56 protein-coding genes (2 of these 56 only partly in view) are annotated in these 57671 nt (G+C 37.6%); 41 read left to right on the top strand and 15 right to left on the bottom strand.

All coding sequences use genetic code 11. The annotated features are described in order from the left end of the window. Window positions 1-131: the final stretch of a TonB-dependent receptor domain-containing protein gene (locus ACTJIP_RS12985; RefSeq protein ID WP_440704676.1), read on the top strand. 2290 nt of this gene lie to the left of the window's left edge; 131 of the gene's 2421 nt are visible here — the last part of the coding sequence; its start codon lies beyond the left edge, outside the window; the stop codon is at window positions 129-131. A 33-nt stretch (window positions 132-164) separates the two neighbouring features. After that, complete coding sequence (locus ACTJIP_RS12980; protein ID WP_428169058.1) at window positions 165-974, top strand: phosphatase PAP2 family protein; 810 nt, start codon at window positions 165-167, stop codon at window positions 972-974. Between the two features lie 37 nt (window positions 975-1011). On the opposite strand, the gene ACTJIP_RS12975 is transcribed toward ACTJIP_RS12980, so the two are convergent. Then, window positions 1012-1815, bottom strand: coding sequence for an SDR family oxidoreductase (locus ACTJIP_RS12975; RefSeq protein WP_428169057.1), 804 nt, complete (start codon window positions 1813-1815; stop codon window positions 1012-1014). Between the two features lie 14 nt (window positions 1816-1829). Beyond that, complete coding sequence (locus ACTJIP_RS12970; RefSeq protein WP_219072712.1) at window positions 1830-3494, bottom strand: FAD-binding dehydrogenase; 1665 nt, start codon at window positions 3492-3494, stop codon at window positions 1830-1832. Between the two features lie 143 nt (window positions 3495-3637). Here ACTJIP_RS12970 and ACTJIP_RS12965 point away from each other — a divergent pair, with 143 nt between their 5' ends. The 5 genes from ACTJIP_RS12965 (at window position 3638) to ACTJIP_RS12945 (ending at window position 7016) form a co-directional block, all read left to right on the top strand. Further along, complete coding sequence (locus tag ACTJIP_RS12965) at window positions 3638-4066, top strand: rhodanese-like domain-containing protein (RefSeq protein WP_219072713.1); 429 nt, start codon at window positions 3638-3640, stop codon at window positions 4064-4066. 1 nt (window position 4067) lies between these two features. Next, window positions 4068-4571, top strand: a complete 504-nt coding sequence (locus tag ACTJIP_RS12960; protein ID WP_257468912.1) for a TlpA family protein disulfide reductase — start codon at window positions 4068-4070, stop codon at window positions 4569-4571. A gap of 128 nt (window positions 4572-4699) precedes the next feature. Further along, window positions 4700-5107: a DoxX family protein gene (locus tag ACTJIP_RS12955; RefSeq protein WP_077417329.1), complete on the top strand. Its 408-nt coding sequence runs from the start codon at window positions 4700-4702 to the stop codon at window positions 5105-5107. Between the two features lie 141 nt (window positions 5108-5248). Beyond that, a complete protein-coding gene (locus tag ACTJIP_RS12950; RefSeq protein WP_440704675.1) occupies window positions 5249-6334 on the top strand; it encodes a sensor histidine kinase in 1086 nt (361 codons plus the stop codon). Beyond that, window positions 6312-7016, top strand: a complete 705-nt coding sequence (locus tag ACTJIP_RS12945) for a LytR/AlgR family response regulator transcription factor (RefSeq protein WP_180563769.1) — start codon at window positions 6312-6314, stop codon at window positions 7014-7016. Before ACTJIP_RS12950 ends, ACTJIP_RS12945 begins: the two co-directional genes overlap by 23 nt. A gap of 280 nt (window positions 7017-7296) precedes the next feature. Here the strand turns inward: ACTJIP_RS12945 and ACTJIP_RS12940 are convergent, their stop codons facing one another. Next, window positions 7297-7614 carry a DMT family transporter gene (locus ACTJIP_RS12940; RefSeq protein ID WP_047385066.1) on the bottom strand — a complete coding sequence of 106 codons (318 nt, stop codon included), beginning with the start codon at window positions 7612-7614 and terminating at the stop codon, window positions 7297-7299. 300 nt (window positions 7615-7914) lie between these two features. On the opposite strand from ACTJIP_RS12940, the gene mug reads away from it, so the two are divergent. The 3 genes from mug (at window position 7915) to ACTJIP_RS12925 (ending at window position 11423) form a co-directional block, all read left to right on the top strand. Continuing rightward, window positions 7915-8424: a G/U mismatch-specific DNA glycosylase gene (gene mug, locus ACTJIP_RS12935; protein ID WP_077417324.1), complete on the top strand. Its 510-nt coding sequence runs from the start codon at window positions 7915-7917 to the stop codon at window positions 8422-8424. A 205-nt stretch (window positions 8425-8629) separates the two neighbouring features. Beyond that, entirely contained in the window at window positions 8630-9529 is a 900-nt protein-coding gene (locus ACTJIP_RS12930) for a T9SS type A sorting domain-containing protein (protein WP_077417322.1), read from the top strand. Between the two features lie 13 nt (window positions 9530-9542). Then, on the top strand, window positions 9543-11423 hold the full coding sequence (locus ACTJIP_RS12925) for a hypothetical protein (RefSeq protein WP_139348538.1): 1881 nt from the start codon (window positions 9543-9545) through the stop codon (window positions 11421-11423). Between the two features lie 94 nt (window positions 11424-11517). Here ACTJIP_RS12925 and ACTJIP_RS12920 read toward each other — a convergent pair whose 3' ends face one another. Further along, entirely contained in the window at window positions 11518-12123 is a 606-nt protein-coding gene (locus ACTJIP_RS12920) for a DNA-3-methyladenine glycosylase (RefSeq protein ID WP_077417318.1), read from the bottom strand. Window positions 12124-12253: 130 nt separating this feature from the next. Between ACTJIP_RS12920 and ACTJIP_RS12915 the strand changes: the two genes are divergently transcribed. Continuing rightward, entirely contained in the window at window positions 12254-12679 is a 426-nt protein-coding gene (locus ACTJIP_RS12915; RefSeq protein WP_139348537.1) for a hypothetical protein, read from the top strand. 141 nt (window positions 12680-12820) lie between these two features. Then, window positions 12821-13384 (top strand): outer membrane beta-barrel protein, encoded by a 564-nt coding sequence (locus tag ACTJIP_RS12910; RefSeq protein WP_077417313.1) that lies wholly within the window; start codon window positions 12821-12823, stop codon window positions 13382-13384. A 72-nt stretch (window positions 13385-13456) separates the two neighbouring features. Here the strand turns inward: ACTJIP_RS12910 and ACTJIP_RS12905 are convergent, their stop codons facing one another. Together ACTJIP_RS12905 and ACTJIP_RS12900 are read right to left on the bottom strand one after the other, a co-directional pair. Continuing rightward, window positions 13457-15628 carry a DPP IV N-terminal domain-containing protein gene (locus tag ACTJIP_RS12905; protein WP_440704674.1) on the bottom strand — a complete coding sequence of 724 codons (2172 nt, stop codon included), beginning with the start codon at window positions 15626-15628 and terminating at the stop codon, window positions 13457-13459. Between the two features lie 19 nt (window positions 15629-15647). Beyond that, entirely contained in the window at window positions 15648-17036 is a 1389-nt protein-coding gene (locus tag ACTJIP_RS12900; RefSeq protein ID WP_180563771.1) for an aminopeptidase P family protein, read from the bottom strand. A 175-nt stretch (window positions 17037-17211) separates the two neighbouring features. Between ACTJIP_RS12900 and ACTJIP_RS12895 the strand changes: the two genes are divergently transcribed. The 18 genes from ACTJIP_RS12895 to ACTJIP_RS12810 all read left to right on the top strand — a co-directional run bounded on the left by ACTJIP_RS12895 (window position 17212) and on the right by ACTJIP_RS12810 (window position 40336). Beyond that, window positions 17212-18093, top strand: coding sequence for a helix-turn-helix domain-containing protein (locus ACTJIP_RS12895; protein WP_077417307.1), 882 nt, complete (start codon window positions 17212-17214; stop codon window positions 18091-18093). A 91-nt stretch (window positions 18094-18184) separates the two neighbouring features. Then, window positions 18185-19090 carry a dihydrodipicolinate synthase family protein gene (locus tag ACTJIP_RS12890; RefSeq protein ID WP_180563772.1) on the top strand — a complete coding sequence of 302 codons (906 nt, stop codon included), beginning with the start codon at window positions 18185-18187 and terminating at the stop codon, window positions 19088-19090. A gap of 16 nt (window positions 19091-19106) precedes the next feature. After that, window positions 19107-20597, top strand: a complete 1491-nt coding sequence (locus ACTJIP_RS12885) for an aldehyde dehydrogenase (NADP(+)) (protein WP_440704673.1) — start codon at window positions 19107-19109, stop codon at window positions 20595-20597. Next, a complete protein-coding gene (locus tag ACTJIP_RS12880; protein WP_077417301.1) occupies window positions 20594-21592 on the top strand; it encodes a 4-hydroxyproline epimerase in 999 nt (332 codons plus the stop codon). The genes ACTJIP_RS12885 and ACTJIP_RS12880 overlap by 4 nt, the downstream gene beginning before the upstream one ends. Window positions 21593-21600: 8 nt before the next feature. Continuing rightward, window positions 21601-22866, top strand: a complete 1266-nt coding sequence (locus ACTJIP_RS12875; protein ID WP_180563774.1) for an NAD(P)/FAD-dependent oxidoreductase — start codon at window positions 21601-21603, stop codon at window positions 22864-22866. An 82-nt stretch (window positions 22867-22948) separates the two neighbouring features. Further along, window positions 22949-25096: a M43 family zinc metalloprotease gene (locus ACTJIP_RS12870; RefSeq protein ID WP_428169051.1), complete on the top strand. Its 2148-nt coding sequence runs from the start codon at window positions 22949-22951 to the stop codon at window positions 25094-25096. A gap of 189 nt (window positions 25097-25285) precedes the next feature. Beyond that, on the top strand, window positions 25286-25810 hold the full coding sequence (locus tag ACTJIP_RS12865) for a GNAT family N-acetyltransferase (RefSeq protein WP_440704672.1): 525 nt from the start codon (window positions 25286-25288) through the stop codon (window positions 25808-25810). Window positions 25811-26042: 232 nt separating this feature from the next. Beyond that, window positions 26043-26459, top strand: coding sequence for an RrF2 family transcriptional regulator (locus ACTJIP_RS12860; protein WP_077417295.1), 417 nt, complete (start codon window positions 26043-26045; stop codon window positions 26457-26459). Between the two features lie 83 nt (window positions 26460-26542). Beyond that, a complete protein-coding gene (locus ACTJIP_RS12855; protein ID WP_077417293.1) occupies window positions 26543-27256 on the top strand; it encodes a phosphoadenylyl-sulfate reductase in 714 nt (237 codons plus the stop codon). Between the two features lie 12 nt (window positions 27257-27268). Then, a complete protein-coding gene (gene cysD, locus ACTJIP_RS12850) occupies window positions 27269-28177 on the top strand; it encodes a sulfate adenylyltransferase subunit CysD (protein ID WP_077417291.1) in 909 nt (302 codons plus the stop codon). Between the two features lie 87 nt (window positions 28178-28264). Further along, a complete protein-coding gene (locus ACTJIP_RS12845) occupies window positions 28265-29503 on the top strand; it encodes a sulfate adenylyltransferase subunit 1 (protein WP_440704671.1) in 1239 nt (412 codons plus the stop codon). A gap of 5 nt (window positions 29504-29508) precedes the next feature. Then, complete coding sequence (gene epsC / locus ACTJIP_RS12840; protein WP_428169048.1) at window positions 29509-30339, top strand: serine O-acetyltransferase EpsC; 831 nt, start codon at window positions 29509-29511, stop codon at window positions 30337-30339. 27 nt (window positions 30340-30366) lie between these two features. Further along, a complete protein-coding gene (gene cysK / locus ACTJIP_RS12835) occupies window positions 30367-31278 on the top strand; it encodes a cysteine synthase A (protein ID WP_440704670.1) in 912 nt (303 codons plus the stop codon). A gap of 23 nt (window positions 31279-31301) precedes the next feature. Further along, window positions 31302-32147 carry a uroporphyrinogen-III C-methyltransferase gene (gene cobA, locus ACTJIP_RS12830; protein WP_219072725.1) on the top strand — a complete coding sequence of 282 codons (846 nt, stop codon included), beginning with the start codon at window positions 31302-31304 and terminating at the stop codon, window positions 32145-32147. Beyond that, window positions 32137-33849, top strand: a complete 1713-nt coding sequence (locus ACTJIP_RS12825) for a diflavin oxidoreductase (protein ID WP_219072726.1) — start codon at window positions 32137-32139, stop codon at window positions 33847-33849. Before cobA ends, ACTJIP_RS12825 begins: the two co-directional genes overlap by 11 nt. Before the next feature lie 42 nt (window positions 33850-33891). Further along, window positions 33892-35568, top strand: coding sequence for an NADPH-dependent assimilatory sulfite reductase hemoprotein subunit (locus ACTJIP_RS12820; protein WP_219072727.1), 1677 nt, complete (start codon window positions 33892-33894; stop codon window positions 35566-35568). A gap of 368 nt (window positions 35569-35936) precedes the next feature. Then, window positions 35937-38813 (top strand): TonB-dependent receptor, encoded by a 2877-nt coding sequence (locus ACTJIP_RS12815; RefSeq protein WP_440704669.1) that lies wholly within the window; start codon window positions 35937-35939, stop codon window positions 38811-38813. Window positions 38814-38818: 5 nt separating this feature from the next. Continuing rightward, complete coding sequence (locus tag ACTJIP_RS12810) at window positions 38819-40336, top strand: TSUP family transporter (protein WP_440704668.1); 1518 nt, start codon at window positions 38819-38821, stop codon at window positions 40334-40336. A 385-nt stretch (window positions 40337-40721) separates the two neighbouring features. On the opposite strand, the gene ACTJIP_RS12805 is transcribed toward ACTJIP_RS12810, so the two are convergent. From ACTJIP_RS12805 to ACTJIP_RS12780, 6 genes are all read right to left on the bottom strand, one after another. Then, on the bottom strand, window positions 40722-41216 hold the full coding sequence (locus ACTJIP_RS12805; RefSeq protein ID WP_428169044.1) for a DoxX family protein: 495 nt from the start codon (window positions 41214-41216) through the stop codon (window positions 40722-40724). A 576-nt stretch (window positions 41217-41792) separates the two neighbouring features. Continuing rightward, the gene (locus ACTJIP_RS12800; protein WP_180563785.1) at window positions 41793-42482 is read right to left on the bottom strand and encodes a type 1 glutamine amidotransferase domain-containing protein; all 690 of its coding nucleotides are present in this window, start codon (window positions 42480-42482) and stop codon (window positions 41793-41795) included. Between the two features lie 7 nt (window positions 42483-42489). Next, a complete protein-coding gene (locus tag ACTJIP_RS12795) occupies window positions 42490-43398 on the bottom strand; it encodes a helix-turn-helix domain-containing protein (RefSeq protein ID WP_440704667.1) in 909 nt (302 codons plus the stop codon). Window positions 43399-43517: 119 nt separating this feature from the next. Continuing rightward, window positions 43518-44447, bottom strand: coding sequence for an NAD-dependent epimerase/dehydratase family protein (locus ACTJIP_RS12790; RefSeq protein WP_440704666.1), 930 nt, complete (start codon window positions 44445-44447; stop codon window positions 43518-43520). A gap of 240 nt (window positions 44448-44687) precedes the next feature. Beyond that, window positions 44688-45080, bottom strand: a complete 393-nt coding sequence (locus ACTJIP_RS12785) for a DoxX family protein (protein WP_077417264.1) — start codon at window positions 45078-45080, stop codon at window positions 44688-44690. Between the two features lie 130 nt (window positions 45081-45210). Beyond that, window positions 45211-46191: a polysaccharide deacetylase family protein gene (locus tag ACTJIP_RS12780; RefSeq protein ID WP_077417262.1), complete on the bottom strand. Its 981-nt coding sequence runs from the start codon at window positions 46189-46191 to the stop codon at window positions 45211-45213. 91 nt (window positions 46192-46282) lie between these two features. Between ACTJIP_RS12780 and ACTJIP_RS12775 the strand changes: the two genes are divergently transcribed. From ACTJIP_RS12775 to ACTJIP_RS12765, 3 genes are all read left to right on the top strand, one after another. Next, complete coding sequence (locus ACTJIP_RS12775; RefSeq protein WP_139348536.1) at window positions 46283-47137, top strand: AraC family transcriptional regulator; 855 nt, start codon at window positions 46283-46285, stop codon at window positions 47135-47137. Between the two features lie 93 nt (window positions 47138-47230). After that, window positions 47231-47689, top strand: a complete 459-nt coding sequence (locus ACTJIP_RS12770) for an NUDIX hydrolase (protein WP_077417258.1) — start codon at window positions 47231-47233, stop codon at window positions 47687-47689. Window positions 47690-47706: 17 nt separating this feature from the next. Next, window positions 47707-47934 (top strand): hypothetical protein, encoded by a 228-nt coding sequence (locus ACTJIP_RS12765; RefSeq protein ID WP_077417256.1) that lies wholly within the window; start codon window positions 47707-47709, stop codon window positions 47932-47934. Window positions 47935-47992: 58 nt separating this feature from the next. Here ACTJIP_RS12765 and ACTJIP_RS12760 read toward each other — a convergent pair whose 3' ends face one another. Next, entirely contained in the window at window positions 47993-48484 is a 492-nt protein-coding gene (locus tag ACTJIP_RS12760) for a hypothetical protein (RefSeq protein WP_440704665.1), read from the bottom strand. 215 nt (window positions 48485-48699) lie between these two features. Between ACTJIP_RS12760 and ACTJIP_RS12755 the strand changes: the two genes are divergently transcribed. The 3 genes from ACTJIP_RS12755 to ACTJIP_RS12745 all read left to right on the top strand — a co-directional run bounded on the left by ACTJIP_RS12755 (window position 48700) and on the right by ACTJIP_RS12745 (window position 50879). Further along, window positions 48700-49908, top strand: coding sequence for a hypothetical protein (locus tag ACTJIP_RS12755; protein ID WP_440704664.1), 1209 nt, complete (start codon window positions 48700-48702; stop codon window positions 49906-49908). Window positions 49909-49963: 55 nt separating this feature from the next. After that, window positions 49964-50308, top strand: coding sequence for a hypothetical protein (locus ACTJIP_RS12750; RefSeq protein WP_440704663.1), 345 nt, complete (start codon window positions 49964-49966; stop codon window positions 50306-50308). 85 nt (window positions 50309-50393) lie between these two features. Beyond that, window positions 50394-50879, top strand: coding sequence for a hypothetical protein (locus ACTJIP_RS12745; RefSeq protein ID WP_077417245.1), 486 nt, complete (start codon window positions 50394-50396; stop codon window positions 50877-50879). A 71-nt stretch (window positions 50880-50950) separates the two neighbouring features. On the opposite strand, the gene ACTJIP_RS12740 is transcribed toward ACTJIP_RS12745, so the two are convergent. After that, on the bottom strand, window positions 50951-51340 hold the full coding sequence (locus ACTJIP_RS12740; protein WP_077417243.1) for a Fur family transcriptional regulator: 390 nt from the start codon (window positions 51338-51340) through the stop codon (window positions 50951-50953). Between the two features lie 86 nt (window positions 51341-51426). On the opposite strand from ACTJIP_RS12740, the gene ACTJIP_RS12735 reads away from it, so the two are divergent. From ACTJIP_RS12735 to ACTJIP_RS12725, 3 genes are all read left to right on the top strand, one after another. Continuing rightward, window positions 51427-51765: a MerC domain-containing protein gene (locus ACTJIP_RS12735; RefSeq protein WP_440704662.1), complete on the top strand. Its 339-nt coding sequence runs from the start codon at window positions 51427-51429 to the stop codon at window positions 51763-51765. Between the two features lie 4 nt (window positions 51766-51769). Continuing rightward, a complete protein-coding gene (locus ACTJIP_RS12730; RefSeq protein ID WP_077417239.1) occupies window positions 51770-52972 on the top strand; it encodes a GTP-binding protein in 1203 nt (400 codons plus the stop codon). Window positions 52973-53049: 77 nt separating this feature from the next. Further along, window positions 53050-54447 (top strand): alkaline phosphatase, encoded by a 1398-nt coding sequence (locus ACTJIP_RS12725; protein WP_440704661.1) that lies wholly within the window; start codon window positions 53050-53052, stop codon window positions 54445-54447. Window positions 54448-54552: 105 nt separating this feature from the next. Here ACTJIP_RS12725 and ACTJIP_RS12720 read toward each other — a convergent pair whose 3' ends face one another. Further along, window positions 54553-55971 (bottom strand): PLP-dependent aminotransferase family protein, encoded by a 1419-nt coding sequence (locus tag ACTJIP_RS12720; RefSeq protein ID WP_440704660.1) that lies wholly within the window; start codon window positions 55969-55971, stop codon window positions 54553-54555. A gap of 85 nt (window positions 55972-56056) precedes the next feature. Between ACTJIP_RS12720 and ACTJIP_RS12715 the strand changes: the two genes are divergently transcribed. Next, entirely contained in the window at window positions 56057-56773 is a 717-nt protein-coding gene (locus ACTJIP_RS12715) for an aspartate/glutamate racemase family protein (protein ID WP_440704659.1), read from the top strand. 360 nt (window positions 56774-57133) lie between these two features. Next, window positions 57134-57671: the start of a response regulator gene (locus tag ACTJIP_RS12710; RefSeq protein WP_219072734.1), read on the top strand. The gene runs 3368 nt beyond the window's last position; 538 of the gene's 3906 nt are visible here — the first part of the coding sequence; the start codon lies at window positions 57134-57136; its stop codon lies off the right edge, out of view.

Here is a 57671-nt window from a genome sequence, read left to right as displayed (position 1 = left end):
TTTTAAATGCCTCAGATTTACTCAATACAATGGTGATCAGAAAGTCTGTTCAAGGCAGCGGATTCGCTTATACCAGCAATGATTATTACGAAACTCAGGTGATCCGGATGGGGTACAGCTATAAATTTTAATACAGAACTGAATAATTATAAATGTGATTTAAGATGAAAAAATACTTTCAAACAACGATGATGTATATCTTGGTTTTGAGTTCAGGTTTAAGCAGAATCAACGCTCAGAATACAAATGATACGATTGAAGTTCAAAAACCTGTACAAGACAGTATGATCACAACAAAAATTCAAAAAAGCAAACTGAATTATAAAAGCCTGATTATTCCTACAGCATTCATTGCCTATGGAGTAGCAGGTTTGTCGATGAATAATCTTAAACAGCTTAATATCTCTACAAAAGTTGAAATCAACGAACACCAGCCCACGCAAATAAAACTGGATAATTATACCCAGTATGCCCCTGCAGTTATTGTATATGGACTGAATGCAGCAGGGATAAAAGGAAAGCATAACCTGAGAGACCGCACTATCATTTATGCTTCTTCACAACTGATTGCAGCAGCCTTTACAATGCCTTTAAAATATCTTGTAAAAGAGGAAAGACCAGACAGATCAAATACCTTATCTTTTCCGTCAGGACATGCGGCAACAGCATTTTCTTCAGCACAGTTTATGTTCAGAGAATATAAAGACAGTAATTTCTGGCTGAGTATTTCAGGATATCCATTTGCTATTTTCACCGGGGTATACAGAATGCTGAATGATAAACACTGGCTGGGGGACGTTGTGGCAGGAGCCGGATTTGGGATTCTTTCTACCGAACTTGCCTATTGGCTGTTTCCAAAAATTGATAACTTATTACGTGGAAAAAATAAGAGTAAAAATACCTTGTCCTCCACAATGGTGATGCCATTTTATCAGAATAAAACTGTAGGAATAGGGTTGGTAAAAACCTTCTAATATAAAAGCGCAATGCAATACTGAATTGTGCTTTTCTTTATACCACTTTCGCCTTACGGACTATTTTTGATAATAAATCTGGAAAGAATCTCTTCAGAAACACTGCCATTACTTCTTTACCTCCTATGGCTTTCTGTTTTTTCTGTTTTTCAATAGCATAGAGCATTTTTTTTGCAAAAATTTCTACAGCCATGCCATTTTTTGTGGCATTATCCATTGTTCCCTGTGATGAACCATCTCCGGTAACAGCATTAATAGAAATATCTGTCTGTATAAAACCCGGACAAATGATCGTAATCCTAATATTCTGGCTGAATAGTTCTGCCCGTAAAGCATCAAAAAAACCATGTAAAGCATGTTTTGCTCCTGCATATCCACTTCGCATAGGAGCACCAAATATTCCCATAAGACTGGACACAACCGCAATCTGCCCACCTTTATTCCTGATCATATAAGGTACAGTTGCTTTAGTAAGCGCCACCGTTCCAATATAATCAATATCAATCAGCTGTTTATCTACTTCAATATCTGTTTCCATGGCTAAAGAACGTTGAGAAAGCCCGGCATTGTTGATCAGAATATCAATCTTCCCAAACTGTTCTGATGCTTTTGCCGCAATGGCAGGCATTTTTTTATAATTTTTCAGGTCTAAAGGAATCACCGCATACCGATCTGTATTCAATCCGGCTTTTTGAGCCACCAGATGCAGCTGTTCTTCTTTTCTGGAGGACAAGATGATTTTTGCATGGCTGTTCTTTGCCAAATTAGTTACTAAAGCTTCCCCAATCCCTGATGATGCTCCGGTAATCCAAATAACCTTATGATCAAAATAACTGCTCATACTTGTACTATTATTTAATTTTTAAGTCCTGCAATATATTTCCCGGCTTTCATTCCTGAAAAAATACAGCCTCCCAAAAATGTCCCTTCCAGCGCTCTGTAACCGTGCATTCCGCCACCACCAAAACCAGCCACTTCTCCGGCAGCATACAGTCCTTCAATGATACTGTCATCATCTTTTAATACCTGTCCATTCAAATTGGTTTTTATTCCCCCTAACGTTTTGCGGGTTAAAATATTGAGCCGCACAGCAATTAAAGGTCCGTTTTCAGGCGCTAAAATCTTATGGGGAGCCGCTACACGCCCAAGTTTATCCCCTAAATAATTCCGGGTATTCCGGAGATAATTGACCTGAGTATCTTTTGAAAATTTATTATCTAATTCTCTGTCCCTCGCTTCGATCTGAGATTTTATTTTCTCATATTTTAAGAGATTATTTCCAGCCAGTTCATTCATTCTCTTCACCAGATCTTCCAGATTATCTGATACAATAAAGTCTTTTCCATGTTCTTTAAAAGCTTCTACCGGCCCGGGAGCTTTTTTACCAAAAATTCTTTTCAGAAAAAGAACATAGTCCTTATTGGTAATATCCGGATTCTGTTCCGAACCTGAAAGAGCAAATTCTTTTTTTATAATTTTCTGAGTGAGGATAAACCACGAGTAAGAATATCCTGTTTCCTGTATATATTGTAAGGTTCCCAATGTATCAAATCCGGGAAGAAAGGGAGCGGGAAGCCGTTTGCCTTCAGCATCAAACCATAAAGATGATGGTCCTGGCAATATCCGGATTCCGTGGTTGGGCCAGATGGGATTCCAGTTTTGTAAACCTTCTGTGTAGTGCCACATTCTGTCACGATTGATAATATGAGCTCCTGTATGTTCTGCGATACCAATCATTTTACCATCTACATAGGCAGGAACACCACAAACCATATTTTCCGGGGCTTTACCAAGTCTTTCCGGCCAGTTTTTCCTTACCAGCTCATGATTGGCACCAATTCCTCCGGAAGCTATAATGATATTCGGAGCAGTATATTCAAAGGTTGAGATAACATTTCTGTTAGTCTCAGCACCTCTTTCCTGAGTGTCATTTTCCAGAATATCTCCTTTAAGACCTCTTATTTTTCCATTTTCAACCAGCAATTCTGTCACTCTGTGCCTGAATTTCATTTGCAGCAATCCTTTTTCCTGAGCTTTGTAAGCTTTTTCTACAAATGGTTTTACGACACCTGTCCCGGTTCCCCAACTTACGTGAAAACGAGGTACTGAATTTCCATGCCCTGTTGCTGAACCATCACCACGTTCTGCCCAGCCCACCATAAACATCAGCTTGATACCCAATTTCGAGATGTATTCATACTTTTCACCGGAAGCAAATTTTAGATAAGCTTCTGCCCATTGACGGGGCCAGTAATCCTCAGGGCGGTCAAAACCAGCAGTCCCTTTCCAGTCCTGAAGTGCCAGTTCATAAGAATCTTTGATTCCCATTCTCCTTTGCTGAGGCGAATTAATCAGAAACAAACCTCCGAAAGACCAGAATGCCTGCCCTCCTATATTCTGTTCGGTTTCCTGATCCAAAAGCAGTACTTTTTTCCCGACATTGGTAATTTCCATCGCAGCAGTAAGCCCTGCCAGTCCGCTTCCTATGATGATGGCATCAGGCTGGAATGTTTCTTCCATTTTATGAGGTATTTTTTTTGAATGATACTTAATATAAATGTATAAAATTATTTGTAATCGGATTGAAAATTAAAATAATTTTGCTTTTATCTTTCAGCTTCGAACTCTAAACTTTTCATCTTATCTTTGTGAAAAATAGAAGTATGAAGTATTTGTTTATCATTACCTGCTTTGTCTGTTCCATTTTCAGTCAGGCACAGCAAAAACAGGATCCATGGAAAGACAGCCAGCTGATGGATCCGGCGTTACTGGCTTCCAGAATTGTAAAGCATACAACAAAAGATCTGGTGATCATTTCAGTAGGTCCGGAAGCAATCATCAAGGGTTCTGTAGATATAGGACCAACGCATGAGCCTGAAAACCTGGAAAAACTGAGAAATTATCTTAAAGATATTCCTAAGAACAGAGAAATTGTGATCTACTGCGGATGCTGTCCTTTTGTAAAATGTCCCAATATACGTCCTGCTTTTGCATTACTGATGGAAATGGGCTTTAAAAATGCAAAGCTTTTAAATCTTCCGAAAAACATCAAAACAGACTGGCTAGATAAAGATTATCCTACAAATGATTAATATGAAGACTGGTTTTACCTTATTATTTTTAATAATTTTCTCAGGATCTGTTGCTGCTCAAAGTACAATAGAAGTAGGAAAGAAAGCTCCTGAAATCACAATGACCAAGGCAGACGGAACCTCATTCGCCCTTTCAACATTAAAAGGGAAGCTTGTTCTGATCGATTTCTGGGCAACCTGGTGCGCTCCGTGTGTAGAGGAGCAGCCTGAGCTGAAAACATTGTATGACACCTATTCTGAACAGGTAAAAAACAATAAGTTTGAAATTCTTGGAGTCTCCTTAGATAAAAATAAAGAAAGCTGGCAGAAAGCAATTGACCGGTTTACGATCAAATGGATACAGATCAGTGATTTAAAATTCTGGAAAAGTCCTGTAGCCAAACTTTACGAAGTTGATGAACTTCCTTTTAATGTCATCATCGACGGACAGGGAACAATTTTAGCTAAAAACCTTCACGGAAAGGAACTAGAGAAGTTTTTAAAGAAAACTTTAAGTCAGAATTAAGAATATAAATCTTACAAATATTGAAAGAGCAGTAATGGATGTACTGCTCTTTACTTTTTCATATACACTACAAAGCAATTGATATACAACATACATCAATCCTTTCTTTTGTCTTATAGCTTTGAGGTATGAAAAAAAGTGTCTTCCTTCGCTTGGGGCTGTCAGTGATATTGCTGATGCATAGTGTAATTTCTATTTTCAGTGGAGATGTTAATAATTTCGGGCATTTTTATCTGGATAGTATAGGATTCAGTCCCATTGGGATTTATATTGCATGGGCTGTAAAACTAACCCATCTTTTCTCTGTACCATTACTTTGGTTTGACCGATATATAAAGCCCGTGGCTATTGGTAATATTCTTATTTTCGTTTTTGGAATCTATTTCGTTCATTGGCAAAACGGCTGGTTTGTAGTGGGAGGTGGAACGAATGGAATTGAATTCAATGTTTTGCTGATCTTCAGTTTTCTGAACCTTATGTATCCTGAAATTTATTTTAAAAAGCAGAACCGTTTTCCCCATGAAAAGGATATTTAAATTTGCTTAAAATCCGCAGTTTTTTATTTTAGTTTCCAAGACGACCATTCAAAATCGTAGTTTGTAGATCATTACCTCAATTTGGTCCACTTATATTTCTATATTTGATTGAACAAATCGTACTTTGTATTCTTAAAAATCATGATCAACCTGAAACCATACAAAAGATCTAAATGGCAGATTCATTTGCTTTTTTGGATATTGTATTATATCCTGGAAGTTTACCTTGACTTTTACTGGTCCAGGTATCAGTTTCCGGATTTCCAATGGTCAGTAAGGCTTCAGAATACTCTGATCCTGGAACTGGGGTATCTTTTGATCAAAATACCGCTTGCTTATTCCTTGCTGTATGTATTTGAAAAGATTCATATTAAGGAAATTTTCAAATATCTTCTCTATATTTTTATCGTGATCACCGCTGTTTTTGGGCATCGCTTTTTAACGCATTATATCATTTACCCTTATATTTATGGAGTTACAGAAACTCTGGATGGAAAATATCCGTCGGGATTTATCAATGGTTATGTGGCATTCAATTCTTTTATGGACCTTATTTTTATGGTAGGTCTTATTTTCGGGGTTGAAATTACCCGTCAGAAAAATCTTCTGAAAGAACAGATCTCCCAGCTAAAGTCTGAAAAACTGGATCAGGAACTTACTATGCTGAAGGCACAGATCAATCCGCATTTTCTGTTCAACACCCTCAATAATATTTACGGAATGGCCCTGAAAAAAGCTGATGAAACTCCGGATGTTATTCTTCAGCTTTCCAAGATAATGCGGTATAATATCTATGAAGCAGCAGAAAAAAGCATTTCTATAGCCAAGGATATTGAAAACATTAAAGATTTCATACAGATTCAGAAAATCCGGCATCGGCATCTCATCATCAACTTTACGGAAGATATTGATCATCCTTCTCAGGAAATCTCACCGCTGATCTTGATACAATTTGTTGAAAATGCCTTCAAACATGGGGTTTCTGAAAGTTTAGGAGAGGCATTTATTACCATCGATATCCGGTTGAAAAACGGAATTCTTACTTATTTCATAGAGAATTCCAAAGAAGAAATACTTCATACGCATTCCACAAAAATAGGCCAGAAAAATATCCGCAGACAGCTTGAACTGCTTTATCCACAACACACACTTTCTGTGGCAGATCAAAGCGGCCGCTATATTGTAACATTAACCATAGATTTCCATGACACAACACCCAGCCTCTAAAAAATACAACTGCATTATCGTAGAAGACGAGCCCATTGCTGCAGAAATTCTGGAAAGTTTTATCTCCAGGGATCAGGAACTGAATCTGGTAGGAAAATGTGCCGATGCCGTATATGCCAGCAGTCTTTTAAGCATTCATGAGGTGGATCTGATGTTTTTGGACCTCCATCTTCCCGTGGTAAAAGGCTTTGACTTTCTGAGGAAAATAAAAAATCCTCCATTCGTTATTGTTACCACTGCTTATCATCAATATGCTGTTGAAGGCTATGAACTTGATATTGCGGATTATCTGATGAAACCTATTCCATATGAACGTTTTCTGACAGCGATTGGAAAGTTCAAACATTTAATGGAGGCGGAGGACGCTTTACTGGAAGTGTCGGAACGTGATTTTATCTTTATCAATAGCGGGAAAAAACAGGTTAAAATTATTTTACATGATATTTTCTACATTGAGAGTTTGAGAGAGTATATTAATATTCACACCAAAACAGAAAGCTTCACTTTTAAAATGCCCATCAGCAAAATAGAAGAGGCTTTAAATCCTAAAATGTTTACCCGTATTCATAAATCGTACATTATATCCAAATCAAAAATTGAAATCAAATCTGCCAATATTATCCAGATTAATGGCAAAAAACTTCCTGTGGGAAGAACGTATAAACCATTGTTGGAGCTTTAATATTGAGAATAAAATTGTTTAAACCCACCAGATTTTCAGCCTTTTCATTAAAAAAAACTGCGAAATTAAAAGTTTTGTAGATTCTGCATCTCTGTTGATAGATATTTTTTCCGAAATTCTGTTTGTTTATTCAAATTTACTTTATGAAAAACAGAATGCATAAAAAATATTAAGCCTGGAAAATGAGTGGGATTAGTTTATTATTCGAATGTTGAATAATGATTTGGCTTAATGATTAGTGATAATCTTAAGCCAATTTCTTTTTGCGGCTATATTTATTTTAAAATATTTTGAGTCCAACTATTCCTACAACAATCAGTAATGCAGAAAGCAATCGTAAAATACTAGCTGAATCCTGAAAAAACAGAATTCCTACCAATAAAGTTCCTACAGCCCCAATTCCGGTCCATACGGCATAGGCAGTTCCAATAGGGATGCTTTTCTGAGCGTACCAAAGAAAGCCTCCGCTAACAGCCATACACATGATCGAAAATATGATCCAGCTCCATTTATTATTTTCCGGCTGTTGAGATAATTTAAGTCCCAAAGGCCATCCAATTTCAAAAATTCCTGCGATAATTAATGCAATCCAGTTCATACTTCTTATTTTTAATGATGGTGCTGTTATTGAAAAAAATGTTATTAAAAATGAGTTCTTTACCATAAAATACTCCATCTCAATTACGACTACAAAATTATCATTATCCATTCATATTCAATAAAATAAACTGTGTGACACCGCAAAAAACAGCGATGGAACGTATGATACACACCGTGAACCGTTTAATATTCCGGAATAGGATGTAAGTTTGGAAATCTCTCTAATATTGATATCTTTATATTATGAAAACAGAGAAAGCAGAAGTCGCTTATTTTCTATAGACCATTCATATCAATTATGTTAACAGACATCATTACAGCTCATCTAAACGTTATTTTTTGCGGAATCAATCCCGGTTTAAAATCATCAGATGACGGACATCATTTTTCAGGAAAGAGTAATCGTTTTTGGAAGGTTCTTCATCAATCAGGTTTTACTCCTTATGAAGTGGAAGCAGTGAATGATACTTCTATTCTGGATTTCGGACTGGGACTCACCACTGCCGTTGCAAGAGCAACTTCCCGTGCTGATGAACTTTCAAAAGAAGAGTTTGACGATGCCCTGGATACTTTTAAAGCAAAAATAACAGAATACCAACCTCAATATGTGGCTTTTCTCGGCAAAGCGGCTTATAAGGCTTTCTCTAAAAAGAAAGAAATTCTATGGGGACTGCAGCCAGAAGATTTCTGTGGGGCAAAAGTATGGGTCTTGCCCAATACCAGCGGTCTGAACCGGGGATTTTCTCTTGCTGATCTTATTTTCTATTACAGCAGTTTTTATCAGGCTGTAAAAAATAGCCAGAACTAGTCGTACACAATATCAGCAGTATAAAAGGAGTGGCAAAATTGCTCCTCAATTTTTGTACCCGATTATTTTCCGTCTACCTTTTTCAAAATCACACTTAAGGGAAAAAACAACACATTTGCTAATCTAATTCTCCCAGTTAATTATTCATTCTCCCCTGATATTTGATTGTTTGATACATTTAAAACTCAAACCATTAAATAGTACTATGAAAACAAAAGAGTACGAATTCATTAAAAGGCATTTTGTCTTATTGGATTCAACAAAAGGGAATGTATGCTCAGGCATACCACAGCTATGTTTCAAAAAAATGAACCGGCTTTTACTCTGTTCGGTCCTTATTACCGCATTTTCATCTCAACTAAGAGCACAGTCCAGAGTCAGTGAGCCTGTGAATGAAAAGCCTTATCCGGCCGATCAGGTCATTTCTTTGTATGGTAAAGAAAGGAACAGCTTTTCCAGTGACATCCAGCGAAGATCTTCAAACACTGTTCCGATTGAACTCCGGTCAAAAGAAATCAAAGAAGTATTGGTAGGGCAGGACTATTTCCCTGCAGATCTTTTTTTTAATGAGGATGCAAAAGTTCCTTCCGGCCACAATCCCCAGGTTCGTCATTATGACAATCAGAATGTTACTTTTGACGGTCAAAAGCATGAGAATATCCGGGTTGATGAAATCATTGATCAATACACCTTAAAGAATGCAGATATTGATTACTCTTATGACAATGCCTACTATCTCTTCCGTGATGCTTCAGGAAACACAATTGCTACTGTATATTATATTGACCGCACTGTAGGATTCTTAAAGTCCGAGTATAAAGTTGTAAGCAAAGGAAAATCTCTTGTTACATTTCCTCTGCTTGTTGCTCCCAATCCTGCCAAAAATGTGATCAATATTACTTATCAGGTGGAAAAAGAGAGCCAGGCCAGCCTTCAGATCATTGATATGAATGGCCGTACTGCAGATACTGTATTCAGTGATAAGCAGATCAGGAGCGGAAGACATACAGTACAGCACAACATCAATCTTCCAGCCGGCAACTATCTGGTACAGTTTAATGCTCAGGGGCAGGCGCCTGTTACTCAAAAAATCATTGTTCAATAAAATGCAGTCAATTATGAAAAAACTAATTATACTTTTAACCTGCATGTTATGGAGTATGACATGCATTAATGCCCAATGTCCAAACGGTGATGCGGAAATGGGTAATTTCAGCAACTGGCAGACTTATGTGGGAAGCAATACAACAGGAACCCTGAATTTATCAACCTTTACTCCAAGTCTATCACCAACCCAGCATACCGTGACGGGAATAGGTAATGACCCGATACTAGGCGCTTCTTTACCGATGGTGGGAGAAGGCAACAGTGCTTTCAGATTAGGAAATTCTACAGCTATGAACGGTGCAGAAATCATGTCTTATACCTTCACAGCAGGAAGCTCTATATCATTTATGTATGCTTTGGTTTTACAGGGAGCCCACAGCGATTCTATGATCAATGGATTTTTCAGTTACTGGGTCAGCAGAACCAATGACCTTGCCAACAGTACCGCACCTGGTAATCTGGTCATTTCCCCTGTTAAAATTAACGGCAGCAACGTGGCTGATCCATTCCTCCAGACCACAAGCTATAATGGTGAACCTCTCTCATGGAAGGAGTGGCAGACGTTATGTCTTCCTATTCCTTCTCAGGATGTCGGCCAGCAGCTGACCATTTATTTTGCAACAGCAGACTGCAGAGATAGCGGACATTTTGGCTATGCTTACATAGATGCCCTTTGCAAGCCGGTACCTCCTGAACCTGTACTTGTAGGACCTTCTACAGTATGTAATATTGATGATCCCATTCTTTTTAGCGGAAGCCGCACAACTAATGAGTCTCAATATGTATGGTTTGCCCAGGAATGTGATGCTTTGGGGAACCTCATCGGAAGCCCGCCTTTTGCTGTCATCCGTAATGGGCCTGTAGGAACTTACAGCTTGCGGTCCAGTGGGATTAATTTACAAAGCGGGCATTATTATAAAGTTACTCTTCAGGTCCGGAACTGTACCAGTGGCTGGGTAGTGATTTCAAAAATTGTTAAAATAGAATTCCCTATCATTCAGACAAGCAATAAAGTGATCTGCTGTGGCTCAAGCGTTAAATTAAGAGCCAGTGTGAATGCTCCGGGTAATGGTTCAGCCACAAGCTACAAATGGTATGATGAAGCGGGTAATTTTATAGGTAACGGCAGCGTATCCTATAGCGGACCTATTGGCGGACCCTTTACTCCGGCTAACGATATCACTGTAACACCTACCAAATGTACCAAGTACAGGGTTGTATTTGAATATAACGGCTGTAAAAATTCACAATGGGTATATGTTACTCTTATTCAGAATGTGCGAGGTGCTTTCGGATGTGTAAGCTATAATAACTGTACAGGAACAGGCACTGTAAAATTTGACCCGTGGATCAAACTCTGCGGTAATGAAGCTGAAGTAGGTCCGGATTACGGTTTTCATATGCAGCAGGCTACAAACAGCATTAAGTATTCCTGGAACACAGGCAGTACCAGTGATACCTCTGCTGTAACAGGAAACACAGCTTCAACGGTAACTGTCACAAGTGCTTGCGGAACGAATACGGCAACAATCACTCCTCCGGTTTTTACAGGCGCTTTTCCAGGCTTATTTAAACCTACCGGCATGTCTGTAACCAATCCGTTTGTTATTTATAACACGATGATGAACCAATATGCCATACCTGCATATAATGCCTATTCGTATGAACTTAGTGTGTATGACCGCTGGGGAACCCGTGTTTACTACAAATATGAAACGACCTGTCTCGGTTTTTATAACGGTCAGATCAGATGGGATGGAAGATACACTCCTGATGCGAACGGTAATCCGGGACCATATGTTAATATTCCGGGAGTATACTCATGGAGCCTTAAGCTGACCAATTGTTCCGGCAGCGAAAACTTTAAAGGTGATGTAACTTTTATACAGTAATTTGATTTTCAGATTCAATTTTATAAAAAATCCCGACATTTTTTGTGTCGGGATTTCTTTTGCTGGTATAACTAAAGTTTTAATAGATCAACTCTTATGCTTTATTCGGTTTGCTTACATATTTATTGCCTTTTATAAAAAACCGCCAGGGTAAAAATGCATCTTCCTGTGCATATGCAACACCTATACGGGGAGCTTTTATAATATTATCAGAGGAATATTGAATTCCGTGATTTTCAATCCATATTTCATTTCCATCCAGGTCTTTTTTATTAAAAGATTTATCAATACCTAAAGCTTTGGCTGCAGATCCGGGGCCGGAAGAAATAGCCGCTTTATCGGCAGGCATATTCCGTCTGAGTTCCATGATGTCTTTTCCTACCAGCGGCTCAACAGCTCTGATTAGTACAGCATGAGGCTCGTCTTTTACAGAGGTCACAATATTGAACAGATGATGAATTCCGTAGCATAAATAAACATAGGAAACACCACCGTGACTGTACAACGTTTCAGTGCGGTCTGTCCGTCGGCCTCCATAAGCATGGGAAGCTTTATCCAGTACTCCGAAATAGGCTTCTGTTTCTACAATAATTCCGGCTGTTACTTCACCATTTATATCTGTAAAAAGAACTTTTCCCAGAAGATCCTGAGCGAGAAAAAGGACATCCTGGTTGGAATAATAGGAGAGTGGCAGTTTCAAATGAATGGTTTTTATGAATTTAACAGGTTAAAAGTAAGGATATAAAAACAATTTTCATAGAGATAAACAGATTGTCACTACATTTGAATATGAGTTATTGATATTCATTCAATCCAAAAGCAAAATTATAATGAAATCTTTTAATTTGACGCTGTTTATGATTACTTTTTGTCTGACAGCATTGGCATTCAATATTCCTTATCAGCAATCGTATCAAAAAATGATTGTCGGAAAATGGCATCCTGTACTTTCCTATGCTGAAGGGATTGAAACTAACGGAAAACGTACTGTAATAAATAATTCTAAATTTAGCAGCAAAGATATCATGCAGTTTAATGCTGACGGTTCTATTATGGATAGTGGACAGCTTTACTTTTCATATTCATTCGGTCCTGATTATAAGACGTTATCTTTATTTGATGGAAGCAACTCTGAAAGAAAATTTGAAATCATTCAATTAGACAAAACAACCATGAAAATTGTAATGAAAGAGACAGACAAGTACAAAGGAGAGCCCTTTTATATAACCTGGACTATTGTATTTAAAAGAAAATAAAACTTATATAAAAATGGAAATCCAACATTATCTATAACCTTTCAAAAGAGGTGATATCTTTAACCATATTTTAAGTGAGTTCTAATTGTATTCTAATGCATTAAAGCTTTACTGCTGCATTATTAGCTTTAATTTTGCAAAATGGAAAAGAAAAAATTATCTGCAGCTTTATGTAAAACTACTTGCTTGTTATTATTAATTGTTGGCAGTAACGTGATTAAAGCCCAAAGTAAGGGAAGCTCAGAGATAAAAATTGCCTATGGACTTGGAACCACCACAGATTTTATTAATGCTTTCAGCAGTGTGTTTACATTTGGTTATGGCCCCTATGAGACAGAAAATTCCGGAGCTTTTGTCGTTGAATATAACTATGCAATAAAGGATAAATGGATTATTGGGACAGACCTCGCATATCAACAGGTAACGAGAGAATATTCCGATAAATCATCAGAAAAATCACACAATTATACTTTTGCCGTAAAAAGTAACTACAACTATATATCCAAGCCAAAGTTTCGCATGTATTCCGGAATAGGATTAGGATTAACATTGGAAAAGAGTAGGAATCCTTTACAAAATGTCTCACATTTTAATTATCAGCTTACAGGACTCGGAATCAGATTAGGAGGCAGACTGGGAGTAAATGCTGAAGTAGGTTTTGGATATAAAGGAATAGGAAATATAGGGCTGGCTTACAGTTTATAATAAGCAGGATCAATATTCATTACCCCTATTTAAAAGAAAAACCAGATAATCTGATATCTGGTTTTTTCTTTTCTATTTTCCTCCCGGAGGACAATGTTCTTTTAAAAATTTAGTAAACATTGTAGCAAGGTGCAGTGATGTCCCTTCTCCTTCATCAATAGAGTGTGTTCGGTTAGGGTAAGACATCAGCTGAAACTGTTTGTTGTATTTTACCAGTTCGTTGATGTATACTTCTGTATTCTGATAGTGTACATTATCATCACCTGTTCCGTGAACCAGTAAAAGATTTCCTTTTAGATTTTTAGCATAAGCCAGTGGAGATCCATTGACAAAATCTTCTCTGTTCTCCTTTGGAAGCCCCATATACCTTTCCTGGTAGATATTATCATAGAACAGCTGATTAGCCACCGGAGCAATAGCAATCCCTGTCTGGTAAATATCAGGATATTGTCCCAAAAGGTTCAGGGTAGAAGAACCTCCGCCGCTCCATCCCCATACGGCAACCCTTGAGGTATCTGCATAAGGCCATTTTGCAAATAAAGCTTGGGCTCCCATTGCCTGATCACGGATATTAAGCTGTCCTATTTTACGGTACACCGATTTTCTCCATTCACGGCCTCTTGGAGCAGGTGTTCCGCGGTTTTCAAGAGAAACATACAGATAACCATCTTCAGCCATATCACCAACATATAAATCATTCCATCCTGTATAGAAACTGTCTGTTACCGTTTGTGTTGCCGGTTCTCCATAAACCATAAAAACAATCGGATATTTTTTATTAGGATCAAAATTTTTAGGTTTTACTACCCATCCGTCCAATGTAACTCCATCCTGTGTTGCAATCTGGAAAAATTCTGCTTTAGACCTTGCAGGGTCTGCTTTTGCTGTTCTTTTGGCAGCAACCAGTTCTTTATGTTCCGGAAGCGATACTACTGAACCCATTGAAATTGCATTGACACTGTTATTCGTAAAGAGAGCAATCTTCCCATTGGGTGATATTGTATATTTATTAGAACCTTTATAAGCTTCAGGAGTTACTTTTTGTGCTTTTCCTCCTTTCATACTTACTTTATACAGGTATTTCTGCGTCGCATTATTGGGTGAAGCTGAAAAGTAGATTTGTTTGTTCTGAACATCGAAAAACTCAGGTTTTATTACATCGAAAGCATCTTTTGTAATCAATGTTTCCTTACCGCTCATATCTATTTTATAAATATGTCTCCATCCGTCTTTTTCAGAAAGCCAAAGGAATTCTTTTCCATTCTCAATCCAGTCCCAGCCACTTGGGTCATTATCATTCCAGCGGGATTTGATATCAATCCATGCAGCATCTGTTTCCGTATAAATAGCCTTACTGCTGCCGGAACTGGCATCTGCTACAATAATTTTACTTTGATTCTGCTTTCTGTTCAATTGCTGGAGAATAATGGATTTAGAATCCAGTACCCATTCCATTCTCGGAATATAGTTTTGTATTTCATCCCCTGCAATATCTGTTTTCTTTGAAGATTTAGAGGCAAGATCATAGAACCAGATGCTGCATCCTGAAGGATTTTCGCCCACTTTCGGATACTCTACAGGAACTGTAAATGAATACAGACTGTCTGTATTGTTGATCATCAGGAAGTTTTTTGTACCTCTTGCATCCAGTTTCCAGTAGGCAATTTTGTTACCGTCCGGTGACCATCGGAAACCATCCTGAGTTCCAAACTCCTCTTCATAGACCCAGTCGAAAGTCCCGTTGATCATTCCGTCTGTTCCATCGGTAGTGATCTTGGTCATCTGATTGTTTGAAAGATCTTCAACATAAATATTATGCTTAGACACATACGCTACTTTTTTTCCATCCGGAGAATATTTTGCAAACATCAGTGATGAAGATGGCAGGCCTTTCCCAAGCTGGGTAAGTTTTTTAGTGTTTTTATCGAAAATCCAGTAATCTCCACGGGTATTGTCTCTCCATACTTTCCGGGTATTGGCAAAGAGTAATAAACTTTTGTCGTCCGGAGATACCTGAAAACTTTGTACCTGCAACGCTTCAGAACTTCCCGCAGGAATCAGTGCATTGCTGTCTAAAAGAGTTTGGTCTTTTCCGGGATGCAGTACATCAACAATTTCAACCCCTTTTTTAGTAAATGAATAGTAAGCATTGCCATCCGGAGTCCACTGTGTCTTTTGTGCAGCCAATGGTGACAGACACAGGAAGTACAATGCAATAGCCGTTAGTTTTTTTATGTTCTTCATAGATAGTATTTGATTAAGCTCAATGTTCAGCTCTGTAATTTTCAATTTCTTCAACTGTTTTGATCAGCCCGTTCCCAAGAAGTCTGTATCCGTCATCCGTGATCAGGAAATCATCTTCCACACGGATTCCTCCGAAGTTTCGGTATTCATTCACTGTATCATAATTAATAAAATCTGCATTTTTATTTTCAGCCTGCCAGATATCAATCAGTTCCGGGATCATATAAATACCGGGTTCAACTGTTACTACAAATCCGGATTCAAGGGCTTTTCCTAAGCGTAAAGATTTAAGACCGAATGTATTGGTATCTTTGGGTTCTTCTTCGGTATAGCCGATATACTGCTCTCCAAGATCTTCCATATCATGCACATCAAGTCCCATCATATGCCCCAATCCGCATTGAAAAAACAGAGTATGGGCATGGTTTTTTACCGCTTCTTCAGGGTTTCCTTTCATCAGTCCGAGATCTATAAGACCTTCTACCAGGTATTGTGAGGCTTTCAGATGAATATCTTTGAATCTTACTCCCGGTTTAAGAAGCTGCTGGGCATTGTTAAAAGCATTCAGAACCACTTCATACATTTCCTTTTGCTTAGTGGTAAAGGTTTTGCCCGCAGGAAATGTTCTGGTAAGGTCTCCCGCATATCCCATTGCAGTTTCCGCTCCGGAATCATTAAGGAAAAGATCTCCCTCTTTCAAGGTATTGAGACGGTAGTGGTTATGCAGAATTCCTCCGTTGATGGTTACGATCGGAGGATAAGACATCTGACATTCTTTATTGGCAGCAAGATATTGAATGGCATTCGCAATTTCATATTCTTTAATGCCTGGTTTTGCAATCTGCATTGCCAGCAAATGCATTTCATTGGATACATTCACTGCCTGTTCTATCTGCACTATTTCCTGAGGCTCTTTTATAGAACGCTGCTTCACAATGGCTTTAATCATCTCTGCAGAAGGCTGTAATGCTGCTATTTTAATTCCAAGCAGATCGCCAAGCAAAATTTTATTGGAAGACTGATATGGAGGAAGATAATGTACCTTTCTGCCGGAAGTCTGTGCTTTCAGAATATATTGAGCAAGCTCTGTATATGGCATGGTTTCCTGTACTCCGGATTTCAGACTTTTCTCTTTCAGTGTTTCCTGTCTGCCCATCCATACGATGTCATCTATACTTAATTCATCTCCGAAAACAATGGTCTTATTCTCATCAATATCAATAATGGCCGCAATACGGGGTTCCTGGATTCCGAAATAATATAAATAGGTACTGTCCTGGCGGAAATAATAAGGATTGTGTTCAAAATTCACAGGGTTCTCTATATTTCCCAAAAACAATAAAATTCCGTTGGCTACATTACTTTGTAATACTTTTCTTCTATCTTGATAGGTTTGTGTTGAAAACATATTATGAATACTTTTTAATTTAAAGTTTTAAAGTTACGATTTTGTACTATTGACCGCTCTTTATTCATGAAAATAAAGAATAATGTAAAGTTTGGATTTTAATTTGACATTCAGTGTTCATATTTTGCTTAAATTCGGTCATATTTTAACCGATAGCCCATAAAATATTGATTCTATGAAGAGTCTTCAGTTTTCAGTCCCTGCCGACACCAACAAAAGTATCCGCATTCAGGAAGATATAATGCCCAATTTTTATCCTTATTTCCATCGCCATACGGAAACCCAGATCATGTGGATTCTTAAAGGACACGGAACATTGGCCATAGAACAGAACCTCTTCAATTTTGAGGCTGGTGACATTTTCTATCTGGGCGCCAATCAGTCGCATGTCTTCAGGGGTAATTTTGATAAAGATGAAAAGCAAAAAGTTCATTCTATCTCTATATTTTTTGATCCTTATAAAAAGATCGCCGCATTTTTCGACTTGCCGGAATTTGGGGAACTTAAAAGTTTTATTGCCCATTCAGAAGTCGGTTTTCAGGTTGCTCCTAAACTAAAAATAAATATTGGGGAAAACATTGCAGCATTACAAAAAACAGAAGGAGTAGAACAGATCATAGATTTCATCCGCATTTTGAACCATCTTATGCAAAACAGACATCTGCATATTCCTTTATCTTCGGAAAAAAATCTTCCTAATCACATTTCAGACTATGATCAAAGAATTATAGATGCCCAGACCTTTATTAAGAAGAACTTTGCCCAAACGAAACTTACCCTTGACAGTATTGCCCGGGAAGCCTGTATGACCCCGCAGGCATTCTGCAGATCCTTTAAAAAACGAACCCGAATCACTTATATTGAATACCTTAATGAGCTCCGTGTACAGCGAGCATGCAGACTATTGACATCCAGCAATATGTACAGTATTTCTTCGGTTGCTTTTAATAGCGGATTCAACAGTCTTACCAATTTTAACCGCGTTTTTAAGTCCATTATGAAATATTCACCTAAAGAATACCTAAAGCATTACAAAGAGGCTACCATAGAGCAATAAAAACAACCTGTTAAAATACGGTGAGTATCTATTAAAATATTAACATTTACCGTTTTGAAATTCCGCTAGTTTTGGATAAATATTATTTGATATGAGTACAAAACTAAACTGGGAAGGTATTTATCCTGCTGTATTAACTCCTTTTACCAAAGAAGGTGAGATCGACTTTGAAATGTTTACTCTCAATACAGAAGCCCAGATTAAAGCAGGCGTTCATGGAATTATCCTTGCAGGAACATTAGGTGAAGCCAGTGCTTTGGAAACTGAAGAAAAATTCGAACTGCTGAAATACGCAAAAAAGATCACTCAGGGAAGAATCCCCGTTATTCTTAACCTTTCTGAAAATACGACCAAAAATGCCATATACTTTGCTCAAAAAGCTAAAGAATCAGGTGCTGACGGGCTTATGCTGCTTCCTCCTATGCGGTATAAAGCAGACAGCCGTGAAGTGGTAGAATATTTTAAAGCAGTAGCTACTGCTACAGATCTTCCTATCCTCATTTATAACAATCCTGTAGATTACGGAATATACGTCACCCTTGAAATGTTTGAGGAGCTTATTGAATGTCCAACTATTCAAGCTGTTAAAGAATCTACAAGAGATCTTGCCAATGTAACCAGAATGATTAACCGTTTTGGAAAAAGAATAAAAATTCTTGGTGGGGTAGATACCATTTGTCTGGAAACCCTCATGCTTGGTGCAGACGGCCTTGTGGCAGGTCTTGTAGATGCTTTTCCTAATGAAACTATGGCAATGTATAACTCCGTTAAAACAGGTAAATATGACAAAGCCATAGCAATCTACAGATGGTTTATGCCATTATTGGAACTGGATATTCATCCTAAACTTATTCAGTACATCAAACTGGCTGCTACAGCGGAAGGGATCAGCAGTCCTTATGTAAGAGCACCACGCCTGGAACTTCATGGCGAAGAAGCTGAAACAGTAAAAAAGATCATTGAAGAGGGCATAGCCAACCGCCCGGTATTAGATTAACTTCAGAAATAAAGCTATGATTGAAGAAGCATCAAAAGAGAATATTGATAGAAGAATTCAGATGGCTGCCGATGCCTATCAGTTTCTGAAGAATACCACTGTAAAAGAACGGGCGGCCTTCATGAACACAGTTGCCGATAAGATTGAAACATTGGGAGAAGAACTTTTGACAATGGCCCATTCTGAAACCTCACTTCCTTTGGCAAGACTTACCGGAGAAAAGGCAAGAACCGCAGGACAATGGAGAAGCTATGCAAAAGCTGTAGCCACAGGAATATATACAGAACCACGGATTGATCTTGCCCAGCCAGACAAGCAAAAAGGAGACCTCAGAAAATACAATGTAGGCATAGGACCTGTGGTTGTTTTCGGGGCAAGTAATTTTCCGTTTGCTTTTTCTACAGCGGGCGGTGATACGGCGAGTGCCATTGGAGCAGGCTGTCCTGTTATTGTAAAAGCGCATCCGGCACACCCTAATACCTCTCAACTAATGGCTGATGCCATAACAGCTGCTGTAAAAGAATTTGGATGGCCTGAGGGAATCTTCAGCCATATTACCGGAACATCCTATGATATTGGGTCTTATTTGGTCCAGCATCAGGAGATCAGAGCCGTTGCGTTTACCGGCTCATTTACCGGAGGAAAAGCTTTGTTTGACATAGCTAACCACCGTAAAGATCCCATTCCGGTTTTTGCAGAAATGGGAAGCATTAATCCTGTATTTGCCCTGCCGGATTTGCTTGAAAACAGAGCAGAAGCTTTCGCTAAAGAATATCTTTCCTCCTTAACATTAGGAGCAGGACAATTCTGCACCAACCCGGGAGTATGTATTGCTCTTAAAGGAGAAGCTCTGGACCGTTTTATCAATACCCTGAAAAACGGAATTCAGGAAACGATTCCCGCAAATATGCTTCACAAAGGGATCTATGAAAGTTTTGAAAAACATAAAACCATTGCAGCAGAACAGCCGGAAGTACATATTATTGCAACAGCAGATACAGAAATTGATGAATGGCAGGGACGTGCTATGATGATAGAAACCAGTGCCCAAAACTTTATAAAAAATCCTGTGCTGGGTGAAGAGGTTTTCGGACCCTTTGGGATCATTGTAACTTGTGAAACCCGGGAAGAAATGATGGAAATTGCTCAACAACTGAAAGGACAGTTAACAATTACCCTAGCAGCTACCAATGAAGATGCCCGGAATAACCTTACGCTGATCAATCTTCTGAAGGATAAATGCGGAAGATTACTATTCAACGGAATGCCTACAGGAGTAGAAGTTGTTTATGCCATGCAGCATGGAGGTCCTTTTCCTTCCACTACTGATTCCCGTTTTACCTCTGTAGGCCCGGATGCTGTCAAGAGGTTTATCCGTCCTATTTCTTTCCAAAACTGGCCGGATGAATTTTTGCCGGAAGAGCTGAAGAATGAAAATCCATTGCAGATCAACAGAATAGTAAACGGAGAAGTCAATTCAGGATCATTAAAATTACAGACAACATGAACAGAACATTTTTTTGTATAGATTCGCACACCTGCGGCTGCCCTGTACGTCTTGTTGCAGGAGGTGGCCCCATTTTAAAAGGAAATTCCATGATGGAGCGCAGGCTTCACTTTATGAAAGAGTACGACTGGATCCGGAAAGGGCTCATGTTTGAACCTCGAGGTCATGATATGATGAGTGGGAGTATTTTGTATCCGCCTATTGACGAAGAAAATGATATCGGAGTTTTATATATTGAAACCAGCGGATGTCTTCCCATGTGCGGGCACGGAACAATCGGGACCGTAACCATTGCCATAGAAGAAGGTCTGATTTTTCCTAAAATTCCCGGAAAACTGCGCCTTGAAACACCTGCAGGACTTATTCTCATTGATTATGTACAGGAAGGCAAAAAAGTAACGTCTGTAAAACTGACCAACGTAAAATCTTTTCTGTATGCTGAAAATCTGGAAGTTGAATGTCCGGATCTTGGAGTAATAAAAGCAGATGTAGCTTATGGCGGAAACTTCTATGCGATTATAGATCCACAGGAAAATTTCAGAGATATTTCTGATTTTACAGCCAGCCAGCTTATTCATTATGGAAAGATCATCAGAAAATTACTCAATGAAAAATACCCATTTATTCATCCTGAGAATGAACACATTACAGGATTAAGCCATATTCAATGGACAGGCAATCCCAAAGATCCTGAAGCAAGCGGACGAAATGCTGTTTTAGTGGGAGAGAATGCCCTGGACCGTTCACCATGCGGAACAGGTACTTCTGCAAGAATGGCTCAATGGTATGCTAAAGGTAAATTAAAAGAGGGGGAAGAGTTTATCCATGAAAGCTATATCGGATCCCAATTCATCGGCAGAATTGAAGGAACGGATACTGTTGATGGAAAATCAGCAATTATTCCGTCAGTAGAAGGCTGGGCAAGAATTACCGGCTATAACCATATTATTATTGATGATGAAGATCCTTATTGGCAGGGATTTCAGGTTATGTAAACAAACATATGACACAAAATAAAGGAAAAGCACTCATTATTGGTGCAGGAATAGCAGGTTTAAGCTCCGCCTATTATCTTTTACAGAAAGGCTGGAGTGTAGAAATCCTGGAGCAGAATGATCTTTCCAACAATTGTTCTTATGGCAATGCAGGAATGATTGTACCCAGCCACTTTACTCCGTTAGCAGCACCGGGTGTTGTTGCCCAAGGAATCCGATGGATGTTTGATAGCAAAAGCCCGTTTTATGTAAAGCCTTCATTTAATGCTGATCTGTTTTCCTGGGGAGTCAAGTTCTTAAAACACTCCAATCAGAAGCATGTAGACCGTTCGGCATCAGCGATCAGAGACCTTAATCTGGCGAGCAGCACTCTCTATAACGAGATTGCAGCAAAGGATGAATTTGATTTTGAACTTAATCAGAATGGGATTCTGATGCTCTACAAAACCGAAAAAGTAAGAGAAGAAGAAACAGAACTTGCCCATAAAGCAATCAATCTGGGATTAACTGTTGACATTCTGGATCAAAAAGGAATTCAGGAACTTGAGCCTAATATCCGGGTGGACGTTATAGGAGGGATTAATTACAAATGTGATGGTCATATGAATCCAATGAAACTGATGAAACAAATGATCTCTTATCTTAAAAATAATGGTGTCGTTTTTTATACCCATCACAAAGTAACCGGATTTGAAACTTCAGAAAGGATGATTAAAACCGTAATTGCCAATGATAAAAAGTTTACAGCAGACTGTTTCGTCATGACAGGAGGTTCATTTCTCCCTGAACTGGCTCAGAAGGCAGGAATCAAAATTCAATTAATGCCCGGCAAAGGATATTCATTCATGCATACCCCAGAAAATCCGGTCAACACCCTGAACCATGCTGCCTTACTACTGGAAGCAAGAGTGGCTGTCACCCCTATGAATGGGCAGATCCGTTTCGGTGGAACGATGGAGCTGGCTTCCCATCATGATAAAATTAATATGAAAAGAGTAGAAGGTATCGTCCGGTCTATTCCTCAATATTTGCCTGACTTTCAAATGCATTATAAAAAGGAATCTGAAATATGGTTTGGCTACAGACCCTGTGCACCGGATGGGCTGCCTTATCTGGGACAGTCTTCCCAGTTGAAAAACCTGATTATTGCAGGCGGCGGCGGTATGATGGGATTAAGTTTAGGACCCATTTTTGGAAAAACAGTTTCAGAACTTGCCAATGGCCAAAAGCCAACTGTTGACATCAATATATTCAACCCTGAAAGATTTAGTTAAAAAAACATCACATAACACACAAAATTAAGCCCAAAACAATTTGATTATTCAAATAATTTATTAACAAACAAATCCAAAATTTATGAAAAAATTTAAATTACTACTACTTGTTTCCCTATTTCCAATAATAGGTTTTGCTCAGGAAAATAGACCTCATGAGTGTAAAGCAGATGAAATGATGAAAAAACATTTTGAACTGCACCCTGAATCTAAGGCTGAATATGAAAATTTTGAGAAATTCACCAAAGATTTTGTAAAAAAAATGGAATCAAACAAAACTCTATTGAATAATACGATCAACAATCCAACCTACATCATCCCTGTGGTTTTTCATGTGTATGGAGAATCTCAGAGTAATGTAAAAGTAAATTACCAAAAAGTAGTTGACTTACTGGAACAAATCAACTTAAACTTCAATGGAATCAACACTGATTCAAACACCGTAGATCCTGATTTCCAATCTATTAAAAGAGCATTAAATATTGAATTTCGATTAGCTAAAATTGATCCAACCGGAAAAGCAACAAGCGGAGTGGTATTTCACCCTTTCAAAGGTGGATATGGCAACGGAGGTGGATATGATGCACAAATTGGCGCAGATGCATGGGATAATACAAAGTATATGAATGTGTATATACAAAATGACCTATATGCTAATAAAGATTTATATCAATCAGGAGTTGCCTGGTATCCGGATTCATACATGACTTCAGTAAATACATCCAGAGTTGTTTATAATGGACGTTATATATTCAATGCTGCAGGAACAGTAGCTTCAAACGAGTTTTCTGATACATTCACTCACGAATTTGGGCATTGGTTAAATCTTCAACATACGTTTAATGTTCTTTGTTCAACTGCGAACCCTGGTAATGATGGTGATGGAGTTGCTGACACCCCTGTAGAAAATAATTCTAATGGATTAGGATGTGCAGCTGGCAACAATTGTCTTGGACAAAAAGTGAACGTTGAAAACTATATGGGATACAATGGTTCTTCCGGTTGTTATAAAATGTTTACCAATGGACAAGTCAACAGAATGCTAGCCGCATTAAATCATCCTTCGCGAATAAATTTATGGCAGCCTGCAAACTTAGCCGCAACCGGTGTTGCCAATACTCCACCTAAATTAACCCTTAGCAACAGTACATTTACAGAGAACTTAAACAATAATGGAGCCGTGTCATTAGATGGAACAGTAGCATCTGCCCCTACATCAACGATTACGCTAAACGGAGCAACATTTGCCGTACCCAATGGAACAACTCTTACTGCAGGAACACATTTCACTTCTTCATTACCAGCAGGACTAACAGCAACTATAGCAGTTACAAGCCCTACTACTGCTATACTTACCATAAATGGTGCGGCAACCAGTCATCCTAAAAGTCAGGTCCTGAATTCATCAATTACGTTCCTAAATGGGGCTATAACAGGAGGCGTAACTTCATTAGGATCAACTACAGCTTTAGCATTAACTTTTTCTTACAAAGATCCCTATAAAATAGTTACAGGAACTCCTCTGGAAAGTTATGCCAACCCAACAGCAACAACAGTAACAACCAATTCCGGGGCAACTTGGAAATATTTTATCATTAATCCAGAGCTTAGTGATGATGCAGGGTATGGCGCTTGGTACTATGGAGCAAATCAATTAAAATTTGAAACCTATTGGAAAGGATTAGTATGTGAAACAGGAACACGAAATATTAGTTTAATTCCGGCTTGTACCACTATAACTAATGCAAATAATATAGGTTATCCAACTGGTACTCCCGGACAACTTGACGTATACACTCCTACATATACTAACTGGTCTGGCCAAACCGCTTATGTTGGTTTTAGAAACCAATTCGAAGGCTACAACATTAACGGCTATTTCAAACTGATTGTGGGGGCAAATGGTTCAAATTATTCTGTAACAGAGTTTGGATATAATACACAACCATATGGCAGCATTACAACCCCTTGTGCATTATCATTATCCACTGCAGGCGTTGATACAACAAACTCAGAAACATCCATCTATCCAAATCCAGTTTCTGATGTATTGAATATTAAAACAAAAGGGAAAATTAAATCAATTTCTGTTTACGACATGTTTGGAAGAAAAATGAATGCTAAAGTTATTGGTGATAAGGTTGATGTTAAACACTTCCTAAGCGGAACTTATTTAATTGATATTGAAACTTCTTTAGGGAAATCTTCCCAAAAATTCATTAAAAAATAGAATCAAACTCAAAGCAGTTACAGACTGGTTTAAAACTTTTTAAATAACAAAACACTTTTCTCAGAAATATGAATAATAGTTTAGTATTCATATGCAGTTGATTGGGCTTAAAAGTTAAGCCCAATTTTTTATTATATAGGTTCAGTTCATAATTTATTTATGTACTTTTATTCTGTAATTACAATTCCAATGCATTATAAAAACGAAAGGATTATCATCCGTGAATTTACACCCAAAGAATTTTTATTGTTTTCCACTCTTTTTGAAAATGAGAATGTTACCCGCTATCTGCCTTACAAAACTCCTGAAGAATATAAGGAAATGTTTGATAAAGCACTGGCAGATTATGAAGCAGGGCCATTCAGCAGATGGGGAATATTCAGCACTCAGAATAATGATTTTGTGGGAATGTGTCTGGCCAGAATCTTCCTTGATAATCCTGATCAGCTGGAAATAGGGTATACTTTAGGCGAAAATTACTGGGGAAAGGGACTCGGAACTGAAGTTTGTAAAGCCCTTATTGATTATTGTTTCTCATTAAATCTTAAGAAAGATATTGTTGCTGTAACTGATCTTGATAATATCGGATCTCAGAAAGTCCTTCTGAACAACAACTTTAAGAGAATTGAAAATCTGATGCGGGAAGATCGGGATAGAGAACTTGCTTACTTTATATTACAGAAAGAGTATAAATCCGAAAAAAAAATGATCTGATACATAGGTTTCTAATTAATATGCCTATCTCGCAGATGTTTGCACGTATTCTTTTTCCTAAGACTAAATCAAAGATTTTTAAGCTTAAGTGAACTTCTCAACAGCTTACCTGTCACTTAAAATCAACTTAAGTGTTTTTTAATCTTTTGTGACTTTTGTGGTTAAGATATAATCAAAGCCTTACACAGAAAACATTTCATTTATCAGATATTTATCATAACTTGCAGAAATTATGATGTCAAAACGTTGCAAATATGCGCTTAAAGCAATGGTCAGATTAGCAAGGAATTATAACCAGGGCTTTCTGTCAACCTCCATTATTGCACAAGATGAGAACATCCCCAAAAAGTTTCTGGAACAAATTCTCCTCGAACTCAAAAGAGCCAAACTTGTCAATAGTAAGCAAGGCAAAGTAGGAGGGTATTATTTGTTAAAATCACCTGATGACGTCTCATTAGCAGATATTTACCGGATTTTCGATGGCCCTATTGCCCTTACACCTTGTGTCTCTTTAAACTTTTATGAAGCATGTGACGATTGTGTAGATGAAGCAGTCTGCTATCTGAGAAAAGAACTCATCATCGTTCGTGAAAAGACCAGAACAAGTATGATGGAGGCCACTCTGACTAAGTTTATCAACAAGGATTAAAATTTTTTTTATTTAAATTCTACTATTTTGATGGGAGTTATAGAATTTTATATATATTTGCAAGAATTAAATCTCAATTCAAAATGGAATACAGTCTGAAAAATGAATTCGAAAATATTGTAAAAGAGGCTTCTGAAGCTTCTTTTCAAACTAATGGGCTGCAATTACTGACTGAAAGATTCCCTGGTAAAGTGATCTTTTCAACCAGTTTCAGCTATGAAGATCAGGTTATCACTCATCTGATAAAAGATTTAAATATTGAAATATTCACGTTAGACACGGGAAGGCTTTTTGAACAGACTTACGAAACCTGGACATCTACCAAGGCTTTCTTTAAAAAAAACATCAAAGCATATTATCCGGATACGGAAGAGCTCAGAGAATTTGTTACAGAAAACGGTCCGGACTCATTTTACCAATCTGTAGAGAAGAGGAAGGCATGCTGTACGATCCGTAAGGTACATCCTTTAAAAAAAGCACTGGAAGGATATAAAGTATGGATCACAGGACTTAGATCTGAACATTCTGCCAACAGACAGAATATGCCGCAGCTGGAATGGGATCCGGATAATAAGATCATTAAATATCATCCTATTCTTCACTGGACTTCAGAACAAGTGACAGACTATGTAAAAGACCATCATTTACCATATAATCATCTTCATAAAAAGGGATTTGTAAGCATAGGATGTGAACCCTGTACCAGAGCGATCAAGGAAGGGGAAGATTTCAGAGCCGGCCGATGGTGGTGGGAAGATGCCAACAAAAAAGAGTGTGGTCTGCATATTCATCAATAAAAAAAGAAAAAAATGTCAATACATCAGTTAAATTATTTAGATCAGTTAGAGGCCGAATCTATTTATATATTAAGAGAAGTGGCGGGCCAGTTTGAACGCCCGGCCTTATTATTCAGTGGAGGAAAAGACAGTATTGTACTGGCTCATCTGGCAAGAAAAGCATTCTTTCACGGGAAAATCCCGTTTACATTTGTGCATGTAGATACGGGACACAACTTTCCGGAAGTTTTGGATTTTCGTGATCACCTGGTAAAGCAGTTAGATGTTAACCTTGTAGTCCGAAAAGTTGAAGACACCATAAAAAGTAAAAAATTAACTGAGGCTAAAGGTAAATTCCCAAGCAGAAACTGGCTGCAGACCTATACACTTCTTGATACGATTGAAGAATTTGAATTTGATGCCTGCATCGGAGGAGCCCGCAGAGATGAGGAAAAAGCCCGCGCCAAAGAAAGAATATTTTCTGTACGTGATGAATTCGGGCAGTGGGACCCCAAACTTCAGCGCCCGGAGCTGTGGAATATTTTTAATGGAAAAATTCACAAAGGAGAAAATGTAAGAATTTTTCCCATCAGCAACTGGACTGAACTTGACATCTGGAACTATATCCGTAAAGAGAAAATTGCCCTTCCTTCCATTTATTTCTCGCATGAAAGGGAAGTGGTAGATTTTAACGGCCAGTGGCTTGCCAATTCATCCCACGTTTTCTTAGAACCTGAAGATATTATCACCACAAAAAAAATACGCTACCGTACTGTAGGAGATATGACCTGTACTGCAGCTGTGGAATCTAATGCTGTTACAATAGATGCCGTAATCGAAGAAATTGTAGCAACCAGAATTTCAGAACGTGGAGAAACCAGAATTGATGACAGAGTGACAGAAGCCGCTATGGAAGATAGAAAAAAAGGAGGCTATTTTTAATCAATGATAAAAGATAATTGATCAACAATCACACAGAATATTTTTATCAATTATTATTTATCACTTATCATTTATAACAAAAATCGGATGGATATATTAAGATTTATAACAGCAGGAAGCGTAGATGACGGAAAAAGTACCCTTATCGGCAGACTGCTTTACGATAGCAAAAGTATTTTACAGGATCAGTTGGAAGTCCTTGAAAAACATTCTAAAAACAAAAATGAAGATGGGGTAGACCTTGCTCTTCTAACAGATGGTTTGCGTGCAGAAAGAGAACAGGGAATCACAATTGATGTTGCCTACCGTTATTTTTCGACCGCAAAAAGGAAATTTATCATTGCTGATGCTCCCGGGCATGTGCAGTATACTCGTAATATGATCACCGGAGCATCCAACTCTGATTTGATGGTCATTCTGATTGATGCACGAAAAGGAGTGATTGAACAAACCAGAAGACATTCTATCATCGCTTCTTTACTACAATTAAAGAAAGTTGCGGTAGCCATTAATAAAATGGATATGGTGGATTATTCTGAAGAAGTTTTTGAATCTATAAAATCTGAATATTCAAAAATTGCAGAAAATCTTGGATTAAACGATGTCAGTTATTTTCCTATTTCTGCACTGAAAGGAGATAATATTGTTTCAACATCCACCAGAACAGAATGGTATGAAGGAAATTCCCTTCTGGAATATCTTGAAGAAGTAACTTTAAATGAAGAAAAGAATAATGGAAACCGTTTTCAGGTTCAGTATGTGATTCGTCCTCAGACTGAGGAACTGCATGACTACAGAGGGTATGCCGGACAAATATTAAGTGGAAAATTCACAAAAGGAGACAAAATTCATATTCTTCCGGCAGATCTGATCACTAAAATCACTAAGATTGAGATCAATGGTATTGAAAAAGAAGAAGCCTTTGAAGGTCAGCCAGCCGTTATTCATCTTGCTCATGATGTGGATGTCAGCAGAGGAGATATTTTTGTGACAGAAGAACATATTCCTGCAGTTGAAAAAGATCTTGAAGTTCTGTTATGCTGGCTTGATCAGAAACCATTGCAGCCAGGAAATAAATACCTTCTGCAACAAAACAGCAGACTTGTAAAAGCAGTTGTAAAAGAGGTAGATTACAAGATCAATGTCAATACCCTGATTCAAGAACAGGTAGACAGCGAAATTAAACTGAATGAAATTGTAAAAGTTACGCTGCGAACAGCACAGCCTCTGGTTTACGACAGCTTTACCCATAATAAAACAACGGGCTCTGCCATTTTGGTGGATGAAACGTCCAATTCAACGGTAGCAGCCTGTATAATTCAATAGAAAAAATGGCAATTTCCGATCATTTAACACAACGAATTCATCAGACTAAACAAAATAGTATTCATGGATTCTTTGATAAGATAAAGACAAAAAGATGGGTGAAGGATTTGTATGAAACACTTTTCCTTCCTCAGAATGACAATAGTGAAGACCAGCTTAAAAGAAATTTTGAAACACTGAGGGAAACTCTTTCTGAACAGATCAATACCGTAACAGGAGATCAGGACAGTACTGAAAAACAGGTTAATCACTTTTTTGAATCTCTGCCTGGCCTTTATGATCAGTTGGTTTTGGATGCAAAATCTATCGTGGAATTTGATCCTGCAGCCGATTCTCTTGAAGAAGTATATCTGGCATATCCCGGCTTTTTCGCCACGTATGTCTATCGTATTTCCCACCAGCTTTGGACTCAGGAAGTGAAAATTTTACCACGTGTCATTTCAGAGTATGCTCACAGCAAAACAGGAATTGATATTCACCCGGGAGCAGCCATTGGAAAGTCCTTTTTTATTGATCATGGGACAGGAATTGTGATCGGAGAAACAACCGTTATCGGGAACAACGTTAAAATCTATCAGGGAGTCACCCTCGGAGCCTTAAATGTCTCCAAAGAAAAAGCCCATCAGAAAAGACATCCCAATATTGAAGATGATGTGATTATCTATTCGGGAGCAACTATTCTGGGCGGTGAAACTACGATAGGAAAAGAGAGTATTATAGGAGGAAATGTCTGGATTACACAGGATGTTCCTGCCAATTCTCTGGTCTACCACAAAAGTGAAATAAAAATAAAGGATAATACTTCATTACCGGAATCATTAACCTTTGTGATCTAAAAAAACAAAAATAAAAATTACATTGATATGAAGTTTCAGAATGCATTAGAAACGATTGGAAATACACCGGTCGTAAAAATTAATAAACTCTTCAGTTCAGATCATGAAATCTGGATCAAACTTGAAAAAAGCAACCCTGGCGGAAGCATTAAAGACAGAATTGCATTAGCAATGATTGAAGATGCAGAAGCAAAAGGATTATTAAATAAAGACAGCACCATTATAGAACCTACCAGCGGAAATACAGGAATAGGACTCGCTTTGGTTGCTGCCGTAAAAGGATACAAACTAGTCCTTGTAATGCCGGAAAGCATGAGTATAGAACGCCGTAAAATCATGGAAGCTTACGGAGCTGAATTCGTACTTACCCCAAGAGAAAAGGGAATGAAAGGCGCCATTGAAAAGGCTAATGAACTTGCTGAAGAAACTCCAAATTCTTGGATTCCAAGACAGTTTGATAATCCTGCCAATGTAAAAGTACATGTAGAAACTACTGCTCAGGAAATTTTAAAAGACTTCCCGGACGGGCTTGATTATATCATTACAGGAGTAGGAACGGGAGGACACATCACCGGAATTGCAAAAACAGTAAAGGAAAAATATCCTGACGTAAAAGTGATTGCCGTAGAACCGGAATTATCTCCCGTATTGAGCGGAGGAAGTCCTGCCCCACACCCATTACAGGGACTTGGAGCCGGTTTTGTTCCTTCTATCCTGGATATTACCCTTTTAGACGGAGTGATCAAAGTAGGCAAGGAGGAAGCCTATGAGTATGCCCTTAATGCCGCTAAAAAAGAAGGCCTTTTTGTAGGAGTTTCTACAGGAGCCGCTTTAGCCGCCATTGCAAAACATTTACCGGAAATACAATCTACCGCTAAAATCCTTACCATCAATTACGATACCGGAGAGAGATATCTATCCGTAGAAGGACTTTTCTAAATCCTTAATTAACACCTACTTCAATGAAAACAAATATAAAATCACCAAAGGTCTTCCTTATCGGTGCAGGGCCCGGCAACCCTGAACTGATCACTGTAAAAGCAGTAAAAGCTATCGCAGAAGCGGACGTCATTTTATGTGACCGCCTTGTAAGCCCCGAGATTCTGGAAACCTATGTCAGTAAAAACACAGAAATCATCTATGTAGGGAAAGAATGCAGTAAAAATGCTTCCACACCGCAGTCACATATCAATACTTTGATGGTAGAATATGCTCTTCAGAATAAGACCATTGTAAGACTGAAAGGAGGGGATGTTTCTATATTCTCCAATATCCTGGATGAATTGCAGGCTTTAAAACAAAATCATATTCCTTACGAAATCATTCCCGGAATTACGGCAGCCTTAGGAGCAGCAGCGTTTGCAGGTATGCCTTTAACGGCAAGAGGATATTCCACATCCGTGCGTTTTCTGACCTATTATAAATCAGAGATCGTGAGTGAAGACTACTGGAAGGAGCTTGCTTTGACTAATGATACTCTTGTTTTCTACATGTCAAAAGGAAACCTTACCTCTCTTGTGGAAAAATTGAAACAGCTGGGGATTTCAAGTGATAAAAAAATTGCAGTCATTGAGCAGGCGACAACGCCATATCAAAAGGTGTACACCTCATCGTTTGATGATTTTAATGAAAAATTCGGAGACAAAACCTTTGCATCCCCTTCATTGGTGGTGGTGGGTAAGATTGTCAATCTTCATGAAGAGTTTTCATGGCTTGAAAATGCTGAGCAGGAAGGTCTTTATTTTAAATCAGTGGAAAACGGAAGTCTAATCCCTACAACTCAAAATTTCTTTGAATATGCTGTCTGAAACTAAATTAAATGTATTAAAACAAATCTCCGGAGACCTCTCCAGGGATGAAGCCATCTGGGCAAGCGGATATCTTGCAGGTATTGCCGGAGGATCTTCATTGGCCGCTGTACTGCCACCACAGCAAATCAATAATAACACTCAAAATGCTGTAAAGAAAATAACTCTGGCTTACGGTACAGAAACCGGAAACAGCAAAAAACTGGCTACAGCTCTGGCAGGTATAGTCAAGAAAAAAGGACTTCAGGTAAAACTGGCTGACCTTTCCCAATACAAACCTAAAGATCTTGCGAAAGAAGAATTCTTTTTTGTAATCATCAGCACTCAGGGAGAAGGTGAGCCGCCCGCTCTCGCCAAAAAATTCTACGATTATATTTATGAAAATGAAATTAATCTCAGTGGACTTAAATTCGGAGTACTGGCTTTGGGAGACAGCAGTTATCCTCTGTTCTGCCAAACCGGAGAAGATGTAGATTCACGTTTTGAAATATTAGGGGCACAGCGTATTATTCCATTAAAGAAATGTGATATTGATTACGAACAGGAAGCCTCTCATTGGATAGAGCATGTATTTGAAACAGTCAATAAAAATACTGATCAAAGTGCTGAAAATATATCAGCTCCAAAAGTTTCTGCAGGCAGAAAGAAATACCAGGGGAAAGTTTCAGCCATCATCAATCTGAATGATATTACGTCTGAAAAAGAAACCTATCATATTGAAATTGAAACAGATGAAGCTCTTTCATATCGGCCCGGTGCCGCATTGGGAGTGATTCCTTTCAATTCAAAAGAAGTAGTACACGAAATCATTACTCTCACAGGAATAGATCCTCAAAAACAGGTAGAAACGTCGAAAGTTACAGCTGCTGTTGAAGAACTACTTCACAAACGTCTTAACATCAGTTATTTACTTAAATCTGTAGTAGCTCAGTATGCGAAAATAACAGGACATTCGATCCCGGAAGTCAGATTAAGTCTTCTTGATCTCCTTAGAATTTATCCGGTAAAAACTGCGGATGAATTTGAAGAAATCATACAGATATTAACCCCTCAGGCACCGCGCCTGTATTCTATTTCGTCTTCTCTGGAAGCTCATGGTGATACGGAAATTCACATTACCGTTGCCAGATCAGAATTCTTTATTGACCATCAGAAACATAACGGATTATGCAGTGGTTTTCTGAGTGAATTCAAAGAAGAAGAAGATATTGAGTTTTATATCCAGGAAGCAGGACATTTTAAACTTCCGGAAGCCGATAAAGACATCATCATGATTGGTCCGGGAACTGGTATTGCTCCTTTCAGATCTTTCCTTTGGGAACGTGATGCAACTGGTGCAGAAGGAAGAAACTGGCTGTTTTTCGGGGACAGAAATTTCGTGTCAGATTTCCTTTATCAGGCTGAGCTTCAGGATTTCCTTAAAACAGGCAGTCTGACCCATTTAGATTTGGCTTTTTCCAGAGATACAGCTGAGAAAGTATATGTTCAGCACAGGTTGGAGCAAAAAGCTCAGGAAGTATTCTACTGGCTGGAAGGCGGAGCTTCTGTATATATATGCGGAGCTAAAGAGCCGATGGGAAGAGATGTAGAACAAACACTCCTGAACATTATTCAGAAGGAAGGAAAACGAAGCAAAGAAGATGCTGTAATCTATCTGGAAGAAATGGAACTTAGCGGCAGATATGCCAAAGATGTTTATTAAATGTAATTAAGCGATACTCGTAAAAAATTAAAGGAAATAATAATGAATAACGATAAAGAAAATCTTTCACCGGTAGAAAGGATTAAAACCAGCAGTAACGGGCTCAGAGGATCTTTAAAAGAGAGCCTTACTGATAATTTTACCGGAGCCATCAGGGAAGATGACCAGACTCTGATCAAATTTCATGGAATGTACCAGCAGGACGACAGAGACCGAAGGGAAGAGCGTGTCTCTAAAAAACTGGAATGGCTGTATTCTTATATGATCAGATTAAGACTTCCCGGTGGCTTTTTAACTCCGGAACAATGGGTAGGATTGAATGAAACGGCTGAAGATCATTCTACGGGAACCATTAAAGTAACCACAAGACAAACGATTCAGCTGCATGGGATTTTAAAATCTCATTTAAGACCTACTATTCAGAGCTTCAATCTGCAGCATCTGGATTCTATTGCAGCCTGTGGAGATGTCAACAGAAATGTAACCTGTACAGCCAACCCTTCAGAATCACCCTTACAGCAGGAAGCTTACGAACTGGCTGGTAAAATAAGCGAAATGTGTCTTCCGAAGACCAAATCTTATTACGATATCTGGATTGATAATGAACTTCTGGTAGACCGAAAAGCTGAAGAAGATCCATTATATCAGGACAGATATCTTCCAAGAAAACTGAAAATAGGAATTGCCGTTCCCCCCAATAATGATGTGGATGTATTCATCAATGATATTGCCTTGATCGCTATTATTGAAAATAATAAAATTGTTGGCTATAATATTGCTGCCGGAGGAGGATTGGGAGCCACTCATGGAAATGAAGCGACTTATGCCCGTCTTGCATCCATTCTTGGGTTTGTGGATACGGAAGAAAAAGTATTAAAAGCTGTCTACGAAATCATCACGGTTCAAAGAGATTTCGGAAACAGAAGCGACCGAAAATTATCAAGGTTAAAATATACGATTGATAAACTGGGTATTGATCAGTACAGAACTGAAGTGGAAAAAAGAACGGGATTCAGTTTTGAACCTGCCAGAGAATTTAAGTTTGAACAAAGAAAAGACCGCTATGGCTGGATTCAGAATCATGAAGGAAAATGGTTTTATACCGTATTTGTAGAGCATGGAAGAATTCTTAATACGGCGGAATATCCTTTAAAATCAGGATTATTAAAAATCGCACAGACAGGAAAAGCCAATTTCCGTTTTACCTGTAACCAGAACCTTATTCTGGCTGATATTGATGAAAAAGATAAACCTGAAATTGAAAATATTTTAAAAGAACACGGAATTTCAGAGTATACGAATGGAGCAAGTGCTCTGCGTAAAAACTCTGTTGCATGTGTTGCTTTGAATACCTGTTCATTGGCTTTGGCTGAAGCGCAGCGTTATCTGCCATCCTTGGTCACTAAAATAGAACCTATTCTAGAAAAATATGGTCTTTTGGAAGAAGATATCACGATCCGTATGACCGGCTGTCCTAACGGCTGTGGGAGATCTCCTAATGCTGAAATCGGATTTGTGGGTACAGCCTATGGAAAATATAACCTTCACATCGGAGGAGACCGTTTAGGAATGCGACTGAATACAAAATTTAAAGAAAATATTGGTGAAGAAGAGATTCTTACCACTCTGGATGAGCTTTTCGGAATTTATGTACAGAAAAGACTTGCAGAAGAAACATTTGGTGATTTTTCATACCGTTACTTACATACCTTAAATTAATTATATGGCTAGTTTTCATTATGATCTGAAAAAAAATAAAAAAACTCAACCTCTTCATTTAGGGAGACGAATGTGTACGTGTTGTTGATTCTCAAATAACAATACATACAAAGCTGTTTCAACTTTTTTGAACCACTATGAAAATTTAATACTACATCCTGTTATTGCGAACCAAAGGTGAAGCAATCTCAGCATTATATTAACGGCTTAAACCACCCCGTCAAAAATTCAAAGAATTTTTGCCACCCCTCCAAAAGAGGGGAATTCTAAGCCCTTCAATTGTAATACAAAACAATATTGAAAATTTTCATCATTAAAAGTAAAAAAGTTCAGACAGCTTCATTCTCAACCTAAAAAATGAAGAAAAAATGAAAAACAAAAAGCAGGGAAACTTTCTACCTAAAGCAGGCATTATTGCATTTACATTTCTATTTTTTAACCTGGCAGAAGCACAACAGCAGCTTATAGAGCTTAGTGGAAGCATCAGAAATACAGGTACACGCAAAGCGTTGGATTCTGTAAAAGTACAGATCGAAAATACACAGGATACCGCATTAACGGACCAACTGGGTAACTTTAAAATCAGAACAAGGGTTACCATTCCATTCCGGGTGGTGATTCAGAAAGATGGTTTCACAGGTCAAACCGTTGAAATACTTTCCCCCTCCAACAAAATAACGATAGGACTTAATCCACAAAATACGATTATTGATGATGTCGTCATTTCAGCCTCCAGAGTTCCGGAAAAAATATTAAGATCACCGATAGCTATTGAGAAAATTGATATCAAAACCATCAGGGAAAGTCCAGCAGCTTCATTCTATGAAACATTGGAAAATGTAAAGGGGTTACAGCTCTTAACATCCAGTCTTACCTTAAAGATTCCTAATTCAAGAGGTTTCAACTCACCTAATAATTTCCGTTTCATGCAATTGGTAGACGGCGTAGATGTACAGTCAGCAACATTGGGAGTACCATTGGGAAATGCAATAGGCCCTACAGAACTGGATATTCAATCTATGGAAGTTACTCCCGGAGCGGCTTCAGCCCTGTACGGAATGAATGCAATCAACGGACTGGCTAGTTTACAGACTAAAGATCCATTTACTTCTGAAGGAATAAGTCTTTACTTCCGTGGCGGAGTTAATCATGTAGACAATGTAAATCACAAAATAAGCTCACTTGGAGAGAGTGCCATCCGCTTTGCAAAAGTATTCAATAAAAACTTTGCCGTGAAGGTGAATGCATCCTATTTCAGCGGAACCGACTGGATTTCCAATAATCTGACAGATCAGAATCCAGGATCTTTGGTTACAGCCAATCCTAATTTTGCTTTGGCAAATAATCCGGCTGAAGACCTTTGGAATAAATACGGTGACGAAAGAAATAACCGTGTAGCTGTAAAAGTAGATTACAATGGAAAACCTACTACATTCAATGTTTCCAGAACAGGATATCTGGAGAAAGATCTGGTGAGCCCTGATGTGAAAAACATCAAGTTTGATGCAGGATTGTATTATCGTTTCGGAGATCAGTGGAGAACATCTTATGTATATCGTTATGGCTTACTGGACGGAACTTTCCAAAGAGGAAATAAAATCCGCTTACAAAATGCTACTGTTCAGAACCATAAAGTAGAATTGACAGGAAAAGAACTGAGCTTCAGAGCTTATGTATCTATAGAAAATACAGGAGATTCTTATAACCTGAAGCCTTTGGCAGACAATCTGGATCTTACCAATCTCTCCAATACCAACTGGAAAAATATATTTCAGACTTCTCTTCAGAACAACTTAAATGCAGGAGCCAATCTTAATGATGCTTTTATTCTCGCCCGTCAGGAAGCCGATAAAAACAGAGCCGTGCCCGGAACCGCAGCTTTTGAGCAGTTAAAAAAAACCATTATCGGTATCAATAACTGGGATTCTGCGAATGCAGGTATTATCGGAGCTCCGGCAACGGGAGGGGCAAAACTTGAACAGAAATCACGCTTTTATCAGGGTGAACTTACTTATGATTTCAGCAGGTTTGTGAAGATATTCAACCTTCTTGCAGGTATAGATTACCGTTTGTACAGTATTACTCCGGATGGAAATAATTTCGTTGATTTTGATCGCCCTGTGAATGAAAGAAATATTCCTTTGGCCAATGGTACCTTTGGGAAAGATGTTATTTATCAGAAATACGGGGCTTTTGCACAGATTACCAAGCTTTTCTTTGATGATAAATTAAAAATCAATGCAGCCTTACGGATCGACAGAAACCCGGAATTTGAAGCTAAATTGAATCCAAGGATCAGTATTGTCTATTCTCCGGTTAAAGAACATAATTTCAGAGCTTCGTTTCAGAACGGATATCGTTTTCCATCGTTATTTGAGGCCCTTTCTTTTGTCAATAACGGTAATGTAAGAAGAGTGGGAGGTCTCTCAAAAGTGAATGACGGATTGGGTTATTTGGAAAATTCTTACACCTTAGCTTCCATTGATAAATTTACCTCAGCAGTGAATGCAGACGTAGATGGAGGAAAAACCCAGACTCAGGCTGCTCAGGATAACAAACAGCTTTTAACGGTAGCCAATCTGCAAAAATTACAACCGGAAAAGATCAATTCGTTTGAAGTAGGATATAAGTCTACTTTTTTCAATAATAAGCTGGTGCTGGACTGGGATTTCTATTACAACATTTACGAAGGATTCCTTGGACAGGTAGAAGTGGCCGTTCCAAAAAACAGTCAGGTAGGAAGCAATACCGCTGTTCTTGCAATGCTGGATAGAAGCAAGCAGGATCGTTACAGGGTTTATACCAACAGCAATAGTACCTACAAAAGCTATGGAACGTCTTTAGGGATTCGTTATAATATTACAGGAAATTATAATGTCAATACCAATGTTTCCTATAATGATCTTGCTTCCAACAATGCGTCGGATCTTTTCATCACTGCATTCAATACGCCGAAATGGATGGTGAATGTAAGTGTAGGAAACAGAGAAATTGTTAAAAATATAGGATTCACTCTTGTCGCAAGATGGCAGAGCGGTTTTGTGTGGGAAAGTCCTTTAGCATCAGGAACAATTCCTGCTTATTACACCATTGATGCTCAGGCAACATGGAAGCTTCCGGAAATTCGTGCGAATATTAAAATCGGGGCTACCAATTTGCTGAACCGCCGTTATTTTCAGTATGCAGCAGGTCCTGAAATCGGAGGACTGTATTATCTTGCTTTTACTTATGACTTAAAACTGTAATCAGAATGAGCAATTCACTATATCCCATATTTTTAAAACTTGAAAACCTTTCACTGCTGATCATTGGTGGTGGCAAGGTTGCCCTTGAAAAACTGGAGTCTGTACTTGGAAACTCTCCGGATACTTCCATTACACTTGTAGCGAAAGAAATTATTCCTGAAATCAACACCTTACAACATCAGTTTTCCAATATAATACTGCATGAAAGAGCCTATGATGATCATGATTTTAATGATATGGATCTTGCCATTATAGCAGTGAATGATGTTGTATTGGCAGGGGAAATCAGAGAAAAAGCCCAGGAAAAAAATGTACTGGTCAATATAGCAGATAAACCGGATTTGTGCGATTTTTATTTAGGTTCTATTGTTAAAAAGGGAAGCCTCAAAATTGCTATTTCAACCAACGGAAAATCTCCTACAATCGCTAAAAGATTAAGAGAAACCTTCACTGAAGTCATTCCTGATGAAATGGATCATGTATTGGATAATATGCAGGACATCCGCAATAAGCTGACGGGAGATTTCAATTATAAAGTTAAAGAACTCAATAAGATCACTACAGAATATCTATCTGACGGAAATGTTTCTTCAAAGGCCAATCTGGAAATTGAAAAGCTGATCAATATTACCAAAACAGCTCAGAGAAAAGCCAATATTTATCTGGCTGTCATAGGGGTTTTACTTCTTTTCGGTCTATTTGGACTCGTAGTGTACCAGTTCAATCTTTCTAATGATATTCAGTACTTTCTGAATAAGGACGGTCATATTTTTTACTGGATGTTATTTGCAGGTTTTATGGCAGAAATTGTGGCCGGATCCATGGGAATGGGCTACGGAGTAATATGTACCACAATACTTTTATTGCTTAATGTTCCACCGCCTGTTGTAAGTGCAAGCATTCACTCTGCAGAATCTTTTACGACGGCAGCTGGAAGTTTCAGTCACTATAAACTGGGAAATGTCAATAAAAAAATGGTGTGGGTATTGTTCCCGCTGGCTATTGTAGGTTCAGTTATTGGAGCATTAACCCTTTCTCATTATGGCGAGCAGTATGCTCATATTGTAAAACCCATTATTGCCTTCTATACCCTTTATCTTGGAATCAACATTTTAAAAAATGCTTTCAAAGATAAAAAAACACAGCAAGGCAAAACCAAACGAAGAACAAATCTCAGAATACTAGGCTTGGTAGGAGGCTTTATTGATTCCTTTGCTGGAGGAGGCTGGGGACCGCTAGTTACCGGAACCCTGATCAAAGAGGGAAGAATTCCCCGTTATGTAGTAGGAAGCTCTACTGTAGCCAAGTTTTTGCTGACTGTAACGAGCGCAATTACCTTCATCTTTACAATCGGTATTCATCATTGGAATATTGTTTTGGGGCTTTTGCTGGGTGGTGTTTTTACGGCACCGTTTTCTGCAATGCTTACCGCAAAACTTCCAACGAAGAAAATGTTTGTCGTGGTAGGAATCGTAGTCATCCTGATGAGCCTTGTTACAATAACAAAATCAATTTTTTCATGATAAAATCAATAATCAAAAGAATCAGACATACAATTTAGAGAAGAAGTCTATTTATTTTAGCGCAAAGATTTTAATGTTTTACTTTATTGAGGTAACAAAAGGGGAAAATCAATGATACAGTCTATTGACAACTATCATTACTCATTTTTAGTAAAAATCTGAAACCATTAAATCTTTGCGTTTTTTATTTTAAATGCTTTTTTAAGAAACAAAAACTTAATAGTATCATTTTCACATTATAAGAGGGCAAAGATATAGTTCTTTTATCTCACGCTGATTTTGCAGATATATAAAATCTGCACAATAGTCTTAATCTGCGAGAAAAATTAGAACACCTCTGATTTCCAACAAAAAACAGCTCCCAAAAGAGAGCTGTCTATAATAGTTAGTTATTTCCAGATTTTGTTTTTCTGAAAGTATCAATTCCAAATCCTGTACAGCCCTGAAACAAAAACAGAAGCAAAAACAGGAGGTATAACATCTGAGGCAGGTATAGAAAATAGCCAAGCCATGTAAAAGGATCCATTTTATAAACTCCGGTTTCGGGTTTGACAGGAATAAGTTCCTTAGGAATTGTACTCAGATCATGGGTAAATAACGCGATAAGGATAATTATGATTAAAAATACAGAGCTTATTCTCGTCCAAAGACCCAACATTAAAAATAATCCAAAGATACATTCACAAAATGCAGTGAAGTTGGCAGTAAACTGAGGAAAAGGAAACCCTATAGTAGTGATAGTATTCAACATATATCCCTGGAAAACAGGATGGAAAAGTTTGTTAAACCCTGCTACAAAAAAGAACAATCCAATTAATATTCTGCATATTATATAGATATTATTCTTATTTTTTTCGAGGTTTGATAGTATTGTCTTCATTATTTTTTTAATTCGTTTTTGATTACATCACCATGATAAAGCCATGAACAGCAGTTGGTCATGTAATTCTGGTTTAGATAATAGGATCGTGTATGGAAAAGATTATTCCATAGCTGAAAATGTTATTTTATCAATAACTGAAAATTACATTTTTATTTTGGGTGGAATCCAGATAGAATTAAAAAAAGATGAATAGGGAGGATCATCATATAAAAAAAAGCCATTGCTTATTTCCGGGATCATAAATTTCTCAAATCCAAACGAAGGAAAAGATGCCGTAAAAAGGAGAGAAGAATTAGAACAATAATTATTATTACACTTTATCGGGGTCTTGTTATTTTCTTCAAGAAAGATCTTATTACATTTTTTCTGTGGTTTCTCTTCCGGATTAGAATTACTTATGATTTCTATGGTAGAAAAGGTCGTGTTTTCGGTTTTTGGGATCAGAAAATGGACTAGCATTAAAAATATACTAACTATCTGTATACAATGTAATATTCCATTTTTTCCTGTCATAAATCCCGTACAATTCAGACAAATATAATAAAATATTTATAGCTGCCTTTTAAACGATTATTATTTTTCAAGTTCCCGAACAACTGTTTTAGCCATTTCTTTGGAGCTGAAAGGATTTTGTCCTGTGATCAGATTGTCGTCAATCACCACATTGGAAGTCATAGGGATAAAGGCTTTTCTGTAATGTACACCCCGTTCTTTGAGTGCTGCTTCAAGATTAAAAGGAACTGCATTTTTTCTTCTGGCTAATGTTTCTTCAAACCAGTCGAATCCGGTTATAGATTTTCCTTTAATCATATATTCTCCATCAGATAATCTTACATTCAGCAATCCTCCGACTCCATGACAAATTGCGGCAACCATTTTATGGCTTTCATACTGCTTCCTGAGAACAGCCTGTAATGTGGAGTTATCCGGAAAATCATACATGGTAGCATGTCCGCCTGTCAGATAAACACAATCGAAACAGTTGTTTTCTACTTCATTCAGACTTTTTGTATGAGCCAGTATATCCATAAATACAGGATTTTCATAATAGCTTTTTGAAATTCCGTCAAGCATAAGCGGTTTCAGACTTTCCGGATCAATAGGAGTATTCCCTCCATTCGGAGAAGCAATGGTAATCTGCCATCCTTTTTCCTTTGCAGCATGATAAATATGGGTAAGTTCACTCAGCCACAATCCTGTCTTAAGCTGACTGTTGGCGTATTGGTCTACATTGGTTACGATTAACAAAATATTTTTTATCATAGTAGTATTAATTAAAAGATTTTCTGAATTCTAAAGGGGAAACAGTGGTCTGATTTTTAAACAAACGATGAAAAGACTGTGGATGCTCAAATCCCAGGCTATAAGCAATCTCAGACACGGACATGGTAGTGGTAGACAACAGCTCTTTTGCCTTTTCAATCACTCTGCTTTGAATATGCTGCTGTGTTGTCTGTCCTGTATGAACCCTCAGCATGTCACTTAGATAATTGGGACTTATATTCATCTGTCCTGCCACAAATTGTACGGTAGGAATCCCATTGATCAGCAGTTTTTCATTTTTGAAATAATCATCCAGTAAATTTTCAAGCTGAGTCAAAAGATCATGATTTACTTTTTTCCGGGTTAAAAACTGGCGGTTGTAGAATCTGTCACAGTACTTTAACAGCAGATCAATATTAGATACCAATAAATCCTGGGTAAAACCATCCATATTGGCTTCTATTTCTCTGCTGATATTATCCATGATGTCTGTTACAGATTTTTCTTCTTTATCGGAAAGATACAGTGCTTCATTGGCCATATAAGAGAAGTAGCCATAATCTTTTATTACAGAGGCTAATGGATATCCCTGCAGAAAATCAGGATGTATAACCAGTACATTTCCTCTCACTTCAGAAAGCAGAATATCTTCAAACTGCAATACCTGATGGGGAGCAATAAAATACATAATTCCATCCTCAAAGTCATAATAATGCTGTCCATATTTACATCTTCCCGTGCAATCCTTTTTAATGGAAATCACATAAAAATCTGTAGTCACGGCACTCAGAATAGTTTCCGGATCAATATTCACTTCATTAAAATCAAACACACTGATCAGAGGGTTGGAAGGCCTTTTCAGCTTCAGATAGTTGTGTAATGCTGTGATAGAGGTTACTTTTTCAGGAGCTTTCATTTTTTCGTTTATTTTTAACCACCCCGTCAAAAATTCTTTGAATTTTCGCCACCCCTCCGAAGAAGGGGAATATGCAGCCCTTCGGTTGTGGTATTGGTTTTTCTAAGTCACTTATTTTATTAAAGTTGCTGTTCTTTTTTTATCTGTTCAATTCCCTGCCTGTAGGGAGTTATCTGAAATTCCGGGAACCTTTTCCTGAATTTTGAATCATCAAAAAGGTTGTCATATTTATATCTTGGAAGCAGTTCCAGTAACTCTTTTGCATTTTTATTGAATAAAGATCCTATTTTAAAAGCCAGATTAGGAATTACAGAATACCCGAATTCTTTTCCATAGATCTGAGACGTCAATGCAATGAACTTATTATAGCTTAACTTATTATCGTCTACCGGCAAATGCCAGGTTTGCCCATAAGCATCAGCAGTATTTCCAATTAAAGCTGTAGCGCGGCTTGCATCAGGTGTCCAGATCAGACTTCGAAGTTTATCATCTCTTAACGGAACTTTCAGTTTTTTATCTTCTTTAATGGCATTAAAAATAAGACTATTGGTAATACTTTGAGTTTTCCCGGGACCATAAAATTCAGGAGCTCTGCAGATCACAGCTTCTATTGTTCCGGCTTCCATTTCTTTTAAAAGCATGTCTGCCATCTGTTTTCTTACTCTTCCTTTTCTGCCTACAGGAGCAAATTGGGTATGTTCCGTCAAAACTTCATTATTTTGAGGGTACATATAAGTATTATCAAAAAATACAAGCTTCGTCCCGTTGATTTTACAGGCTTCAATTACATTTTTCAATATTGTCAAAAATTGTTTTTCCCACAAATCTGTATCCATAGGAAGTCCAAGTGTGAAATAGGCAATTTCGGTTCCTTTCACGGCTTCTATTGCTTTTCCCCTGTCTGATAAATCTGCAGAGAAAACAGTATCAGTATCGTTTACTTTTTTAGCATTTCTGCTGACAATACGAATGTCTGAAGTATAATTTCTTTTTAATTCTCTTGCCAGTTCCTCACCAATCTGCCCATTGGCTCCTAATATCGTTTGCATCATTTCTAATTTTGAGGGTTATATATTGCATTGAAAATAAATAAATACTTTCAGTTGCTTTTATTTCTAATGCAAAATTCGGGCATAATCATAAAAACAGAGTAGCTGAATCCATGAAAGTTGTAACATAATCTCTGAGATCATAAAAAAGCTGAGAAAGTAAAGATTACAACACTTGAATAATTTATTTTTTATTCCTCATTGTTTCCTTTTCTTTCCCAGCTTTAACTGCTGGCTTTTTTAATTTTTTCTATCCAGAGCCAGATAATTGTCATCAATTCTGCTGATCAGAATGTAGAACAAACCTGCATAGATCATCTGAATACCCATGGCTTCCCAGTTTTCCACCGTACTGCTTCCAAAAAGAAGCAAGATGATCAGGGAAGCTCCAGCAATAGTAGAGATACGGGTTTTGAAACCAATCATCAGCAGTAATCCGATAATAAATTCTAAAAAGGGGAGTGTGATCCCAAAGAGATGTACCAACGGCTCTGGAAGCCAGCTTGTTTCAAAACCCTTCACCATTCCTGATGCAAAATCCTGTAGTTTTATCAATCGGACCAATCCGTGTCCTAAAAGATTTATTCCCATCGAAACACGAAGGAAAAAATAGGCTGTTTTTGTATTATTCATAAAGATATTTTTTGGATAGAAGATCGAAGCCTGAAGATGGAAGTTATATATCCGGTATGATTCACTTTACTGTCTTTTTTATCTGTTTCAATTAACCGGTAATTTGTTTTTGCAGACTTTAATAACTTCCTTACTTATTAAACTTTTCTTCGCTATTATCAACAGGAGTTTCAGGATCATTCATTACCATTTTGGCTATATCATCTTTTCTCATAAAGACGACCCCTTGTTTTTCTTTGGTATATTTTATAAACTCTTCCATTGCATGTACCATTGCGGGAGTACCACCAATTCTGTCGTGAAAGCTGATGCTCATCATTCTTCTCTTTGATGCGCCTTCTTCATAAAGACGGTCAAATTCAAATTTTAATTGGTTTAAAAACTGATCAGGACTCCAGTGCTTGCCTTCAATATTCACGATATCATTATTACGCAATGTGTAAGGGATTACAGCAAAATTTTTCCCTTTTACTTTGGTAATAAAGGGTTCATCATGGCTTACATCATCTATGTGATACAAAAAGCCGAGTTCCTGTAAAACTTTAAGCGTATTCGGACCTCTTCGAAGCCAATTAGCGTTATAACCTACAGCTTTCTGGCCTGTAATTTTTTCAACAACATCTACGCCCTGTTTCACAAAATTCAACTCATCAGCATAATTCTTATTCCACTGATTATCCCAGGTAAAACCATGAGCTGCAATTTCATGGCCTCCGTTGGCAATAGCTTTTGCCACTTCCGGATACTTTTCTGCTGCTGTTCCCACTACATGGGAGGTTACTTTAATGTCATATTTTTTCCATAGATCCAGCATTCTGTAAATTCCTTCATTTCCTCCATAACGATACCAGCTTTCTGCCGGAAGATCCGGTTGGCCTTTAGGAAGTGGAGTGCCACTGAAAGGACTTTCAGCACCCTCAGGCTGTCCGCCTGTTTCAAATTGCATAGAAACTGAAATTACCAGCTGAGCCCCATTAGGCCAATGTTTTTTTGTTAAAGTCTTTGTTTCAGATAGATCTTTTTTTACTCTTTTATCCTTGTCGTGATCAGAAAAAGACATCAGAACGATTGTTGAAGCAGCCAACAGTATTGATTGTTTTATATATTTCATTTTGAATGTATTTAATAGGACAAAATTGATCAATAATGAATCAGGATATATTGTAAAAATTAATGGTAAATTTGTAAAAATCCATTCTTTCATGAAACGAATCGTTAATTTCAATTCTTTTAATGTTTTCAGCATTGAAAAAGAAATCTGGGATGTTGAATATCACAATCATAACTTTTATGAACTGATTATCATAGAAAGTGGAAAAGGGCTTCATCATCTCAACAATATTACTTTTCCTTACAAAAAGGGAGATGTTTTTCTCCTGCGGCCCAGCGATGGCCATGAGTTTTCTATTACCAATAAAACACGATTTATTTATATAAAATTTACAGAACAGTACATATGGGAAAATTTGCTCTCCAATAAAAAGAATGAGCTGAAAAAAGTTGTTCAGCTCATGATGGAAGATCATTCTTTTGTATACGAATCAGTGATCAAATGTAAAACGGATAGGGAACATCTGCTGCAGCTGGCCCGAATTCTTCTGTACGAGTTCAGCCATAAAAACACTTATAATAAAGAGATAAGTTCAGATCTTTTCTCTGCTATTATTACTATTCTGATCCGGAACACGATGAGCAATATCACAGCTAAAAACTGGATTACTCAAAACCTGAGCAGAATTGAAAGGATATTATATTATATCAATATTAATGCTTTAGATGGGGATAAAATGAAAATTGAAAATCTGGCCAGAGAGTTTATGCTTTCTCCTAATTATATCAGTATTTACATCAAAAAACAGACAGGATTTTCAATACAGCAACATGTGATGCAGCATAAAATGAAAACTGCAGAAAAACTTTTGCTTCAGAGTCATTACAACATCAGTGAGATTTCAGATAAACTGGGCTTCAATGATGCCAGCCACTTCAATAAAATATTCAAAGGGTATAAGGAAGTGTCTCCTTCTGAGTTTAAAAAGAGATCAATGGTGAAATAATGAAGATAAGTTTCATTTCAACTTTCTTAATGATTTTCTTTCCAGCTCAATTAATCTATTTTTTATATCTTTAATAATCAAACCTTTAAGCTTATGAAAGCGAGTGCCGGGATTTTACTCTTTAAAAAAGAAAAAGACAGACTGTATTACTTTCTGGTTCATCCTGGCGGACCTTTCTGGAAAAATAAAGACCTGGGAGCATGGTCTATTCCAAAAGGAGAGCTTCTTCCAGATGAAAATCCATTGGATCGTGCATTAACGGAATTTAAAGAAGAAACAGGGAAAACAGTGGAAGGGAACTTTGTTGAATTGTCACCCATTAAGCAAAAAGGAGGGAAAATAGTTTATGCCTGGGCATTGAAGGGTCACATAGATACTTCAGATCTTTACAGCAATACCTTCTCTATGGAATGGCCACCCAAATCCGGTAAAATAATAGAAATTCCCGAAGTAGATCAATGGGAATGGTTTACTTCAGAAGAAGCACAACAACGCATTAATATTGCACAGAAAGATTTCATTACAGAACTCGAAAATATAGTAAAAAAATAACACCTTAAAACAAAGCCATGAAAAAATTAAACAGAAAAACATTAAAAAACATTGTTGGAGAAATTGGTATAGAGCTGAACCTTCCCCTTCCTGTTGGCATCTGTCTTGGAAATCTACTTTCCTTGTGTCCTCCTCATTCTCATTGCCGCGCAGATGAAAGATGCTATCCTGATGCAGTGGGTCCCTGTATCAACGGGCTGTGTCCTTCAGGCTATCACTGCCATTCAGGAGAATGTGTAAGATAAAAAATCAAAACAAAAAGACGTTTATCAATCTGATAAACGTTTTTTATATATTAAAGTTTTATCTCTTTATTCCGATTGCCCTTAATGCACTGGATGTCAAAAAGATATCATCAAACACCGTAAGTGATTCTACATCATTTAATCCTGAAGGAATCAGGTCATTTTTATTAAAAGATAATTCGATAGAAGCATCATATGAAGCGATGATTCTCACTTTTGAATATCCGTTATAATCTACTTTAAAACCTTCAAACATACAGTTTTGTTCTGCCTTCTGATATTCGCCGTATTCTTCAAAACCTGCAATATCAGTTCTTTTTCCGTCATTATGGTCAAGGGATTTCCATGAGTCATAATTTTTAGGTTCTTTCAGAATATTTCCTTCACGATCTAAAGGAACAAACATTCCAAGAGTTAAACGCTTCTTTAAAAAATTGGCATAATTATTCATCAGATTTAAAATCTGAAGATCAGCATATCCTTCGTGTGAATAATATTCCAGCACGAAAGTGGTCATCGGAATCAGCTTATGAGAAGCATCAGTCGGCATAATTAGTCTTTACTTTTTTTTGGCCGATAAAAATAGTATTTTTATTTACTCTACCCAATGGAAGTAAGTGAATAGGATGGAATTTATACCGATTCTGAATAACAATAAGTATAGAACAACCCTTCATTTTTAGTATTTTTGAAGGAAATAACCTTATAGCAATAACCCATCCACTTGAAAAAACTGGAGATTTTTTACCCTTTACAAATTATTATATGTTGAAAAAAATACTTTTAGGAGCCAGCATCATTCATTGTTGCTTTTACAATACTATGGCTCAGAGCCCTGATCAACACCCGGTTTATACATCCGAATGGGGACATCTTTACCGAGATCAAGGAAATAATAAGGATCTTCTGGGGATATTTTCTACCGAAGCTCCGGTTTATCTTCTCGATTCTACCCGTACACAATACAAAGTACAGGTAAGCAACGGTGATATTGGCTTTATAGATCGTCAGCCTTTACAAAAAAACATGCGTGGAAAGAAATCTGCGGATGAACCCGCTCAGTATTTTTATAGAGGAACACAAGGATATCAGTGCCCACATTATTATGTACAGGTATCAGAATTGCGTGTAAGGAAAGCTCCTACAACAGAAAGTGCAGCAATCCGAAGAGCTGCTTTAAATGAAATGGTTTGTATTGATTATGTTCCTCTATATGAGGACGGCTGGATCTACATTGGTGATCATTTCCACGAAAATCCCGCATATATCCAAATGAAATATCTGGGTACTGAACTTACCTATGAAAAAGTATTGAAAGACTACCTGGCAGCGAAGGGCAAAGACAGAGAAAAAGAACTGGCTCAGGTTGGAAGACTACGTGAAATGGCATGGATTGGGGATAAAAATCTTAAACAAGCCTTACAATACTGGAAAGAATCCAATACCGGTATAGAAAACCCAAAGATAGATATCGATTTTGAACTTCTTCTGGCAGATCAATTTGCAAAAAAGCCAGGTACACAGGCTTATGAAAAGAAATTGAAAGCATTAAATATGCATTTCCTATGGAAGGAAACCTCTCTTTTTGACGGAAAAATCACAGATGCACAGATGAGACAACTGGAGATGCAGAAGGTTAAAGAGATCCCCAATATGCCGGAATGCGGCTGGGAACCTCAATATTTTTATAGAACACCTAATATTATTATTGCTTTTGAAGAATATAAAGGAAAAGTTTCTGGAAGTATCTATAAAATGTCTTTCAGTAATGGTGAAGCTTTAGTCTTAGGAAATGAGCGTATGGATTCCAATTATGATGAAAGAAATTTTGTAACCCGTTTTGGGGATATGCTGTCTGCACGCTGGATTTCTTCTCCCCACGAATATTACATACAGAATGGAGATGCAGGACTCTTTATTTTTACTTTTAAAGATGGAAAACTTTTCAGCTATGAATGTATGTACTATTGCTAGAATATATTTGATTATTATTTACATTAAAATTATATAATTCTAAGATTTACATCTCATGATTAATGATCCAATTTACTTAGCTGCAGACACCTCTATATTTGGTTTCAAGATGGCAGAACTCGTTGCAGACAAACTTCAGAAAGGTTATTTTCTTGGATATCGGCACCGTGATTTTTGCGGAATGGCCATGAAAATGGACAAAAAAAATCAATTTCTATATGGAGAGCTTTATGATGGGATTGATTTTTCATTTCCAATGGTTTTTAAAAACAGAGAACTATTTGTTTTATGGCTTTCTAAACAATCCACCGCATCACTGGCCCGACTGGATGATGATGATTTTTATAGAGCAAACCAGGTAATTACAAGACAACGCTTACTGGAATTTATAAAAGACTAATAATGTGCTAAAAATCTAGTCCTATTCTCCAACAACAGTGATTAAATTTAAAGCTGTATCTTTACGCTACCAAACAAAATATTATATGTCATTTATTACACCGGAAGGAGCCAGGAAGGCTCAGCTATCCCTATCAGAAAGAGCACCCGTTGCTCATGCTATTCTCTCAGGAGCAGAGAATATTTCGAAATACAACAGTGGAGTATGTCATGATGTGGTAGCCTATGCTTTATATATGCGTGGTGCCTCTATAAGTCCTGCTCAGCTGGCAGAATCAGCCGGACAAAAATGGTTAACTGTATTTAACTATCCTTCAGGAGAAAAGTGGGACGGATATTCACCAATTCCTGCAGGAAAAGCTATTGGTTTCTACAGACTTATTGATAAAACCTTCTTTCATTCAGCAGTTACAACAGGAAAAGGAAATGAAATAAGATCTGTTAACGGATTTTCATTAGGTTCTGCATGGTCTGTACCTGTAGATATGAAATGGGTATTAGGCAAAAGAAATTCTGACGGCACATTCAATTATGATGGTACCAAAATAGAAGTCTATATCTCTTCTTTATAGTCGAAATTTCATTGTGATAAAAACAGGCAGATTTGCAAATTAGCAGATTTGCCTGTTTATTATGTATCATCCTAAGCATCAGCACATTTCGGACATATCCCGCTGATGATAAAATTGTACTCCTGTGCAATAAAATGTTCCGGTAAACTGAATTCCGGAATCGCGTTTTCAATACACGTCACAGAATGACATTCTTTGCAGTTGAAATGAACATGATTATGAAAATGTTTTTCGTGAGTACATTTCCCGCTGCACTTTGCAAAATTCACCACACCGTCAATATTAACGATCTTGTGAATAGCCCCTTCATTTTCAAGCCTTTCCAATACCCTGTAAATTGTTACTCTATTGCATAGATCACCCAATTTTTTCTGTATATCAGAATGGGTAAGGGCTATATCTGAGGCATTGATAAGACTTAAAATTTCAGTTTTAGCATGCGTGTTTCTAACTTGTTTCATGTTTTAATGCAACAAAGTTGCTTTATTTGGATTTTTATTTATACTTTTGCAACAAAGTTACAATAAGAAAATCAATCCATACTATTATGAAGTCAAAAATTCTTGATGCTGTAGGACTCTCCGCTGCTGTTTTATGCCTGATTCATTGTATTGTCTTCCCATTATTACTGATTGTCCCTTTGGGAATATCGCATAATCCCTATATTGATTTGGGGTTCCTTTGTATTGGTACCATTATCGTGTTCAGAGTAACCAAAAAGATAACCAACCGCTGGTTGAAACTTTTATTCTGGATATCCGTTTCTCTCATCTTTATTTCTGTACTCACAGATCTGATCTTTGAAATTCATATTCCTCTGATCTATCTTGGAACTGCGGGTTTAATTACTGGACATATCATCAATTTTAAAAATCATAAACATTAAATATATGACGAAGAAACTTCCTGTAACGGTACTCAGTGGTTTTTTGGGAGCTGGAAAAACCACATTACTCAATCATATTCTGCATAATAGACAAGGCTTGAAAGTAGCAGTCATTGTGAATGATATGAGCGAAGTGAATATTGATGCCCGTCTTATTGAAAATCAAAATACTCTTTCAAGAACGGAAGAAAAGCTGGTAGAAATGAGCAACGGATGTATCTGCTGTACACTCCGCGAAGATCTGATGGTAGAAGTAGAACGTCTTGCTCACGAAAATCGTTTTGATTACCTATTGATAGAGAGCACGGGAATCAGTGAGCCCATTCCGGTTGCCCAAACCTTTACCTATATAGATGATGAGAGTGGAATAGACCTTTCCCGCTTCAGCTATGTAGATACGATGGTAACTGTAGTGGATTGTTTCAATTTTATGAAAGATTTCGGTTCCAATGAACTGTTGATGGATCGTGACCTTACCGATATGGAAGGAGATTATAGAACCATTGTCAATCTTCTTACGGACCAGATTGAGTTTGCCAATGTGATTATTTTAAACAAAACAGATCTTATCAACTCCGAAACACTTGGATTTTTAAAAGCTGCCATTAAAAAATTAAATCCTGATGCTGTCATTCTACATTCCGAATTTGGTAAGATTGAACCTCAGCAGATTTTAAATACTCAACTTTTTGATTTTGATGAAGCACAATCTTCAGCTGGCTGGCAAAAAGAATTACAATCTGAGCATCATACTCCTGAAACTGAGGAATATGGAATCAGCTCTCTGGTTTTCAGAGATAGAAAACCGTTTCACCCTGTAAGGCTCTGGAACTATTTGAATCATCATTACCCTGAAGGAACAATAAGGGCAAAAGGATTGTTCTGGCTGGCCTCAAGGCCAGATGATGCTTTGAATTTTTCCCAGGCCGGAGGATCTTTCCGTCTGGAAAAAGCTGGAGTATGGTGGGGCAGCATGCCTATGAACCAACGCGCACTGTATTCTTCATTTGCAGAAAATCAGGAATTTATAGAAAGCAGATGGGATAAAAACTGGGGCGACAGAATCAATGAGCTTGTATTTATCGGGCAGAACCTGGATAAAGATCAAATGGTGTCAGACCTGCAGCATTGTCTTATTAATGAGCAGGAAAAAGAATTGTTTGATCAGAAACAACCTTTTGAAGATCCTTTTCCAATAGATATTTAAAATTAACCTTTAATTAATGCAACTTTGTTTCGATAAAAAACTAAATACAATAACTTACCACCTTATTTCAAAACAATATGGACAGAAGAAAATTTCTAAAAGGTTCAGCATTACTTTCAGGGTTATTTACTTTATCACCGACTGACCTCTGGAGCTTCGGGAGGGCTATAGAAAATCCGCGGACAGGAAAAGCAAAGAACATCATCTTTATGGTAAGTGACGGGATGAGTCTTGGAACACTTTCAATGGCAGATCTGTATTCCCGGAATATTTTGGGAAAAGGGAGTAACTGGCTCAATCTGTATCATGAGAAAAAAGTGACACGAGCCTTGATGGACACTGCCTCTGCAAGTTCTATTGTAACGGATTCCGCTGCAGCAAGTTCCGCTTTCGGAGGAGGAATAAGAGTCAAGAATGGAGTCCTGAATATGGGACCCAACGGTGAAAAACATCTTCCCATATGGCAGCAATATAAAAAAGCAGGAAAAAAAGCAGGCTGTGTGACAACCGTTACCATTACACATGCCACTCCTGCAGGATTTTGTGTAAATTCTTCAAAAAGAAATGCAGAACCCCAAATCGCTGAAATGTATGCCGAGCTGGAACTGGATGTGCTGTTAGGAGGTGGAGACGAATTTTTTAATCCTGCCAAAAGAGAAGACAAGAAAGATATCTATTCTGTGTACAGCAAAAAAGGATACAGAATTTTAAAAAAACAAACCGACCTTAAAGAAATCAAAAAAGGAGAAAAATTATTAGGAATATTCAGTACAGGAGCCCTGCCTTACAGCATTGACAGAACCCATGTTCAGGAATTCAAAAATACACCGACTCTTGCAGAAATGGCAAAGACCGCCATTGATCAGCTGAAAGATCATCCCAGCGGTTTTGTTCTTCATATAGAAGCCGGAAAAGTAGACTGGGCTGCCCATGCCAACGATGTTGCAGCACTCATTCATGATCAGCTTGCATTTGATGAAGCTGTAAAAACGGTAATAGATTTTGCCGAAAAAGATGGAAATACCTTAGTCATCATCACTACAGACCATGGAAATGCCAATCCCGGAACGATTTACGGAACTGATGCCACCACAAATTTTAACAGTATTTCAAACTATCAATATACCAATGAATATATTCTGAACAAAATTCAGAAAGACTATTCGGTAAAAGATATTAAAAACTGGGTTTATGAGAGCAACAAAATTGTGCTGAATGATGATGAAGCCAAACATCTGCTAAGCTTTTACAACGGACTTGAAAAAGAGGAAGAAGGACTTTATAATTATAAAAAACTGCCCTTTAAACTCTACTCAGAAATTCAGAAAAGCAGAAATTCTGTAGGCTGGATCAGCATGGACCATTCCGGAGATTATGTGGAAGTAGCGGCTTTTGGTCCCGGAAATGAATTTTTACAGCCTTTTATTAAAAATACAGACCTCCATGATCTGATGCTGAAAGCCTGTTTGATATAGACATTCATATTTTTTCATATTTAATTATTTGGGAGATACGAGGCGGATTGATTGTGTCCGCCTTGTTTTTTTATTTATCATCAGATCTTATGAGTTCTGATTTATTTACATACTCTTTATAATATCGCCTAATCTTTTCAGAGCTTTTTCTACTTTATCATTCCAAACGTTATTGCAGCTGATCCGGATATAGTTTCGGTAATTTCCATTATTGGAAAACAGCGGTCCCGGAGCAAAATTTACAAACTGGTCAATAGCTTTTTTCTGAAGCTCAAATGCATCAATATGGGCAGGCAGCTCTATCCATACTACCAAACCTCCTTCAGGCCGGCTCATCCGGATATCAGATGGGAAATATTTTTCTATCGCCTGAATAGTCAATAGCATCAGTCTGTGCAGTTCAGGTCTAAGTTTGCGCAGGTGACGGTCATAGGCTCCTGTTTTCAGTAGCTGTAACAAAGAAGATTGTATGATGCTTGCTGTTGCAACATTAGTCACAGCTTTTAATCTGGCCACCTGTTCTGAAAACCGTCCTGCAGCACACCAGCCGATTCTGTAACCAGGGGCAGCCGATTTAGAAAAAGAGGAGCAAAGCATAACCCAGCCATTATTGTCATAGCTTTTTATAGTGGTTGGGCGCTGTGTCTGGAAATGTAAATCTCCATAAATATCATCTTCTATAACCGGAACCTGCATTCTTTCGGCAAAAGCGGCTATTGCTGATTTCTTTTCATTATTTAAAGTAATACCATTCGGATTGTTAAAATTTGAAATTAACAGGCAGGCAGAAATCTTTTGTCTGCTGCAGATTTCTGCCAATTCCTGAATATTGATTCCGGTTAAAGGGCAGCCGGAGAATTCAATGACTTTGAGATCAAGGCTTTCTATTGTCTGCAATATACCATGGTAGATTGGAGACTGCACAAGTACCGTATCACCCGTTTTTGCTGCAGCACGCAGGCAAAGACTTACTGCTTCCAATGTACCATTCGTAATAATCACATCATCAGCTGTAATATTACCCTGCCAAAGGAAAGACCTGCGGGCAATTTCGGTTCTCAACTGACTATTTCCTGCAGCAGACTCATACTGTAAATGCTGACCTGTTAAATCTCTGGAAGCCTGCTGTAAGCTTCTCCGTAAAGCATTAAAAGGCAGAAGATCCGGATGTAAAACAGCGTTGAAAAATGAAACATAAGATTTGTTTTCAGAATCCGGAAATGAGACTTCCTGTAACACTTTTCCGATTGCTATTTTTTGAGCAAGAGTATTGTTTTCGGCCTGTTTTGGCAGACTTACAGAAGAAACTGAGGTACGGAGCACAACAAATCCTGACCTTTCTTTTCCTGCTACCAACCCCTTATCTTCCAATAGAGTGAAAGCTTTCAGAATAGTACCAACACTTATTTTAAACTGCTGCCGGATACTGCGTAATGATGGAAGTTTAGCTCCCACAGGATATGTTCCGTTATTGATGGAAAGCTCAAACTTATCCGCAAGTGCAATATATTGAAAATCTTTCATCTGTTATACTAATATATTCATTTTTTGTATCTGTTACAACACAGCAAAGATATCTACTTTTACTGAACAAAAAAATAAGAAGAATATGAAAAAATTAGGATTGGTAGGAGGCATCAGCTGGGCTTCTACTTTAGACTATTACCGTCTTTTAAATGAAGGAATAAATCAGCAACTGGGTGGATTGAATTTTGCGGAATGTATTATTTATTCTGTCAACTTCAACCATTTTCAGCAATTTAATGCAGAGTATGACTGGGATGCAACTTTTGAACTTCTCTACAATGCTGCCGAAAATTTAAAAAAATCAGGTGCGGAAGCTATTGTACTTTGTGCCAACACTGCTCATATTGTTGCCGACAGGATTGAAGAACAAATAGAATTACCGCTCATTCATATTACAACTGCTACAGCCAATGCCGTTAAACGAAAAGGATTAAAAAGAATCGGTTTGCTAGGAACAAGCTATACGATGGAGCTGGATTTTTATAGGGATAAACTGATAGAAGGCGGTCTGGAGCCCCTGATTCCTGAAAAAAGTGAAGACAGAGATTATATCGAGGATATTTTAAGAAATGAATTAAGCAGAGGAATTATTAATCCTGAAACCAAAAAAAAATATCTGAAGATTATCCAGGAGCTTATAGACCGTGGAGCAGAGGGAATTATTCTAGGCTGCACAGAAATTCCGCTTCTGATCAAGCAGGAAGATGTTGCTGTTCCGGTATTTGATACCATTCAAATTCATGTAGATGCTGCTGTAGCATTTGCCGTTTCAAAGGACAATATAACAGTTGTTCCATAAAACATTAAAATACAATTAAATACAGTTCAATTTAAAAGAAACCAATAATAATTAATTAGTTTAATTTACTAACGGTTTCAACTATAAGTACCATATCATCAGATGTGGTACTTTTTATTTCCATAATGCCTATTATTTCTTTAAAAATCCAGAATTCACTTCAATTAATTTGAAATAAACAGGTATATACCTTTATTATAAAATTTACTATAATGGAATATAAAATTATTTCGTACTTTGGTTTACTTATTAAAATAATAATTTAAAGCACTTAAAAATGTTTAAAATATAAACTTTAAGGATCTGATTATCATTTTTTAATAATCAAAAAAGAAAAATCTCTAATTGTTGAAATAATATATGAAGAAGTATCCAATTCCTGCGAATGAAGAAGCCCGAATGAAGAAACTGGAGTTTTATGATCTTTTAAACCTGGAAAAAGATCCCCAGTTAGACATTTTTGCAGAAACGGCATGCCTTGTGACCGACTGTCCTGCAGCGCTTATTGCAATGATGGAAAGTGAAACTCAAACCATCCAAAGCTGTGTGGGGCTTGCCCTGGATTTTGTAGACCGGAAAAACACGGTATGCCAGTATTCTATTGCAAGCGGGGATGTTGTAATTATTAATGACACTTTATTAGATGAAAGGTCTTCTGACAACGCAATAATTCTAGCGGGAGGAATTCGGTTTTATGCAGGAGTTCCTTTGGTTGATGATGAAGGATTCGTATTAGGAACCATCTGTGTCATCGATTATAAACCAAAAACCATTACAGACAATCAGATTTCAACCCTGAAAAAAATAGGTGAGGCGATTACAAAAGTTCTGATGGGGAAAAGAAAAAACATTCAGGCTGAATATTTTCAACAAACCTTCAGTATTTCCAATAACCTGA

The organism is Chryseobacterium sp. 22543, from assembly GCF_052044565.1.
GTDB lineage: Bacteria > Bacteroidota > Bacteroidia > Flavobacteriales > Weeksellaceae > Chryseobacterium.
This window is presented reverse-complemented; position numbering and strand designations above follow the sequence as displayed.

What these genes read in the sequence shown, in the direction of transcription:
- ACTJIP_RS12900 (WP_180563771.1), bottom strand. Translation starts at nt 17,036, where the DNA reads ATGTTTTCAACACAAACCTATCAAGATAGAAGAAAAGTATTACAAAGT.
- ACTJIP_RS12885 (WP_440704673.1), top strand. Translation starts at nt 19,107, where the DNA reads ATGATTGAAGAAGCATCAAAAGAGAATATTGATAGAAGAATTCAGATG.
- ACTJIP_RS12905 (WP_440704674.1), bottom strand. Translation starts at nt 15,628, where the DNA reads ATGAAGAACATAAAAAAACTAACGGCTATTGCATTGTACTTCCTGTGT.
- ACTJIP_RS12765 (WP_077417256.1), top strand. Translation starts at nt 47,707, where the DNA reads ATGAAAAAATTAAACAGAAAAACATTAAAAAACATTGTTGGAGAAATT.
- ACTJIP_RS12895 (WP_077417307.1), top strand. Translation starts at nt 17,212, where the DNA reads ATGAAGAGTCTTCAGTTTTCAGTCCCTGCCGACACCAACAAAAGTATC.
- ACTJIP_RS12750 (WP_440704663.1), top strand. Translation starts at nt 49,964, where the DNA reads ATGATTAATGATCCAATTTACTTAGCTGCAGACACCTCTATATTTGGT.
- ACTJIP_RS12805 (WP_428169044.1), bottom strand. Translation starts at nt 41,216, where the DNA reads ATGAAGACAATACTATCAAACCTCGAAAAAAATAAGAATAATATCTAT.
- ACTJIP_RS12720 (WP_440704660.1), bottom strand. Translation starts at nt 55,971, where the DNA reads ATGAAAGATTTTCAATATATTGCACTTGCGGATAAGTTTGAGCTTTCC.
- ACTJIP_RS12790 (WP_440704666.1), bottom strand. Translation starts at nt 44,447, where the DNA reads ATGCAAACGATATTAGGAGCCAATGGGCAGATTGGTGAGGAACTGGCA.
- ACTJIP_RS12855 (WP_077417293.1), top strand. Translation starts at nt 26,543, where the DNA reads ATGGAATACAGTCTGAAAAATGAATTCGAAAATATTGTAAAAGAGGCT.
- ACTJIP_RS12925 (WP_139348538.1), top strand. Translation starts at nt 9,543, where the DNA reads ATGAAAAAACTAATTATACTTTTAACCTGCATGTTATGGAGTATGACA.
- ACTJIP_RS12730 (WP_077417239.1), top strand. Translation starts at nt 51,770, where the DNA reads ATGACGAAGAAACTTCCTGTAACGGTACTCAGTGGTTTTTTGGGAGCT.
- ACTJIP_RS12980 (WP_428169058.1), top strand. Translation starts at nt 165, where the DNA reads ATGAAAAAATACTTTCAAACAACGATGATGTATATCTTGGTTTTGAGT.
- ACTJIP_RS12845 (WP_440704671.1), top strand. Translation starts at nt 28,265, where the DNA reads ATGGATATATTAAGATTTATAACAGCAGGAAGCGTAGATGACGGAAAA.
- ACTJIP_RS12970 (WP_219072712.1), bottom strand. Translation starts at nt 3,494, where the DNA reads ATGGAAGAAACATTCCAGCCTGATGCCATCATCATAGGAAGCGGACTG.
- ACTJIP_RS12815 (WP_440704669.1), top strand. Translation starts at nt 35,937, where the DNA reads ATGAAAAACAAAAAGCAGGGAAACTTTCTACCTAAAGCAGGCATTATT.
- cysD (WP_077417291.1), top strand. Translation starts at nt 27,269, where the DNA reads ATGTCAATACATCAGTTAAATTATTTAGATCAGTTAGAGGCCGAATCT.
- ACTJIP_RS12820 (WP_219072727.1), top strand. Translation starts at nt 33,892, where the DNA reads ATGAATAACGATAAAGAAAATCTTTCACCGGTAGAAAGGATTAAAACC.
- epsC (WP_428169048.1), top strand. Translation starts at nt 29,509, where the DNA reads ATGGCAATTTCCGATCATTTAACACAACGAATTCATCAGACTAAACAA.
- ACTJIP_RS12950 (WP_440704675.1), top strand. Translation starts at nt 5,249, where the DNA reads ATGATCAACCTGAAACCATACAAAAGATCTAAATGGCAGATTCATTTG.
- ACTJIP_RS12770 (WP_077417258.1), top strand. Translation starts at nt 47,231, where the DNA reads ATGAAAGCGAGTGCCGGGATTTTACTCTTTAAAAAAGAAAAAGACAGA.
- ACTJIP_RS12810 (WP_440704668.1), top strand. Translation starts at nt 38,819, where the DNA reads ATGAGCAATTCACTATATCCCATATTTTTAAAACTTGAAAACCTTTCA.
- ACTJIP_RS12945 (WP_180563769.1), top strand. Translation starts at nt 6,312, where the DNA reads ATGACACAACACCCAGCCTCTAAAAAATACAACTGCATTATCGTAGAA.
- ACTJIP_RS12745 (WP_077417245.1), top strand. Translation starts at nt 50,394, where the DNA reads ATGTCATTTATTACACCGGAAGGAGCCAGGAAGGCTCAGCTATCCCTA.
- ACTJIP_RS12870 (WP_428169051.1), top strand. Translation starts at nt 22,949, where the DNA reads ATGAAAAAATTTAAATTACTACTACTTGTTTCCCTATTTCCAATAATA.
- ACTJIP_RS12785 (WP_077417264.1), bottom strand. Translation starts at nt 45,080, where the DNA reads ATGAATAATACAAAAACAGCCTATTTTTTCCTTCGTGTTTCGATGGGA.
- ACTJIP_RS12760 (WP_440704665.1), bottom strand. Translation starts at nt 48,484, where the DNA reads ATGCCGACTGATGCTTCTCATAAGCTGATTCCGATGACCACTTTCGTG.
- ACTJIP_RS12715 (WP_440704659.1), top strand. Translation starts at nt 56,057, where the DNA reads ATGAAAAAATTAGGATTGGTAGGAGGCATCAGCTGGGCTTCTACTTTA.
- ACTJIP_RS12880 (WP_077417301.1), top strand. Translation starts at nt 20,594, where the DNA reads ATGAACAGAACATTTTTTTGTATAGATTCGCACACCTGCGGCTGCCCT.
- mug (WP_077417324.1), top strand. Translation starts at nt 7,915, where the DNA reads ATGTTAACAGACATCATTACAGCTCATCTAAACGTTATTTTTTGCGGA.
- ACTJIP_RS12725 (WP_440704661.1), top strand. Translation starts at nt 53,050, where the DNA reads ATGGACAGAAGAAAATTTCTAAAAGGTTCAGCATTACTTTCAGGGTTA.
- ACTJIP_RS12875 (WP_180563774.1), top strand. Translation starts at nt 21,601, where the DNA reads ATGACACAAAATAAAGGAAAAGCACTCATTATTGGTGCAGGAATAGCA.
- ACTJIP_RS12930 (WP_077417322.1), top strand. Translation starts at nt 8,630, where the DNA reads ATGAAAACAAAAGAGTACGAATTCATTAAAAGGCATTTTGTCTTATTG.
- ACTJIP_RS12940 (WP_047385066.1), bottom strand. Translation starts at nt 7,614, where the DNA reads ATGAACTGGATTGCATTAATTATCGCAGGAATTTTTGAAATTGGATGG.
- ACTJIP_RS12795 (WP_440704667.1), bottom strand. Translation starts at nt 43,398, where the DNA reads ATGAAAGCTCCTGAAAAAGTAACCTCTATCACAGCATTACACAACTAT.
- cobA (WP_219072725.1), top strand. Translation starts at nt 31,302, where the DNA reads ATGAAAACAAATATAAAATCACCAAAGGTCTTCCTTATCGGTGCAGGG.
- cysK (WP_440704670.1), top strand. Translation starts at nt 30,367, where the DNA reads ATGAAGTTTCAGAATGCATTAGAAACGATTGGAAATACACCGGTCGTA.
- ACTJIP_RS12825 (WP_219072726.1), top strand. Translation starts at nt 32,137, where the DNA reads ATGCTGTCTGAAACTAAATTAAATGTATTAAAACAAATCTCCGGAGAC.
- ACTJIP_RS12775 (WP_139348536.1), top strand. Translation starts at nt 46,283, where the DNA reads ATGAAACGAATCGTTAATTTCAATTCTTTTAATGTTTTCAGCATTGAA.
- ACTJIP_RS12780 (WP_077417262.1), bottom strand. Translation starts at nt 46,191, where the DNA reads ATGAAATATATAAAACAATCAATACTGTTGGCTGCTTCAACAATCGTT.
- ACTJIP_RS12965 (WP_219072713.1), top strand. Translation starts at nt 3,638, where the DNA reads ATGAAGTATTTGTTTATCATTACCTGCTTTGTCTGTTCCATTTTCAGT.
- ACTJIP_RS12975 (WP_428169057.1), bottom strand. Translation starts at nt 1,815, where the DNA reads ATGAGCAGTTATTTTGATCATAAGGTTATTTGGATTACCGGAGCATCA.
- ACTJIP_RS12915 (WP_139348537.1), top strand. Translation starts at nt 12,254, where the DNA reads ATGAAATCTTTTAATTTGACGCTGTTTATGATTACTTTTTGTCTGACA.
- ACTJIP_RS12740 (WP_077417243.1), bottom strand. Translation starts at nt 51,340, where the DNA reads ATGAAACAAGTTAGAAACACGCATGCTAAAACTGAAATTTTAAGTCTT.
- ACTJIP_RS12800 (WP_180563785.1), bottom strand. Translation starts at nt 42,482, where the DNA reads ATGATAAAAAATATTTTGTTAATCGTAACCAATGTAGACCAATACGCC.
- ACTJIP_RS12960 (WP_257468912.1), top strand. Translation starts at nt 4,068, where the DNA reads ATGAAGACTGGTTTTACCTTATTATTTTTAATAATTTTCTCAGGATCT.
- ACTJIP_RS12910 (WP_077417313.1), top strand. Translation starts at nt 12,821, where the DNA reads ATGGAAAAGAAAAAATTATCTGCAGCTTTATGTAAAACTACTTGCTTG.
- ACTJIP_RS12755 (WP_440704664.1), top strand. Translation starts at nt 48,700, where the DNA reads ATGTTGAAAAAAATACTTTTAGGAGCCAGCATCATTCATTGTTGCTTT.
- ACTJIP_RS12955 (WP_077417329.1), top strand. Translation starts at nt 4,700, where the DNA reads ATGAAAAAAAGTGTCTTCCTTCGCTTGGGGCTGTCAGTGATATTGCTG.
- ACTJIP_RS12735 (WP_440704662.1), top strand. Translation starts at nt 51,427, where the DNA reads ATGAAGTCAAAAATTCTTGATGCTGTAGGACTCTCCGCTGCTGTTTTA.
- ACTJIP_RS12860 (WP_077417295.1), top strand. Translation starts at nt 26,043, where the DNA reads ATGATGTCAAAACGTTGCAAATATGCGCTTAAAGCAATGGTCAGATTA.
- ACTJIP_RS12865 (WP_440704672.1), top strand. Translation starts at nt 25,286, where the DNA reads ATGCATTATAAAAACGAAAGGATTATCATCCGTGAATTTACACCCAAA.
- ACTJIP_RS12890 (WP_180563772.1), top strand. Translation starts at nt 18,185, where the DNA reads ATGAGTACAAAACTAAACTGGGAAGGTATTTATCCTGCTGTATTAACT.